This is a genomic window from Staphylococcus sp. LKG3-1 (genome assembly GCF_048568385.1).
GTDB lineage: Bacteria > Bacillota > Bacilli > Staphylococcales > Staphylococcaceae > Staphylococcus > Staphylococcus saprophyticus.
On sequence record NZ_CP183796.1, the window covers coordinates 230,686 to 288,356 of the forward strand.

Annotated in this window: 51 protein-coding genes, 1 tRNA gene and 1 pseudogene (2 of these 53 only partly in view); 49 read left to right on the top strand and 4 right to left on the bottom strand. The window is 32.8% G+C overall.

Annotated elements, in window-relative coordinates; translation table 11 throughout:
* The 11 genes from polX to ACM595_RS01215 form a co-directional block, all read left to right on the top strand.
* Positions 1 to 1,512 carry the 3' portion of a DNA polymerase/3'-5' exonuclease PolX gene (polX, locus tag ACM595_RS01165; RefSeq protein ID WP_115338582.1) on the top strand. The gene continues 201 nt to the left of window position 1, outside the view, so 1,512 of the gene's 1,713 nt are visible here — the last part of the coding sequence; the start codon falls outside the window, past its left edge; its stop codon occupies positions 1,510 to 1,512.
* Between the two features lie 9 nt (positions 1,513 to 1,521).
* Positions 1,522 to 3,870, top strand: a complete 2,349-nt coding sequence (locus tag ACM595_RS01170; RefSeq protein WP_115338581.1) for an endonuclease MutS2 — start codon at positions 1,522 to 1,524, stop codon at positions 3,868 to 3,870.
* An 81-nt stretch (positions 3,871 to 3,951) separates the two neighbouring features.
* Complete coding sequence (trxA, locus tag ACM595_RS01175) at positions 3,952 to 4,266, top strand: thioredoxin (RefSeq protein WP_002483634.1); 315 nt, start codon at positions 3,952 to 3,954, stop codon at positions 4,264 to 4,266.
* 205 nt (positions 4,267 to 4,471) lie between these two features.
* On the top strand, positions 4,472 to 6,259 hold the full coding sequence (gene uvrC, locus ACM595_RS01180; RefSeq protein WP_037538798.1) for an excinuclease ABC subunit UvrC: 1,788 nt from the start codon (positions 4,472 to 4,474) through the stop codon (positions 6,257 to 6,259).
* 328 nt (positions 6,260 to 6,587) lie between these two features.
* Complete coding sequence (locus tag ACM595_RS01185) at positions 6,588 to 7,199, top strand: succinate dehydrogenase cytochrome b558 subunit (protein WP_011303381.1); 612 nt, start codon at positions 6,588 to 6,590, stop codon at positions 7,197 to 7,199.
* A gap of 44 nt (positions 7,200 to 7,243) precedes the next feature.
* The gene (sdhA, locus tag ACM595_RS01190; protein ID WP_002483631.1) at positions 7,244 to 9,007 is read left to right on the top strand and encodes a succinate dehydrogenase flavoprotein subunit; all 1,764 of its coding nucleotides are present in this window, start codon (positions 7,244 to 7,246) and stop codon (positions 9,005 to 9,007) included.
* Positions 9,008 to 9,009: 2 nt separating this feature from the next.
* Positions 9,010 to 9,831 carry a succinate dehydrogenase iron-sulfur subunit gene (sdhB, locus tag ACM595_RS01195; protein WP_002483630.1) on the top strand — a complete coding sequence of 274 codons (822 nt, stop codon included), beginning with the start codon at positions 9,010 to 9,012 and terminating at the stop codon, positions 9,829 to 9,831.
* A 209-nt stretch (positions 9,832 to 10,040) separates the two neighbouring features.
* Positions 10,041 to 10,850 (top strand): glutamate racemase, encoded by an 810-nt coding sequence (gene racE, locus ACM595_RS01200; RefSeq protein WP_041080350.1) that lies wholly within the window; start codon positions 10,041 to 10,043, stop codon positions 10,848 to 10,850.
* A gap of 2 nt (positions 10,851 to 10,852) precedes the next feature.
* Complete coding sequence (locus ACM595_RS01205; protein WP_002483628.1) at positions 10,853 to 11,437, top strand: XTP/dITP diphosphatase; 585 nt, start codon at positions 10,853 to 10,855, stop codon at positions 11,435 to 11,437.
* Positions 11,434 to 11,943 carry a YfcE family phosphodiesterase gene (locus ACM595_RS01210; RefSeq protein WP_002483627.1) on the top strand — a complete coding sequence of 170 codons (510 nt, stop codon included), beginning with the start codon at positions 11,434 to 11,436 and terminating at the stop codon, positions 11,941 to 11,943. Before ACM595_RS01205 ends, ACM595_RS01210 begins: the two co-directional genes overlap by 4 nt.
* Before the next feature lie 288 nt (positions 11,944 to 12,231).
* Positions 12,232 to 12,305: transfer RNA gene (locus ACM595_RS01215), tRNA-Arg, on the top strand.
* A gap of 52 nt (positions 12,306 to 12,357) precedes the next feature.
* Here ACM595_RS01215 and ACM595_RS01220 read toward each other — a convergent pair.
* Positions 12,358 to 13,404 (bottom strand): tyrosine-type recombinase/integrase, encoded by a 1,047-nt coding sequence (locus ACM595_RS01220; RefSeq protein WP_069821913.1) that lies wholly within the window; start codon positions 13,402 to 13,404, stop codon positions 12,358 to 12,360.
* A gap of 193 nt (positions 13,405 to 13,597) precedes the next feature.
* Between ACM595_RS01220 and ACM595_RS01225 the strand changes: the two genes are divergently transcribed.
* Positions 13,598 to 13,762 carry a YolD-like family protein gene (locus ACM595_RS01225; protein ID WP_419744418.1) on the top strand — a complete coding sequence of 55 codons (165 nt, stop codon included), beginning with the start codon at positions 13,598 to 13,600 and terminating at the stop codon, positions 13,760 to 13,762.
* A 27-nt stretch (positions 13,763 to 13,789) separates the two neighbouring features.
* On the opposite strand, the gene ACM595_RS01230 is transcribed toward ACM595_RS01225, so the two are convergent.
* Entirely contained in the window at positions 13,790 to 14,278 is a 489-nt protein-coding gene (locus tag ACM595_RS01230; protein ID WP_081324772.1) for an AAA family ATPase, read from the bottom strand.
* A gap of 474 nt (positions 14,279 to 14,752) precedes the next feature.
* Here ACM595_RS01230 and ACM595_RS01235 point away from each other — a divergent pair, with 474 nt between their 5' ends.
* The 6 genes from ACM595_RS01235 (at position 14,753) to ACM595_RS01260 (ending at position 19,503) form a co-directional block, all read left to right on the top strand.
* Entirely contained in the window at positions 14,753 to 14,860 is a 108-nt protein-coding gene (locus ACM595_RS01235) for a putative holin-like toxin (RefSeq protein ID WP_115338580.1), read from the top strand.
* 85 nt (positions 14,861 to 14,945) lie between these two features.
* Complete coding sequence (locus tag ACM595_RS01240; protein ID WP_115338579.1) at positions 14,946 to 15,629, top strand: helix-turn-helix domain-containing protein; 684 nt, start codon at positions 14,946 to 14,948, stop codon at positions 15,627 to 15,629.
* Positions 15,590 to 16,036, top strand: a complete 447-nt coding sequence (locus ACM595_RS01245) for an IS3 family transposase (RefSeq protein WP_080588846.1) — start codon at positions 15,590 to 15,592, stop codon at positions 16,034 to 16,036. The genes ACM595_RS01240 and ACM595_RS01245 overlap by 40 nt, the downstream gene beginning before the upstream one ends.
* Before the next feature lie 60 nt (positions 16,037 to 16,096).
* A complete protein-coding gene (locus tag ACM595_RS01250; RefSeq protein WP_232010407.1) occupies positions 16,097 to 16,498 on the top strand; it encodes an IS3 family transposase in 402 nt (133 codons plus the stop codon).
* A gap of 140 nt (positions 16,499 to 16,638) precedes the next feature.
* Entirely contained in the window at positions 16,639 to 16,953 is a 315-nt protein-coding gene (locus ACM595_RS01255; RefSeq protein WP_011303341.1) for an ArsR/SmtB family transcription factor, read from the top strand.
* A gap of 192 nt (positions 16,954 to 17,145) precedes the next feature.
* The gene (locus tag ACM595_RS01260; RefSeq protein ID WP_258848388.1) at positions 17,146 to 19,503 is read left to right on the top strand and encodes a heavy metal translocating P-type ATPase; all 2,358 of its coding nucleotides are present in this window, start codon (positions 17,146 to 17,148) and stop codon (positions 19,501 to 19,503) included.
* A 558-nt stretch (positions 19,504 to 20,061) separates the two neighbouring features.
* Here the strand turns inward: ACM595_RS01260 and ACM595_RS01265 are convergent.
* A pseudogene (locus ACM595_RS01265) lies at positions 20,062 to 20,686 on the bottom strand (LysE family translocator).
* A gap of 380 nt (positions 20,687 to 21,066) precedes the next feature.
* On the opposite strand from ACM595_RS01265, the gene ACM595_RS01270 reads away from it, so the two are divergent.
* From ACM595_RS01270 to ACM595_RS01285, 4 genes are all read left to right on the top strand, one after another.
* Positions 21,067 to 21,570, top strand: a complete 504-nt coding sequence (locus tag ACM595_RS01270; protein WP_002483555.1) for a DNA topology modulation protein — start codon at positions 21,067 to 21,069, stop codon at positions 21,568 to 21,570.
* 280 nt (positions 21,571 to 21,850) lie between these two features.
* On the top strand, positions 21,851 to 23,734 hold the full coding sequence (locus ACM595_RS01275; protein ID WP_075339739.1) for a glycosyltransferase family 2 protein: 1,884 nt from the start codon (positions 21,851 to 21,853) through the stop codon (positions 23,732 to 23,734).
* A 598-nt stretch (positions 23,735 to 24,332) separates the two neighbouring features.
* On the top strand, positions 24,333 to 24,467 hold the full coding sequence (locus ACM595_RS01280) for a beta-class phenol-soluble modulin (RefSeq protein WP_002483553.1): 135 nt from the start codon (positions 24,333 to 24,335) through the stop codon (positions 24,465 to 24,467).
* A gap of 134 nt (positions 24,468 to 24,601) precedes the next feature.
* Positions 24,602 to 25,285, top strand: coding sequence for a YjjG family noncanonical pyrimidine nucleotidase (locus ACM595_RS01285; RefSeq protein ID WP_041080405.1), 684 nt, complete (start codon positions 24,602 to 24,604; stop codon positions 25,283 to 25,285).
* Positions 25,286 to 25,399: 114 nt separating this feature from the next.
* Here the strand turns inward: ACM595_RS01285 and ACM595_RS01290 are convergent, their stop codons facing one another.
* The gene (locus ACM595_RS01290) at positions 25,400 to 25,840 is read right to left on the bottom strand and encodes an N-acetyltransferase (RefSeq protein ID WP_037538588.1); all 441 of its coding nucleotides are present in this window, start codon (positions 25,838 to 25,840) and stop codon (positions 25,400 to 25,402) included.
* A 263-nt stretch (positions 25,841 to 26,103) separates the two neighbouring features.
* Between ACM595_RS01290 and bshC the strand changes: the two genes are divergently transcribed.
* From bshC to pyrF, 27 genes are all read left to right on the top strand, one after another.
* On the top strand, positions 26,104 to 27,717 hold the full coding sequence (gene bshC, locus ACM595_RS01295; protein ID WP_115338575.1) for a bacillithiol biosynthesis cysteine-adding enzyme BshC: 1,614 nt from the start codon (positions 26,104 to 26,106) through the stop codon (positions 27,715 to 27,717).
* 149 nt (positions 27,718 to 27,866) lie between these two features.
* Positions 27,867 to 28,298, top strand: a complete 432-nt coding sequence (gene mraZ / locus ACM595_RS01300; RefSeq protein ID WP_069825830.1) for a division/cell wall cluster transcriptional repressor MraZ — start codon at positions 27,867 to 27,869, stop codon at positions 28,296 to 28,298.
* Positions 28,299 to 28,333: 35 nt separating this feature from the next.
* Entirely contained in the window at positions 28,334 to 29,248 is a 915-nt protein-coding gene (gene rsmH, locus ACM595_RS01305; RefSeq protein WP_232010405.1) for a 16S rRNA (cytosine(1402)-N(4))-methyltransferase RsmH, read from the top strand.
* A gap of 14 nt (positions 29,249 to 29,262) precedes the next feature.
* Entirely contained in the window at positions 29,263 to 29,655 is a 393-nt protein-coding gene (gene ftsL / locus ACM595_RS01310; RefSeq protein WP_037538581.1) for a cell division protein FtsL, read from the top strand.
* A complete protein-coding gene (locus ACM595_RS01315; protein ID WP_041080410.1) occupies positions 29,636 to 31,870 on the top strand; it encodes a penicillin-binding protein in 2,235 nt (744 codons plus the stop codon). Before ftsL ends, ACM595_RS01315 begins: the two co-directional genes overlap by 20 nt.
* Positions 31,871 to 32,063: 193 nt before the next feature.
* Positions 32,064 to 33,029: a phospho-N-acetylmuramoyl-pentapeptide-transferase gene (mraY, locus tag ACM595_RS01320; RefSeq protein ID WP_115338574.1), complete on the top strand. Its 966-nt coding sequence runs from the start codon at positions 32,064 to 32,066 to the stop codon at positions 33,027 to 33,029.
* Between the two features lies 1 nt (position 33,030).
* Positions 33,031 to 34,380, top strand: a complete 1,350-nt coding sequence (murD, locus tag ACM595_RS01325) for a UDP-N-acetylmuramoyl-L-alanine--D-glutamate ligase (RefSeq protein WP_002483544.1) — start codon at positions 33,031 to 33,033, stop codon at positions 34,378 to 34,380.
* Positions 34,381 to 34,395: 15 nt separating this feature from the next.
* Entirely contained in the window at positions 34,396 to 35,283 is an 888-nt protein-coding gene (locus tag ACM595_RS01330) for a cell division protein FtsQ/DivIB (RefSeq protein ID WP_002483543.1), read from the top strand.
* Positions 35,284 to 35,387: 104 nt separating this feature from the next.
* Positions 35,388 to 36,818, top strand: a complete 1,431-nt coding sequence (gene ftsA / locus ACM595_RS01335) for a cell division protein FtsA (protein ID WP_037538572.1) — start codon at positions 35,388 to 35,390, stop codon at positions 36,816 to 36,818.
* Between the two features lie 29 nt (positions 36,819 to 36,847).
* Positions 36,848 to 38,020 (top strand): cell division protein FtsZ, encoded by a 1,173-nt coding sequence (gene ftsZ, locus ACM595_RS01340; RefSeq protein ID WP_002483541.1) that lies wholly within the window; start codon positions 36,848 to 36,850, stop codon positions 38,018 to 38,020.
* A 448-nt stretch (positions 38,021 to 38,468) separates the two neighbouring features.
* Entirely contained in the window at positions 38,469 to 39,257 is a 789-nt protein-coding gene (pgeF, locus tag ACM595_RS01345; protein WP_041080412.1) for a peptidoglycan editing factor PgeF, read from the top strand.
* 17 nt (positions 39,258 to 39,274) lie between these two features.
* Positions 39,275 to 39,949, top strand: a complete 675-nt coding sequence (locus ACM595_RS01350) for a YggS family pyridoxal phosphate-dependent enzyme (RefSeq protein WP_075339740.1) — start codon at positions 39,275 to 39,277, stop codon at positions 39,947 to 39,949.
* A 5-nt stretch (positions 39,950 to 39,954) separates the two neighbouring features.
* A complete protein-coding gene (locus ACM595_RS01355) occupies positions 39,955 to 40,560 on the top strand; it encodes a cell division protein SepF (RefSeq protein WP_041080414.1) in 606 nt (201 codons plus the stop codon).
* A 13-nt stretch (positions 40,561 to 40,573) separates the two neighbouring features.
* Positions 40,574 to 40,864, top strand: a complete 291-nt coding sequence (locus ACM595_RS01360; protein WP_002483537.1) for a YggT family protein — start codon at positions 40,574 to 40,576, stop codon at positions 40,862 to 40,864.
* Between the two features lie 56 nt (positions 40,865 to 40,920).
* The gene (locus ACM595_RS01365; RefSeq protein WP_046199697.1) at positions 40,921 to 41,751 is read left to right on the top strand and encodes an RNA-binding protein; all 831 of its coding nucleotides are present in this window, start codon (positions 40,921 to 40,923) and stop codon (positions 41,749 to 41,751) included.
* Positions 41,752 to 41,890: 139 nt separating this feature from the next.
* Complete coding sequence (locus ACM595_RS01370) at positions 41,891 to 42,493, top strand: DivIVA domain-containing protein (RefSeq protein ID WP_069825833.1); 603 nt, start codon at positions 41,891 to 41,893, stop codon at positions 42,491 to 42,493.
* Positions 42,494 to 42,735: 242 nt separating this feature from the next.
* Positions 42,736 to 45,486 (top strand): isoleucine--tRNA ligase, encoded by a 2,751-nt coding sequence (gene ileS / locus ACM595_RS01375; RefSeq protein ID WP_419744419.1) that lies wholly within the window; start codon positions 42,736 to 42,738, stop codon positions 45,484 to 45,486.
* A gap of 251 nt (positions 45,487 to 45,737) precedes the next feature.
* Positions 45,738 to 46,532 (top strand): VOC family protein, encoded by a 795-nt coding sequence (locus tag ACM595_RS01380; RefSeq protein ID WP_002483533.1) that lies wholly within the window; start codon positions 45,738 to 45,740, stop codon positions 46,530 to 46,532.
* Between the two features lie 194 nt (positions 46,533 to 46,726).
* The gene (gene lspA, locus ACM595_RS01385; RefSeq protein ID WP_011303317.1) at positions 46,727 to 47,203 is read left to right on the top strand and encodes a signal peptidase II; all 477 of its coding nucleotides are present in this window, start codon (positions 46,727 to 46,729) and stop codon (positions 47,201 to 47,203) included.
* A gap of 12 nt (positions 47,204 to 47,215) precedes the next feature.
* Positions 47,216 to 48,133 carry an RluA family pseudouridine synthase gene (locus tag ACM595_RS01390; protein ID WP_002483531.1) on the top strand — a complete coding sequence of 306 codons (918 nt, stop codon included), beginning with the start codon at positions 47,216 to 47,218 and terminating at the stop codon, positions 48,131 to 48,133.
* 484 nt (positions 48,134 to 48,617) lie between these two features.
* On the top strand, positions 48,618 to 49,145 hold the full coding sequence (pyrR, locus tag ACM595_RS01395; RefSeq protein ID WP_002483530.1) for a bifunctional pyr operon transcriptional regulator/uracil phosphoribosyltransferase PyrR: 528 nt from the start codon (positions 48,618 to 48,620) through the stop codon (positions 49,143 to 49,145).
* A 273-nt stretch (positions 49,146 to 49,418) separates the two neighbouring features.
* Positions 49,419 to 50,726 (top strand): uracil-xanthine permease family protein, encoded by a 1,308-nt coding sequence (locus ACM595_RS01400; protein WP_002483529.1) that lies wholly within the window; start codon positions 49,419 to 49,421, stop codon positions 50,724 to 50,726.
* A 33-nt stretch (positions 50,727 to 50,759) separates the two neighbouring features.
* Positions 50,760 to 51,662 carry an aspartate carbamoyltransferase catalytic subunit gene (locus ACM595_RS01405; protein WP_069821923.1) on the top strand — a complete coding sequence of 301 codons (903 nt, stop codon included), beginning with the start codon at positions 50,760 to 50,762 and terminating at the stop codon, positions 51,660 to 51,662.
* The gene (locus ACM595_RS01410) at positions 51,659 to 52,933 is read left to right on the top strand and encodes a dihydroorotase (RefSeq protein WP_069821924.1); all 1,275 of its coding nucleotides are present in this window, start codon (positions 51,659 to 51,661) and stop codon (positions 52,931 to 52,933) included. The genes ACM595_RS01405 and ACM595_RS01410 overlap by 4 nt, the downstream gene beginning before the upstream one ends.
* Positions 52,933 to 54,033, top strand: coding sequence for a carbamoyl phosphate synthase small subunit (locus ACM595_RS01415; RefSeq protein ID WP_002483526.1), 1,101 nt, complete (start codon positions 52,933 to 52,935; stop codon positions 54,031 to 54,033). The genes ACM595_RS01410 and ACM595_RS01415 overlap by 1 nt, the downstream gene beginning before the upstream one ends.
* A complete protein-coding gene (carB, locus tag ACM595_RS01420) occupies positions 54,026 to 57,199 on the top strand; it encodes a carbamoyl-phosphate synthase large subunit (protein ID WP_041080425.1) in 3,174 nt (1,057 codons plus the stop codon). Before ACM595_RS01415 ends, carB begins: the two co-directional genes overlap by 8 nt.
* A 97-nt stretch (positions 57,200 to 57,296) precedes the next feature.
* On the top strand, positions 57,297 to 57,671 hold the 5' portion of the coding sequence (gene pyrF / locus ACM595_RS01425) for an orotidine-5'-phosphate decarboxylase (RefSeq protein WP_002483524.1). 318 nt of this gene lie beyond the right edge of the window; the window shows 375 of its 693 coding nt (coding positions 1-375); its start codon is at positions 57,297 to 57,299; the stop codon falls past the right edge of the window.

Below are 57,671 nucleotides of genomic sequence, written 5' to 3' on the forward strand. Positions count from 1 at the left end.
CGTCAGTCAGGCCAATCAAGTGCATTAGAAGCATTGCAAAAAGAAGTTCCTGAGGGACTTATTCCTTTATTAAAAATACAAGGTCTTGGAAGTAAAAAAATTGCAAAGCTATATAAAGAATTAAATATTGATAGTAAAGAAGCACTGCAAGTTGCTTGTGAACAAGGAAAAGTTAGTGAGTTAAGTGGCTTTGCTAAAAAGACAGAACAGAATATCCTTGAAGCTGTAAAAGCTTTAGGCGCTAAGAAAGAAAAATATCCAATCGATCAAATACGTGGTTTAAATAGTGAAATTAATGACTATTTAGCTACAGTCAAGGATACAGACAAATACGAAGTCGCTGGTAGTTATAGAAGATATAAAGAAATGAGTAAAGATTTAGATTATATTATTAGCACAGATCATCCTACTTCAGTTCAACAGTCATTATTAAATATGCCTAACATTGTTAAGCAAGTAGCAGTAGGTCAGACTAAGGTATCACTTGAATTAGCTTATGATGATGAAACGATAGGTGTTGATTTTAGGTTAATTGAACCTGCAGCTTTCTATCATACTTTACAACATTTTACAGGTTCAAAAGATCATAATATTAGAATACGACAATTGGCTAAAGAACAAGACGAAAAGGTAAGCGAATATGGTATTGAACAAAATAATGGGGAAATCATTCAATATCAAAGCGAAAAAGAAATATATGAACATTTTGGAGTGAATTGGATAGAACCTGCATTGAGAGAGGACGGAAGTGAATTTGATAAAAACTTAGATAATATTATCAAATTAACAGATATTCATGGTGATATCCATATGCATACGACATATAGCGATGGTGCATTTAGTATTGAAGATATGGTAAAAGCGAACATTGAGAAAGGTTATGAATTTATGGTGATTACTGACCATTCTCAAAGTTTGAAAGTTGCGAACGGCTTATCAGTTGAACGTTTATTGCGTCAAAATGAAGAAATTAAAGCGCTAAATGAAAAATATAAGGAAATTGATATATACTCAGGTATAGAAATGGATATCTTACCTGATGGTCAATTAGACTATGATGATGAGATATTAGCGAAGTTAGATTATGCCATTGCTGCGATACACCAAAGTTTTAATCAGTCGCAAGAAGAAATCATGCGCAGATTGGAAAATGCTTGCCGTAATCCTTATGTACGCCATATTGCACATCCAACAGGTCGCATTATAGGTAAACGTCCTGGCTATGAACCAGACATAGATAAATTATGTCAACTTGCAGAAGAAACTAATACCATTTTAGAAATTAATGCAAATCCAAAACGTTTAGATTTAAATGCAGATACAGTTAAAAAACATCCAAATATACAGCTAACAATCAATACTGACGCACATCATGTCGAACATTTAGAATTTATGAAATATGGTGTTGCAACTGCACAAAAAGGATTTGTTACAAAAGATAGAGTGATTAATACAATGTCTCGAGAAGAATTTAAATCATTCGTTGAGAATAATATTAAACTGAAGAAATAGAGGGATTAGATGAGACAGAAATCTTTAAATGTCTTAGAATTCGATAAAATAAAAGCATTGATAGAAAATGAAACAATCAGTGATTTAGGTAAAGAAAAAGTTGTAGATATGGCACCAGCAACTGATTTTAACACGGTTGAATTTCAAATGAACGAAACAGATGAGATTTCACAAATTTATAACAAACATCGTATGCCTAGTTTAAGTGGATTAGCTAAAATATCCACGTATATTCATAGAGCGAAAATCGGTGGTGTACTCAGTGTTAGCGAATTAAATGTCATTAAACGCCTAATACAAATCCAAAATCAATATAAAACATTTTATAATAATTTATTAAATGAAGAAGAAACAATTAATTACCCTATTCTTAACGATAGAATGGAACAACTGCCTGTATTGTCAGATTTATATCAAAGTATTCATCAAAAATGTGATACTTATGATTTATATGATAATGCAAGTTATGAATTACAAGGAATTAGAAGTAAAATTTCTAGTACGAATCAAAGAATTAAACAAAATTTAGACAAGATTGTTAAGAGTCAAGCTAACCAGAAGAAACTATCTGACGCGATTGTCACTGTACGTAATGAGCGAAATGTAATTCCAGTGAAAGCAGAGTATCGCCAAGATTTTAATGGTATTGTTCATGATCAATCTGCTTCTGGACAAACCTTATATATTGAGCCCTCATCCATTGTAGAGATGAGTAACCAAATAAGCCGTTTAAAAAATGATGAAGCGATTGAAAGAGAACGCATCTTATCCGCATTGACAGTAGAAGTAGCTGAAGAAGCAGATGCATGTTTAATTTCAGAGTCAATCATGGGCCAAATTGATTTCTTAACAGCCAAAGCACGCTATGCAAGTTCAATTAAAGGAACCAAACCACAATTTACAAAAGATAGAACAGTTTATTTACCAAAAGCTTTTCATCCATTACTTGATAAGCAAACAGTTGTTGCGAATACAATTGAATTTGCACAAGATATTGAAACAGTTATTATTACAGGTCCAAACACCGGTGGTAAAACAGTTACATTGAAAACATTAGGCTTAATCATTGTTATGGCACAATCAGGTATACTTATTCCGACATTAGATGGTAGCCAATTAAGTATTTTTGAAAATGTTTACTGTGATATTGGTGATGAACAATCTATTGAGCAATCACTTTCTACTTTCTCTTCACATATGAAGAATATTGTTGAAATTTTACAAGATACAACTAAAAACAGTTTGATATTATTTGACGAGTTAGGTGCTGGAACTGACCCGAGTGAAGGTGCTGCACTAGCAATGAGTATTTTAGATCATGTTCATGAAATAGGCTCATTAGTTATGGCAACAACGCATTACCCAGAGTTAAAAGCATATAGCTATAACCGAGAAGGTGTAATGAATGCCAGTGTCGAATTTGACGTCAATACATTAAGTCCAACCTACAAATTATTAATGGGTGTACCAGGACGTTCAAATGCATTTGATATTTCTAAAAAACTTGGGTTAAATATGAAAATCATTCAAAAAGCAAAATCAATGATTGGCCAAGATGAGCAAGAAATTAATGAAATGATTGCTTCATTAGAATCTAATTCAAAACGCGTAGATGAACAACGTATCGAGTTAGATTATTTATTAAGAGAAGCACAAGATACACATGATGCTTTAGCAAAACAATATGAACAATATCAAAATCATGAAAAACAATTGATGAACGAAGCAAAAGAAAAAGCGAACCAACGTGTGAAATCAGCTACAAAAGAAGCTGACGATATATTAAAAGAACTGCGTGAATTGAGAGACCAAAAAGGTGCCGATGTAAAAGAACACGAGCTCATTGATAAGAAGAAACAACTTGATGATCAATACGAAGCCAAATCCCTAAAACAAAATGTTCAAAAGAAAAAATGGGATGAAATCAATGCAGGTGATGAAGTTAAAGTGCTAACTTATGGCCAAAAAGGCGAAGTTTTAGAATTGATTGATCATAATGAAGCGGTTGTTCAAATGGGTATTATTAAGATGAAATTACCATTAGAAGACTTAGAAAAAACGAAGAAAATGAAATCGGAACCAACGAAAATGATTAAACGAGAAAATCGTCAAAGCATTAAAATGGAACTCGATTTACGTGGCTATCGTTATGATGAAGCAATGGTTGCTGTAGATCAATATTTAGATCAAGCTGTATTGAGCAATTATGAGCAAGTTTACATTATTCATGGTAAAGGTACAGGTGCATTACAAAAAGGTGTGCAAAATCATTTAAAACGACATAAAAATGTGGCATCATATAGAAACGGTATGCCGAGTGAAGGTGGATTTGGCGTTACCGTTGTAGAAATAAAATAATTGTGAGCAAGAGGTATGCAGATTTGTATAAAGTCTGTTATAATTTCTTCATCATTTGAAATTTAAGGAGGATTGGCAGTTATGGCAATCGTAAAAGTAACAGATTCAAACTTTGATGAAAATATTCAATCAGGGGTCAATTTAGTAGATTTTTGGGCAACTTGGTGTGGTCCATGTAAGATGATTGCTCCAGTATTAGAAGAATTAGCTGGTGACTATGATGGCAAAGCTAACATTTTAAAACTAGATGTAGATGAAAATCCATCAACAGCTGCTAAATTTGAAGTTATGAGTATCCCAACTTTAATCGTTTTTAAAGATGGCGAACCAGTTGACAAAGTTGTTGGTTTCCAACCAAAAGAAAACTTAGCTGAAGTAATCGAAAAACACTTATAATAAATTGAGCAACTTTCTGGGACATTAATCTTGATTAATGTCCCAGTTTTCAATTTATAAGCATATCAATCAATTGAGAAACATTGCGAAGCTATTTTATAATATAAATAAATGTAAATTAAAACTACGTTGATATCATATAAAACCAAGCTATTTATTGAAAAATCGAATTATAAAATTTTGTGTGAAAGGAGGAGGACAGTTTATGGAAACATACCAAGAAAGAATTAAGCAGAAACTGACAGTAGTACCAACAGAGCCCGGTTGTTACCTAATGAAAGATCGAAATGATCAAATTATATATGTAGGTAAAGCAAAGAAACTTAGAAATAGATTAAGATCTTATTTTACTGGTGCGCATGATGCGAAAACCACAAGACTTGTCGGTGAAATTCGAAACTTTGAATTTATCGTAACATCCAGTGAAACTGAATCGCTACTATTAGAATTAAATCTTATAAAACAATATCAACCGCGTTATAACATCTTATTGAAAGATGATAAAAGTTACCCTTTTATAAAAATAACGAAAGAAAAATATCCAAGGCTCGTTGTAACGCGAACAGTGAAAAAGGGAAGTGGAAAATACTTTGGACCATATCCCAATGCATATTCAGCACAAGAAACAAAAAAATTACTAGATCGTATTTATCCGTTTAGAAAATGTGATAAAATGCCTGACAAATTATGCCTTTATTATCATATTGGCCAATGTTTAGGGCCTTGTGTGTATCCAGTAGATTTAGAAAAGTATGCTGAAATGACAAAAGAAATAACGGATTTTTTAAATGGGGAAGACAAAACAATTTTGCATAATTTAGAGCAAAAAATGCAAGAGTCAAGTGAATCACTAGATTTTGAACGTGCCAAAGAATATAGAGACTTAATACAACATATCCATAACCTTAATAAAAAACAAAAAATCACATCTTCTGATAATACGATTAGAGATGTGTTTGGTTACAGTATTTCTAAAGGATGGATGTGTATTCAAGTATTCTTTATTAGACAAGGTAATATGATTAAACGAGACGCAACGATGATACCGCTCCAACAAACAGAAGAAGAAGAGTTCTATACATTTATTGGACAATTTTATGATTTAAATCAACATATTTTGCCTAAAGAGGTACATGTACCGAAACATTTAAATAAAGAGTTGATACAATCCGTTGTGGACACAAAAATTGTACAACCACTTAAAGGCAAAAAGAAAGATATGGTTGATTTAGCAAATCATAATGCAGAAGTTACGTTAGAAAATAAATTTGAACTCATTGCAAAGGATGAATCACGCACTGTTAAAGCGATTGAAGAGTTAGGCGATGTAATGGGTATACAAACGCCTATAAGAATAGAGGCTTTTGATAACTCTAATATCCAAGGTGTAAATCCTGTGTCTGCAATGGTGTCTTTCATTGATGGTAAACCAAACAAAAAAGGTTATAGAAAATATAAAATTAAAACAGTTGATGGACCCGACGATTATAAATCAATGCGTGAAGTGGTACGCAGGCGATATACACGTGTATTAAATGAGGGCAGTCCATTACCAGATTTAATTATTGTAGATGGTGGTAAAGGCCACATGAGTGGTGTTATTGATGTCCTAGAAAATGAATTAGGTTTAGATATTCCCGTTGCCGGATTGCGTAAAAATGATAAGCACCAAACGTCAGAAATTTTATATGGAGAGCAAGCAGAGGTTGTACCTATGAAAAAAAATAGCCAACCATTTTATTTGTTGCAAAGAATTCAAGACGAGGTGCATAGATTTGCAATCACTTTCCATAGACAAACAAGACAAAAGACAGGATTACAATCTGTTCTAGATACAGTTGATGGAATTGGTGCCAAACGTAAGACTAAATTATTACGTACATTTGGGTCAATTAAGAGAATGAAAGAAGCAAGTGTAGAAGATTTAAAAAACTCTGGTCTTCCCCAAAATGTGGCTGAGAATCTTCATCACGCCTTATCCAATAATTCATAGATATAACTTTGTGGCATGAGAATCATTCTCATGCCCAATTTCTATTTAATTAGTGTTACAATAACAAATAACAGGAGTTCTTTTTTTACAAGTATATGGAAGCGTTTTCTAATTGAGAATGTTCTCAACAGCCTTTTATTTAAACTGTAAACTACAACGTCTCAAAAATGCAGTGATGTTTAAATAATTATGCAATGTTATTGTGTTGTAAAAAACATACGTCACAAAAAAATCATTGTTCATAAGGTTTATATGAAAATTGCCATTACTTTGTACGGTAAAAAAAGAAATCCAAAAAAATTATCTGTTTCACAGGGGGGACTTCCTTTTGGCATATTCGAAAAATCAATTCTATTTAAGACGCTTACATTCTTTGCTAGGCGTAATACCAATAGGTGGATTCTTATTAGTTCATTTACTTGTTAACCATCAGGCAACACAAGGTGAGGCCGCGTTTAACAAGGCAGCTGGATTTATGGAATCTATACCTTTTTTAATTGCAGTGGAATTTATCGTTATTTATATTCCAATTCTGTATCATGCGGTTTACGGCGTACATATTGCCTTTACGGCAAAGGAGAATGTAGGGCATTATTCTGCATTTAGAAACTGGATGTTTTTACTACAACGTGTGACTGGTGTCATAACATTTATCTTTGTAGCAATTCATCTATGGCAAACACGTATCCAACGTGCGTTAGGACATGAAGTGAACTTTGACATGGTTCATGACATTGTGACGAATCCATTTTGGTTAATTTTTTACATTGTATGTTTATTAGCAGTAACATTCCACTTTGCGAATGGTTTATGGTCATTCTTAGTTACTTGGGGTGTTTTACAATCTAAAAAATCTCAACAAATTTTCACTTGGGTTTCACTTGTTGTATTCCTAGTTGTTTCTTATATCGGAATCAGTGCAATCTTAGCATTTTTATAAAGAATTATAACTAAGTTTCATATATATTTGAGGGAGTGACATATATGGCAGAGAAGAAAATTATTGTTGTCGGTGGAGGACTTGCCGGTCTGATGTCAACAATTAAAGCAGCAGAGCAAGGCGCACACGTTGACTTGTTCTCACTTGTTCCTGTTAAACGATCACACTCTGTTTGTGCACAAGGTGGTATAAACGGAGCGGTAAATACAAAAGGTGAAGGGGACTCACCATCAGTACATTTAGATGACACTGTATATGGTGGAGACTTTTTGGCAAATCAACCGCCAGTTCAAGCAATGACGGAAGCTGCACCAAAGATTATCCATTTACTAGACCGTATGGGTGTAATGTTTAATAGAACTAAAGAAGGTTTATTAGACTTTAGACGTTTTGGTGGAACGATGTACCACAGAACAGCGTATGCTGGTGCGACAACTGGCCAACAATTACTTTATGCTTTGGACGAACAAGTTCGTAGCTTTGAAGTCGATGGTTTAGTTACAAAGTATGAAGGTTGGGAGTTCTTAGGTATCGTTAAAGATGACGATAATATGGCGAGAGGTATTGTTGCTCAAAATATGACAACATCAGAGATTGAATCATTTGGTTCAGATGCAGTCATTATGGCAACAGGTGGTCCTGGTATTATCTTCGGTAAAACGACTAACTCAATGATTAATACAGGTTCAGCAGCTTCTATTGTATATCAACAAGGCGCAATGTATGCAAACGGTGAATTTATTCAAATTCATCCGACCGCAATTCCTGGAGATGACAAACTTAGATTAATGAGTGAGTCAGCACGTGGTGAAGGTGGTCGTATTTGGACATATAAAGATGGTAAGCCATGGTACTTCTTAGAAGAAAAATACCCTGATTACGGTAACTTAGTACCTCGTGATATTGCAACGCGAGAAATCTTTGATGTATGTGTTAACCAAAAATTAGGTATCAATGGTGAAAACATGGTATATCTAGACTTATCACATAAAGATCCACATGAGTTAGATATTAAACTTGGTGGTATTATTGAAATTTATGAAAAATTCACTGGTGATGACCCTCGTAAAGTTCCGATGAAGATCTTCCCAGCAGTTCACTATTCAATGGGTGGTCTATACGTTGACTACGATCAAATGACAAATATTAAAGGTTTATTTGCAGCTGGTGAGTGTGATTATTCACAACATGGTGGTAACCGTCTTGGTGCAAACTCATTATTATCAGCGATATATGGTGGAACAGTTGCAGGACCAAATGCGGTTGAATACATCTCAAATATCGAAGATTCATATACAGATTTAGATCAAAGTTTTTATGAAAAACGTGTACAAGAAGAACAAGAAAAATTTGATCACTTACTGAATATGAAAGGAACTGAAAATGCGTATAAACTTCACAGAGAACTTGGTGAAATTATGACAGCGAATGTCACAGTTGTTCGTGAAAATAAAGCGTTATTAGAAACAGATAGAAAAATTGTAGAATTGATGGAACGCTATCAAAATATAGATATCGAAGATACGCAAACTTGGAGTAACCAAGCGGTATTCTTTACACGTCAATTATGGAATATGTTAGTGCTTGCAAGAGTGATTACAATCGGTGCATACAACAGAAATGAGTCTCGTGGTGCGCATTATAAACCAGAATTCCCAGATAGAAATGATGAAGAATGGTTAAAAACAACACTAGCTACATATCAAGGTAAAACAGAGGCGCCTAAGTTTACTTATGAGCCTGTAGATATTAGCTTGATACCACCACGTAAACGTGACTATTCTAGTGTTTCAAAAGGAGGTAAATAATTATGGCAGATACTCAAGAAGTACATGATGCTCCTGAACAAAACGAACAAAATCAACAACCTAGCCAAAAAACAATTAAATTAATTATTAAACGTCAAGATACGGATCAATCAACACCTTATATGGAAGAATTTGAAATTCCATATAGAGAAAATCTTAACGTGATTGCATGTTTAATGGAAATTAGACGTAACCCAGTTAACAGTAAAGGTGAGAAAACAACACCTGTCATTTGGGATATGAACTGTTTAGAAGAAGTGTGTGGTGCCTGTTCTATGGTTATCAATGGTCAAGCAAGACAGTCTTGTTCTGCGATTGTTGACCAATTGGAACAACCAATTAAATTAGAGCCAATGAGCACGTTCCCAGTCATTCGTGATTTACAAGTTGATCGTACTAGAATGTTTGATAACTTGAAACGTATGAAAGCTTGGGTACCAATTGACGGTACGTATGATTTGGGACCAGGCCCTCGTATGCCAGAGAAAAAACGACAAACAGCATATGAATTATCTAAATGTATGACATGTGGTGTTTGTTTGGAAGTTTGCCCTAACGTTACTAAGAAAAATGACTTTGTTGGTGCGCAAGCAATTTCTCAAGTTAGATTGTTTAACTTGCATCCAACAGGATCAATGACTAAAGATGAACGACTTGAAGCACTAATGGGTGGTGGCGGTTTACAAGCATGTGGTAATTCACAAAACTGTGTAAATGCTTGTCCTAAAGGTATTCCTTTAACAACTTCTATCGCTGCTTTAAATAGAGAAACATCATTCCATATGTTCAAATCATTCTTTGGTTCAGATCACCAAGTACAATAAAAGCTCAAATTAAATAAATAGGACTTAGCATTTGTTTAGTACAAATGCTAGGTCTTTTTTTATAAAATAAAGTACGATAGGTTATATATTTTGTTTAGTAAAGGATACATACTAAAAATTATTAATAAATGACAGTGTTGTTAAATGATAATAAAAACAGGTCTATGCTACAATAAAGTAGAAGATGATAAGTAAGGATGTAATTGAATATGGAAAAACCAATTGGTGTAATTGATTCAGGTGTTGGCGGTCTAACAGTCGCAAAGGAAATTATGCGTCAACTACCAAATGAAACAATATATTATTTAGGCGACATTGAACGTTGTCCATACGGATCTAGAGAAGGATCTGAAGTAAGACAATTTACTACTGAATTAGCGCAAAAGCTAATGACCTTTGACATAAAAATGCTAGTCATTGCTTGCAATACTGCAACAGCCGTTGCACTCAACCATTTACAAAATATTTTACCGATTCCAGTGATAGGTGTCATTGAACCGGGCGCACGTACAGCGATTATGACAACAAAAAATAATGATGTTTTAATTTTAGGAACAGAAGGTACAATTAAATCAGAAGCATATAGACATCATATTAAGGCAATTAACCCGAACGTTGAAGTGACAGGTATAGCATGTCCAAGTTTCGCACCTATGGTAGAACAAATGCGTTATAAAGACCCAACCATTACTAGTATTATTATTCATCAAAATTTAAAACACTGGCGAAATAGCAATGCAGATACAGTTATTCTGGGTTGCACACACTATCCATTGCTTTACCAACCTATTAATGATTATTTTGGTGGAGAGAAGACAGTGATTTCTTCTGGGCTAGAAACTGCTCGTGAAGTCAGTGCTTTACTAACATTTAGTAATGAACATGCTGGTTATCAACGTCAACCTAAACATCGTTTTTTCGTGACTGGTGAAACAGAATATATAGAACGTATCATAACAGAATGGTTAAATATAAGTGCTACCGTTGAAAAAATAGACTTAAAAGAACAGGAGACATAACAATGGAAGATATTGTAATTGCATCGACGAACAAAGGTAAAATTAACGATTTTAAAGTTATATTTCCAGATTTTAATGTTATAGGTATAGCTGAAATTATAGAAGATTTCGATGTTGAAGAAACGGGAGATACATTTGAAGCAAATGCTAAATTGAAATCAGAAGCTGCTGCAAAAGTATTGAATAAACGCGTGATTGCTGACGATAGTGGACTTGAAGTATTTGCTTTAGGTGGAGAACCAGGCGTTTATTCTGCGCGTTATGCTGGTACCGATAAAGACGACGATGCCAATATCGATAAATTATTAACCCAGCTTGGTGGTGAAACAGACAGAAGCGCACAGTTTGTATGTGTGATTAGTATGAGTACGCCAGGTGAGGAAACTGTACAATTTAAAGGTAACGTACAAGGTGAGATTACATTGAGTAAAATAGGTGAACATGGCTTTGGCTATGACCCGATTTTTTACTTAGATGATAAAAACAAAACGATGGCACAGCTTTCTGCAGAAGAAAAAAGTGAAGTCAGTCATAGAGGTAAAGCAATAGAAAAATTACGACAATATTTAGAAGGTGATGAATCATGACAAAATGGATTATAGTTAGTGATAATCACACAGAGCAAGGTGTGCTGTTTGATGTTATAAATCATCACAGTCATATTGATGTTGCAATTCATTTAGGCGATTCAGAATTTGCATATGATGATAGTGAACTAAGTCATTTTTATAGAGTTAAAGGAAATACAGATTTTTATCCTGAATTTCCTAATGAAGAGACTATAGAAATAGATGGTATTAAAGCTTTTTATACGCATGGCCATCTTTATAATGTGAATCGTTCACGCATGCAACTTGCTGAACAGGCTAAATCATTAGGTTGTCAATTTGCTTTTTACGGTCATACACACGTGGCTAAACATGAAAATATCGCTGGCGTACACGTAATTAATCCAGGAAGTATATCACAATCGAGAAGCAATATTGAAGAAACGTATGCAGAATTAGTTATTGATGAACAAAGTAAGGAAGTAGTACTGAATTTTTACAATCGTGATCATAAGGTCATTGATAGTGAAACTTTTGAAATCTAATCGTTAAATACATACGATGGTTATGTTAATACGAAAATTTGCTTTCAATATGCAGAAGTAAGAAATCAAATATACACGTATTTGATTTCTTATAGTGCTGCTTTATGATAATCATTGATCAGTAAAAGCAAATGAGATAACTTAGTTTTTAATTAGAATTTTAAAATATATTTAGAAAAGATGATAAAAAGTCCATTAAAGTGAAAAATCATATTTATTTTTAGCGCTTGGAGTATTGCTTTATAGCACTAAGTTAGATATAATTATTTTTGTGTTCAAAAACAATATGTCCTGGTAGCTCAGCTGGATAGAGCAATGGCCTTCTAAGCCATCGGTCGGGGGTTCGAATCCCTCCCAGGACACTATAACCCGTTGTTGTGACAACGTTTCAAGAGAGTGAGTGTCAAATATGTGTCAAGAGAATAATTCTCTGACACGTTGACCTTGCTCTTTTTTATGTTCATCAAGTAAATGTGTATAAACATCAAGTGTAATGGCTATGCTTGCATGTCCTAATCTTTTACTAATATATTCAATCGATATTCCTTTACTAATAAGGTAACTAGCATGCGTATGTCTTAATGAATAAGGTGTGATTTCATCTTTGATATTAAATTCGTTTTTTGCTTTTTTAAACACTTTAGATATAGCAGTTTGAGATAATCCAAATAAATCACCATTAATCTTTTGTGGTTGTTTTGAAATTGCTTTTTTAATGTAGCTTAAATCAGTGTCAGATATTTCTATTTCTCTATCTGCGTTTTCTGTTTTAGTTCCAGGCAAATGAATTAAACCAGGTTTATAATATAAGTCCTTATAAGTCATTCTATTTACTTCTGAAAACCTCGCACCAGTTATCAAAAGAATATATAACACAAGTGTACTCTTATCATCTTTCCTTTTGAAATATTTTCTTAACTGCTCATACTCTAATATTGTAAGAAACTTAACACTTTCTTTTTTAGGTAATTTAGTACCTTTGTAATTCATTTTATAAGTTGGGTCCTTCTTTAAATAGCCATCATATATAGCATCTTTAATACAACTAGATATATACAAATGTACTTTTCTAACTGTTTCTGATGTTCTGCCATTTGCATAATTAGAAATAAACTTTTGATATTCATTTCTAGTAATGTTTTTAATTAGAATATCTTCACCAAAATGAGTTAGAAATAAATCAAGTGCATGATCATACCAATATTGTTGTTTCTCACCAAGTTTATTTTTCCCATTCGCTATCAACCAATCTCTATAATAATCTTCAAACCTTTTGTTATCTTCTATATTGTTCCCGTCTTCAATATCTCTAATCAATTGTTGCGCTTCATAAGTAGCTTCTGCTTTAGTCTTAAAACCAGACTTACGCTTTTTACCCGACTTGAAACTTGAATCTTTCACATCGTATTGCCATGAAGTTGACGATTTGTTTTTTCGTTTCGTTACTGTAAATGTTGCCATTTTATTCATTCCTCCTAAAAAAGATAAAAATATATAGGGCAGTAGGGACTGCCCGTTGGTGTATAATTTGTATATAAAGCTATAAAATACTTGAATCATAATACAGTAAACATTTTGGATTGTCATTTTGGATTTCTTTTCCATCAACAAAATAACATCTTAAATATTTAGATATATCGTATTGATATTTAAAATGTACAATGATCCAGCGATAGAAGTTCGCTATTTTGTGAAAGGTTATATACAAACAATACAGGGTTACATACACAAAGTAGATGTTCATACACAGTTACTCTATTTATATGAAGAAACTAGTTTAAGTAAGATTAATTTAAAGGATATTGTGGATATAAAGTAGCCCACCTAAATGAATAGATGGGGTTAACTATTTGATTTCTATAATATTTAAACCTTCTGAAAATTCAGGGGGTTCGAAGAAACTAGAAACATATTCGAAAGTTTCTTTAGTATCGAATTGTTCTCTTTCTGGTTCTTCACTACGTCTTATATTAATTTGTTTCAAACATTTATCATCACTTATATTGAGAAAAATTAATTGATGATTTGCATTAATTTCTGAAGCTACACTTAATAGCCATTTTCTTTGAGTTTTAGTGTTACCTGGAAAATCTAATACTACATTACTACCGACTTTTAAAATTCGCTGGATGTGCTCTTTCAATAATGGTTTTATTAACTTTGAGTAACTTAAGTAATCATCAAAATCATTTATTTGATTTGGATATAATTTTTCTAACCATTCATCTTCAGACAATAAAACTGCATTTTCAGTTTGTTCTATTTCTTTAGATCTAGTTGATTTTCCGGCTCCCATTTTCCCTGATAAAAAATATAAAGTTCCTAAATTATTCAAATTTATGTACCCCCGAATTTCTTTTTTTGAAAAGCGTGTAAATGAGTTCTTCTTATGTTGATACTGATTATATCAAAAGTATATTAACAAACAACCCACCCGCTCATTTATATGAATAGGTGGATGGGGTCACGTGTCAAATACGTGTCAAAATAGTTCGGTTTCTTTCTGTTTGCACCGAAAGTAAAGGTAGCGAAATGCTTTAGTTATGCGCTTTTCGTCTAACCTCTAAAGTTTAACTTTGGTCTCCCAGGACACTAAAAGAATAAATTACATATTATTCAATTAAGAATCTTGCGCTTGCAAGGTTCTTTTTTTATAGAATTAATGTAAGCGGGATAGTAAGCGAAATGGAAAGATTTGAAGAAAGCAGATTAAGGTGAGTAAGTTGGATAGATGGTGGCTAATCTCAGTATAAAGTGAGGTGGTGCTTATGAAAGTACCGACAAAATCTTTAGAAAGGAGACGTCTTGTTTGGTTTCAATTGTAGAAGTGCCGTACTTAATGTTAGGTTTCGGTACATTCATCGTTACCTTGTTAGGTATAGCAATCACATTTGTTAAATCAAGCCATAAAAAATAACCATCCCAACTTTTTTGATACACTCCCCTAAAAGTAGACACTTTAAATATAAAAAGTGAACTATAATTAGGGGAGTGTATTTTTTATGACTACAAATAAGATGCGTTTAGAAAAGCATATTAAAATAGTTGAAGATATAGTTGATGGAAATATATCTAGATATAGTACAGCAAAAAATAATGGAGTTTCTAGCGCTACATTACAAGAATGGGTAAGAAGATATAAAGCTTATGGTGTAGATGGATTAAAACCTTTTAGTAAAAGAAATAAATACTCTGCAGAGATTAAAGCAATAGCTATAGAAGATGTGTTAGAAAGGAATATTCCACTGTATAAAGTTGTTAACAAGTATAATATTAGCCCTATATCAGTTTTAAAATTGTGGTTAAGAAATTATAAAAAGGGAAAATCTAACAAGCACACAGGGAAAGGGTTTTCCACTATGAATAAATCAAGAAAAACAACTTTATCTGAACGTATTGAAATTACTGAAAATGTCATAGCTAAAAATTCTAACTATCAAGAGGCTTCCGTGGAATATGGTGTTTCCTACCATCAAATATACCATTGGGTGAAGAGCTATAAAAAGAATGGTATAGATGGATTAAAAGATAAACGTGGAAAAAATAAAAAACAAGAATTATCTGAAATAGAACTAATAAAATTAGAAAATAAAAAACTAAAAACAAGAATAGAATACTTAGAAATGGATAAAGCAATCGTAAAAAAGTGGCAAGAGTTCAAGTATCGAAACAATCATTTTCATTAGGTCATAAAGAACATTTATATCAAATGATATTTGAGCTCAACAGAGAACAAAATTACAGTATTAAAATGTTATGCGAGCGTCTAGAAGTCAGCCGTAGTGGTTATTATAAATGGTGTAATAAAGAAATTTCTAATAATGAAAAACGCTCTAAATTAATTGCAAAAGAAATTAAGCGTATATTTAAGAACTCTAAAGAAACCTTCGGTGTAGTAAGGATACATTACGCTTTAAAAAGAGAGTGCAATTTAAATGTTAATATAAAATGTATTAGAAGAATTATGCGAATTTTAGGTTTACAAGCACAAATCAGAAAAAAACGTCCTAATTGGACTAGAATCAAACCACATTTCACAGCTGAAAATATATTGAATAGAAATTTTGAAGCCAATAAACCAAATCAAAAATAGTTTACAGATATTAGTTACTTAAATTATGGAAAAGGTCAAAAAGCTTATATTAGCGCTATAATTGATAGGTATGATTTAAGTATAATTGCTTATAAAGTGAGTAAGCGTAATGATTTAAAATTGGTTATGGACATATTGAAATTAGCCTTACAAAATAATGATGCATCTAATACAGTTTTACATAGTGACAGAGGTTTTCAATACACTTCTAAACATTACAAGAACTATTTAGATACACATAACGTAAAAATTAGTATGTCAAAAGCAGGAAGTTGTTTAGATAATCAACCGATAGAAGCTTTTTGGGGTACGTTAAAATCAGAATATTACTATAGAAATCAATTCAGCACATATGAAGATCTTGAAACAGGCATCAGTGAATATATTAATTATTATATGAATAAAAGATATGTTCCAAAATTTGATGGACTAACACCAAATGAATATAGGAACGTATCTTAAGAAAGAATAATTACAGACTAACTAATAAAATTAATTAGGACAAACGAAATTCTAATTAACATTATAAAAAGGATTGAATAACATATTATCAAATGGTAATATGTTATTTATATTAGTTTTAGGTAATATGAGGTGATTAAATGCATGATATTGAGTTAAAAGCACATTTTATACATGGTCTTTCTAATAAAGTACGTTTGATGATATTAGAGCTACTTAAATCGAAAGAAATGACTGTCAATGAGATTGTTAAACAATCTCAAATAAGTCAATCTAGTATTTCTCAACATTTATCTTGTCTCAAAGGGTGTGGTTTGGTTAATTCTAGACAAGAAGGTAAATACGTTTATTACCAAATAAAAAACAATCAAATTTTAGAACTGCTTAAACTTATTGATTCTGTAGTTGAAAATACTGAAGATGATATTCAAAGTTGCCAGTATCATACTATATAACGAAAGAAGATGACTTAAATGAGTACTAATTGCTGTAATAATAAAGCTGAATCTAATACTTGTTGTACAAGTAACTCAGTTAACGAAAATAAGTGTTGTAGTAATGAGCCTAAGGTAGCAAATCAAAATGACGAATGCTGTACAAATAACGGTGAAAGCATCGATTCAACTCATAACATTTCTTGTAATGCTATGAGTAATAGTTCTGAAGAAGACGATGAAGTAGCCACCCCATTTTCAAATTATAATTTTAAAGTAACAGGTATGGATTGTAGTTCATGTGCAATAACCATTGAAAAAGCGTTAAGACCTTTAGACGATGTAACTAATCCTAAAGTTAATTTTTCTACAAGTAAATTAAGCGTTGGACTAAAATCTCAAAGTAGTATTAATCAAGTGACTCAAACACTAAAAAAATTGGGTTATGGTATCGAAGAAAATGATAGCAATCAAAACTATACAATATTTTCAATAGAAGGTATGGATTGTGGTAGTTGTGCTAAAAGTATTGAAAAACATTTGAACAATTTACCCTATGTAAATGACACACAAGTTAGTTTTTCAACTGGAAAAATGCAGATTGATTTTGAAGGCAATCAAACTAAAAATATTGAAAAAGAAGTTTCTAAAATCGGTTATTCTGCTACATTACAATCCAGTAATAAAAATAATAATACAAAGTGGCGTTTGTTTAGTAAGCCTATTATATCAACACTATTTCTTATCCTTGGTATTGTTTCATCTATGGTATCACTACCCATTTGGATAACTAATTTGATGTATATCATAGCTATTGTAGTCAGTGGTATAAAACCCTTAAAAAGTGCCTATTATGCTATTAAATCTAAGAGTTTAGATATGAATGTTTTAATGTCTGTAGCTGTTATTGGTGCCATATTAATTGGTGAGTTTTTTGAAGGCGCAATCGTCGTTTTACTATTTACTATTGGCACTTTATTACAAACTATTTCTATAGATAAAACAAGAAATTCTATTCAATCGTTAATGGATATTACACCAGCAGAAGCAAACGTTGTAACAGAGACGGGGATAATTTCAAAAAACTTAAAAGATATTAGTATTGGAGAAATTTTACTTGTAAAACCAGGAGATCGAGTACCACTAGATGGTACGATTATAGAAGGATATTCAAGCTTAAATCAGGCACCTATAACTGGTGAATCTATTCCTGTAGACAAAACGATAAATGAAGAAGCTTATGCAGGTTCTATTAATGAAAACGGGACTTTAAAAATACGTGTTTCAAGATTAGTTAAAGATACCACACTGTCTAAAATCATTCATATGGTTGAAGAAGCACAAGAAAACAAAGCACCTACACAAGCTTTTATCGACCGGTTTTCTGAAATTTATACACCCATTGTATTCATATTAGCATTATTAGTAATGGTAATCCCTCCTATTTTTTCTTTAGGAACATGGGGAGAATGGTTTTATAAAGGACTTGAACTACTTGTCATAGCATGTCCGTGTGCACTAGTTATTTCGACTCCTGTAGCTATTGTTACTGGGATTGGTAGCGCAGCAAAAAAGGGTGTACTTATCAAAGGTGGCAACCATTTGGAAGCTTTAGGTACACTTTCAGCTTTAGCTTTTGATAAAACTGGAACGCTGACTGAAGGACGCCCAAAAGTTTCAGAAATTAAAACAATCGAATCTGACAAAGAAATGTTTTTGAATATTGCGCTAAGTTTAGAATCATACTCAACGCATCCAATTAGCAATGCAATTGTTGATTATGTCTCACAATTTAAATCTATAACATACGATGTTACTGATTTTGAAAATATTGTTGGACGAGGTATTAAAGGTAAAATTGACCATAATAATATTTATGCAGGAAACATAAAGTTAATCGAATCTATAAATGAAAATATTGTAAATTATAAAGAAAAAATATATTCATATGAGCAACAAGGATATACAGTTATTATTATTGCAACAGCAGATAAAATCCATGGCTTTATTACTGTTGAAGACCCATTAAGGTCGGATATTAAGCAAACATTACAACAATTAAATGGAAGTAATATTAAAAATACTATAATGCTTACAGGTGATAATAAAGGAACTGCACATAAAATAGCGCAACTTTCAGGTATCAAAGAGGTTTATGCTGAGTTAATGCCTGAAGATAAATTATCAGCTATCAAAGATTTACAAAGCAAAGGCTATCGTGTAGGAATGATTGGTGATGGTATCAATGATGCCCCTGCTTTAGCACAAAGCGAAGTTGGTATTGCAATGGGCGTTATTGGTTCAGATACTGCAATGGAAACAGCAGATGTTGTATTAATGTCAGATAATGTACATCAACTAACAGACACTATCACTATTAGTAACAAAGCTAAGAATATAATTAAACAAAATATATATTTCTCTATTATTATTAAAATGATTGCTTTTATCTTAGTATTCCCTGGGTTACTAACACTTTGGTTAGCCGTATTAAGCGACACTGGCGCAGCGATATTAGTTATACTAAATTCATTGCGCTTATTAAGAATTAAGAAAAACAATTTATTATAAGTTTGTCCAACAGTTTGAATGAAATAATATTAACTAATACAAAAGCTAGAACAGTAAATGCTGTTCTAGCTTTTGTATTTACTTCTATATTAAGTGAAATTATTATAAAAATAAAAGATACGTTCTGTAATTTCACAAATTATTGCCAAACTCTGGAACGTATCTAAATAATTAATTTTATATTTAAGGTGTCTACCTTGACGGTAGTGGTTTATTTGGCAGGTTGATGGTTATTTTTTAACTATAAATTTCAGGAACCGTCTTTTTAACGGGCTCAATTGGGCGATAAACTTATGTGTGTTGCCCTTTTTTCAATATACAAATTAAAACAACACAAAAATATCAACAAATTATATAAGCAAGCAGTTTTATAATATTTTAGTAATTCATTGAACACATAAATCATAGTGTGGTCATATATATGAAAATACTTAGTGGACAATCTACTATGAGTTTTTAAATTGTTTATAAGTTAAGCTATTTTGACTCTAAGACATTTATTTATATATAAGACTCGCAATAACCAAAAAGTAATTAACAAAAAGATATTGTAATCATTTAATGTTTTGTAGTTAATATCTTGAGGGATAATGCAATTAAAGTTGTACCAACGATATAATCGAAACACATTTTAACCTTAGGTTTTTCAAAGATGATTTTTATGTAATTAAAGACCAAAGTACATAAACTAAACCATGTGATTACAGTTATTATAAATAGGATTGAAAATATTGCTACTTGGATACTTTGGTTACTTTGATGGTTTATAAATTGAGGTAATATACTAATATAAAATAGAATTGCTTTTGGATTTAAAATCATAGTGATGAATCCTTGTTTATATGACTTAAATAAATCGGGTTTTTCTGTATTTAAGCCATCTGATTTATCATACTCAAATTTGTGCGCATTCAGTATGTTTTTCAAACCAAGATAAATAATGTAAGGCTGCACCTAATATTTTGATTAATAAAAATATAGTTTGTGAACTTACGAGTATAAAAATAAGTCCAAGTGTTGCTAATGTAGCGTAAATTAAATGGGCACTGGCGATACCTAATGTTGTGGAAATACCGCTTTTAATGCCACCATGTGTACTGTTTTTTATAACTGCAAAAAAACTAGGCCCCGGTACGATAAGTATGAGTAATGACATAATAATAAAGTTAATCCAATGATTCATATGAAATTCCCCCTTATATTGAATTTTAGAAATGAGTTACACCTTGTTTTCATGTTAATTTAATAATATGCAAAATCAAATAAATTAACAACTCATTCAAATAAATAGTTAGCTGTTTTTTAAATTGCGAAAATGGGCGAAATGGTTGGTTGGAAATAGTAACGACAGAGAAACAATAAAAAATATTCAAAGGCTCTACGTTCTAATAAACGTAAAATATACAGATTTAGTGTTTGGCTATTGTTTCCATTACAGTGATATTTAGTATCATATTCTACAAAATGATTCACAATATATGCTTAATCGTATATGCTTAACGTTACTTACCACTCATATCATAATGTCTATAACTTTCAACATAGTTAAATGGAGGTAGAACGATGGATAAGGTAATGGTTGTTGGGTCTTCTGGATCAGGAAAATCAACGTTTTCACGTCAATTATCAAAGATACTTAAAGTCCCTGTTTATCATTTAGATATGTATTTTTGGAAACCAAATTGGCAGATGATGCATTATGATGAACAAATTAAGATACATAAACAATTGATTCAAAATAATAAATGGATAATTGATGGCAATTATTCAGCGCTATTTGATGAAAGAATTAATGAAGCAGATACAATCATTTTTATAGATTTACCTAGAGTCGTTTGTTTTTACAGAGTGTTTAAAAGATATCTTTCAAATATAGGAAAAACACGTATAGATATGAGAGAAGGTTGTGAAGAAAGATTAACTTTCACATTCTTAAAATATATTTGGCGCTATCCAATTGATAGAAAACCACAAGTGCTAGAAAAAATTAAAATGCAAAGTAACCATAAACATGTATTTGTATTGAAGGGTCAAAAGCAAATTCGAAATTTTTTGAGGAATTGTTAATTTATATGACGCAATATGATTAAAATTCCAGATTTTTCATCTTATACTTAGAAGGTTGAAATATTGATTTTTCTATTAAATATATATCCTATAAAATATATTTAATGATTATATGTGTAGTATATGGTTATTGTATGTTAACGTAAGATAAGACTTTCTCAAAAATTAATTTTTAAGTATTCAATTATATCTACAACTTAGATTATAAAAGTGTTAGAAAACATTTAGCATTACCATATATAAGTATCAAACAGAATTTATTTAAAAGGGGATTCATGCAATGAAGAAATTGCTATCTATCATAGTACCTGTATACAACAAAGAGTTATTTTTAGAATCATGTGTAGAGTCTATTAATAATTTAAATATAAATAAAGAAGCCATTGAAGCAATTTTTGTAGATGATTGTTCTAATGATCAGTCTTTAGAAATAATAGAAGAATTTGTGGCTAAATACAATTTTATTAAATTGATTAAATTAAATGAAAATACAGGGAGCCCTTCGGAACCTAGAAATGTAGGGATAAACAATGCGCAAGGTGAGTATATTACGTTTTTGGATGCCGATGATTGGTTAGACGCAGAAGGATTGCCAACATTATTAAATCAAGCAGTGGATCATCATTCAGATGTTGCATTTGGTCAAAGTGTTAAACATACTGAAAAAGCAATTAAAAAATTAGGTAGGTTTAGCTCGTATAAAGTCGCCAATTATTTAGTTCCTTATGAAATTGAACGTATATTTAGAGCTGTAGGTCCACCTGGAAAAATCATAAAACGTCAAATTATTTTAGATAATAATATAAAATTCAAACATATGAAGTATGGAGAAGATAAGTTATTTTTTATAGATGCGATCTCAAGATGTCAAACGGCGTCGATGAATCCGAGTCCGGTATATCATGTTAACCGTTATTCTTATAACCAATCTTTAGTCGGCGAAACGAGCATTATTGAGAAAACACAATTAAACTTATCTGTTTTAGAAGAAGTACTAAAATTAGATATTCCTGAAAACGCTGAATATCAAGCGATTAGTAGAATTATTGAAATGGATTTTATGTCGCGTTTATTTAATAACAAGCGATTTTTAAATGCTGAAGATAAGCAAGCGTTTTATGATTTGTTTAATCAGATGGAGCGCACGCTAGAAACTCATAGTAAAAATTTAGAATACTATTTATTAAATGATAAATTTAGAAATATCTATCACTTTTTAAAACATGAGTCATATCAGGAATTATGTGATTTCATAAAATTGGTTATACAAGGTGGAAACGCTAAAAAGTATGTTAAAGATAACCAAATATATTTTTTAATGTCTGATAATTTAACAGAAGCGTTACCTATCAAAGAACCCCTTTTCGCAGTTTATGAAGGCACACACTTTATCGATAATGAAATGAAAGAGGTCGTTCGTTTATATAAAGATGATAAAAAGGTAATTAACAAGGTTGTACTGACTGAACTTAATAATGAAATCAATACAATAGATGTAGAATTTGAGGAAAAAAATCAATATATTTATTTTAGGACTGATGATTTGAAGCAATGTGATTTTGATTTCAATATTAGTATTATTTACGATGGTTATAAATTCGTAAACGTCAATATGAACTTACCCAATGCAAATACTACTATAAATCTTAAAAGACAAGGATTTAAAGCAGAGTTCATATCAACAACAAAACCGAAGTCCAAAAAAGTGGACGATAATAAATATTTAACATATAAACCTAAAGCGGTTTCTCTTGTGAAACAAGCCAAACTGTATGATGATGTTGAATTTAAACAACCTGCTCAAATAACCATTGAAATGGGGGAATTAATAAATATTAAATCATTGGTATATACGCGAAACGGGACACCAAGACTTCAGACAGAAAAAGGTCACTATTTAACTGCAAATAAGCAATTTATACAAGCAGTTAATAAATCGAAACAAGCCCAATATATTTATAATCAACCTCGAAGCGTTAACATCTTGAAAAAATGTAAGGAATACTCAAACAGAAAATTCGATGGAGAAGCAGTGAATGTATTATCTGTTAGCGATCATGTAGATATTCAAAAAATTGTATTATCACCTAAGGGGACGCCAAGACTCAAAACTTTTAAAGATACATTTATCACTGCTAATCGTGATTTTGTAGAGGAAAGTTAAGATCCAAGAGATTTAAATTTGGTCCATAAAACGAAAAGTAAAAAAACAAAGCGAGCGACAGAAATCGAATGGTCCAATAACGATTTCATAGTTCCATCTAGCCATTCACTGACTGGCTAAAAAGACTAAGACATTTTTTATGTGCTTAGTCTTTTTTTGTAAATAATGATTAATCTCTAAAACACATTGCTGTTGATGTGCTTATACTGCATTGATTAGGGCATGGCATTTTACTTTATGGCCTCTATTTATCATACTTTTTAAATTAGCATCCATTTTGCGGTTAGATCATGAAAGTAATATTCAATTTCATACTTTAAAATACTAAACAAACTCAAAAGAAATATTTTGTTTACTTAATTTCGCAATATTAAATTGCATATAATATAGTTAGGCATGCGATACTGTTTTGAATTTGAGATAAAAGGACAGTTAAAGCCAATTTATGACTAAGTAAGAAAAATCGCACAATTAAATCACGTCATATCTTATAGTATATATATCGAACGATAGCTAGACGAAATAAGATTTTGTAAATATCGTTCACTACATTAAAAAAAGTCATAATCATCTAATTTTTTATCGAGGGGTGTTTATAATGGAAGGTTTATTCGAAGCAATCAAAAACACTGTACAAGCAGGCATCGCTGGAGACGGCGCGAAATTAGGTACAAGTATCGTAAGCATCGTAGAAAACGGTGTAGGCGTATTATCAAAATTATTCGGATTCTAGTATTATTAATATCATAAACAATGGTCAGGGTGATAACCTTGGCCATTTTTGTGTTATATAAGAATAATATGGAGAAATTAAAGAATATGATATATTTGAAATAAATATATTTAAGCGTACTAGAGGGTGACAAAATGAGAACGAAAAGTTTACTTATAGATTTTGATGACACATTGGTGGATTTTGATGATGCAGAAGCATATGCATTTTATGAAATGACACAACAATTTCAAATAAAGACCAATCAAAATGATTTGCATACATTTAAAAAAATAAATCAGGCACATTGGGATGCTTTTCAAAAGAATGAATTAACTAAAGATGAAGTTTTAAGTAAACGTTTTGAGGCATACTTTCATTTACATCAAATGAAGATAGATGGTAAGTTAGCTGATCAAATCTTTAGAGATGAACTTGCGAATGCACCGATTAAACATTTTGATCAAACAATTGAAACTTTAAAACAATTAAAAGAACATCACGATTTGTATATAGTGACTAATGGTGTTTTAGAAACACAAGAAAGACGAATTGAAAAAACGAAGATAGGCCATTGGTTTAAAGATATTTTTGTTTCTGAACAAACAGGATACCAAAAACCAATGCCTGAATTTTTTGATTACGTATTTAATAAGATAGGTGAAGATAAACGAGGTTACGCAATGATTATAGGTGATTCTATGTCTTCTGATATTTTAGGTGGGAAAAATGCGAATATCGAGACATGTTGGTTTAATCCAAGAAATAAAATAAATGATACGGAAATTAAACCAGATTATGTAGTGAATTCGTTAAAAGAAGTAATCGCGTATGTTTAACCGTTAATTTAATTATTACTAAACGAATTCAAGTCATATAAAATGCCCTTCAAAGTTTTCATTTTTTAATGATTGCTTTGAAGGGCACTTTTCATTTTATTAGGACCCGTTTGATTATGGAGTCCAAACTAAAACATCATGACCATCTCTATTTGTTTCTTCTAAATCTGTAAAACCTTGTTTAATGAAAAAATCTTTAGATTGATTTCGTGCGATGACTTTGATTGGTAAGCCTTGATCTTTGGCAAAATCTAATAAAGATGTACCGTAACCACGATCTTGAAAATCACGTAGCACTTCTAATTTCCAAATCACGTTATAATCATCAAAGCCCGGGAAATGAGTTTCCTCAACTTCACCTTTACGATATAGTGCCATTCGAGCCCCTAAACGATCACCTACATAAATACCATAGAAAGGTGAATCTGAACTTGCATCAATCATTTCTCCTCGAAGTTCATCTACTAAATACAAATCTTTATTACCGAAGTTTCTGAAATCTTCGAATAGTTCGTCTGTTTTATAATTTATATCAAGACGCTTTACACTACTCATCGCATCTTCCCCCTTTGTTATCATTTATTCTATTATACCTTATTTTTATTGTTTTTTCACAAAAACGATAGTTTAAACATATATGTATAGTTGTTTATATTTATAAAAAATAGATACTGAAGTTTTTTGAAAAATGCAGTGATCCAAGTGTGTACTTATTATATAGGTTATTAAAAATTTGAAAATTATAAGCCGTTAAATTGTCAATGATGTATATAAACTTTATACTAATTAGGAATAGAGTATCATAAGGAGAATTACGCATGGATTGTATGATTACAAAACTTAATGAAAAAGATCAATTTATTTCTAAAATTAAAGATAGTGATTCAAAAATAGGACAGTTTTATCACTTTGATGCTATGCAAGAAAAGAGCTATAGTGAACGTTTATCAATGCCGAATAATGGCAGAGAAGTGGCATTAGCTCAAGTTATTAAAAATTACATGAGCGACTTAACATTAACAGAGAAGCAATTGCAAAATATTTCATTATTAAGCGAAGGCGCAAAAGTCATCATAGGTGGACAACAAGCTGGATTGTTTGGTGGGCCTTTATATACTTTTCATAAAATATTTTCTATTATAACGATGAGTGAAAAACTCTCAAAAGACTATAATACAAATGTAATACCAGTATTTTGGATTGCTGGTGAAGATCATGATTTTGATGAAGTAAATCATACTTATGCCTATAATGCTCAAAATGCAAAATTACAAAAAATAAAATATCATACAATGACGCCACCTGAAGCAAGCGTCTCAACATATTATCCTGATAAAGCGCAATTAAAAGACGCGTTGAAACTATTTTTTAAAGAAATGAATGAAACAACACATTCTAAGCAACTGATTGAAATGTGTACGAAGATTATTGATCAGTATGATAGCTGGACGGATATGTTTAAAGCGTTGTTGAACGAAGTGTTTAAAGCATATGGTTTATTATTGATTGACGCAAACAATACTGAATTACGTAAATTAGAACAACCATTTATCCAAAAAATTATTGAACATCATCAAGATGTAGATGCATCATTTAGAAATAATCAACAAAACACGATTGCTAGTGGATTAGAACAAATGATACAGACTGATACGAATGTACATTTATTTTTACATGAAGATAACATGAGACAGTTACTTATTTTTAAAGATAATCAATTTTACCTAAGTAAATCAGATAAATACATGACTAAAGAGGAATTATTACAAATACTTGAAGTTGAACCAGAACGTTTTTCAAATAACGTAGTCACACGACCAATAATGGAAGAATGGTTATTTAATACAGTTGCTTTTATTGGTGGTCCAAGTGAAATTAAATATTGGACGGAACTGAGTGAAGTTTTTAATACATTGGATGTATCGATGCCAATTGTATTACCACGATTAAGAATTAGTTACTTGTATCCACGAATTGAAAAATTACTTAGTCAATATCAATTAAAACAGCGTTCGATTATAGAACAAGGTATTGAAAAAGATAAGGAAAAATTCATACGTGCGCAAGCATCTCAAACATTTGTTGATAAAGTGGAAGAAATTAAGGTGCAACAAGAAAAATTGTATCAATCACTACTAACTGAAGTTGCTGGTAATAATGATAACCAGTTATTAGTAGAGAAAAACAATCATATACACCAAAAACAATATGAGTATCTAATTAATAGGTATTTATTGAATATTGAAAGAGAAAATGAAATAAGTATGAAGCACTTTAAAGAATTAAGTGAAACACTTCATCCGATGGGCGGATTGCAAGAAAGAATTTGGAACCCACTTCAAATAATGAACGATTTTGGGATAGATGTGTTCAGTCCCTCCACCTATCCCCCACTTTCTTATACATTTGATCATATTATTGTTAAACCTTAGATATGAAAGGGATTTACCCGATTCATCAAATTGATGAATCGGGTATTTTTTTACGCTTTTTAAGAAAAATTAGTTAAATCTGTATAATTAGTGGAGGATAGTGGTGAGATGTGGTAAATTATATATATGAGAAGGTGAGGTGATTATAAATGTTCATGGGAGAATACGAGCACCAATTGGATACAAAAGGACGTATGATCGTTCCATCCAAGTTTCGCTATGACTTAAATGAGCGTTTTATAATCACTCGCGGCCTTGATAAATGTTTGTTTGGCTACACTTTAGAAGAATGGCAACTCATCGAAGAGAAGATGAAGACATTACCAATGACTAAAAAAGACGCACGTAAATTTATGCGTATGTTCTTCTCTGGTGCTGTTGAAGTTGAGTTAGATAAACAAGGGCGTATTAATATTCCACAAAATTTACGCCAATACGCGAACTTAAGTAAGGAATGTACAGTAATAGGGGTTTCAAATCGCATTGAGATTTGGGACAGAGAAACTTGGAGCAGTTTCTATGATGAATCTGAAGAAAGTTTTGAAGATATTGCTGAAGACTTAATTGATTTTGATTTTTAAATGGAGGTGCTAAATTGTTTCATCATGTCAGTGTAATGCTTAAAGAGACCATTGATTATTTAAATATTAAGGAAGATGGCGTGTATGTCGACTGTACATTAGGTGGAGCAGGCCACGCACTCTATTTATTAAATCAACTCGGAGACGAAGGTAGACTTATTGCGATAGATCAAGATACAACAGCTATAGAAAACGCAAAAGAAGTATTGAAAGAACACTTACATAAAGTGACCTTCGTCCATAACAACTTTAGAAAAATAACTGAAATTTTAAATGATCTGAATATTGAAAAAGTAGATGGTATTTATTACGACCTTGGTGTTTCTAGTCCGCAACTGGACGTTCCTGAGCGAGGTTTTAGTTACCATCATGATGCAAAACTGGACATGCGTATGGATCAAACACAATTATTATCTGCTTTCGAAGTAGTAAATGAATGGGAATTCGAAAAATTAGTCAGAATATTTCATCGTTATGGCGAGGAAAAATTCTCTAAACAAATTGCCCGACGCATAGAACAAAATAGAGAGCAAAAGCCAATCGAAACGACATTAGAACTTGTAGATGTTATTAAAGAAGGTATTCCAGCTAAAGCAAGACGTAAAGGTGGACATCCAGCTAAAAGAATATTCCAAGCAATTAGAATTGCTGTAAATGACGAATTATCGGCATTTGAAGATTCATTAGAACAAGCAATTGATGCAGTAAAAGTGAATGGTAGAATTTCAGTCATCACATTCCATTCATTGGAAGATCGGTTATGTAAACAAATGTTTCAAGAGTACGAAAAGGGGCCAGATGTACCAAGGGGATTACCAGTAATACCTGAAGCATACACACCTAAATTGAAACGCGTTAACCGTAAACCTATTATCGCAACTGACGAAGATCTTGAAGAAAATAATCGAGCGCGTAGTGCGAAGTTACGTGTTGCAGAAATATTAAAATAAGGAGTGAATGTTGAGTGGCAGTAGAAAAGATATATCAACCTTATAACGACATAGAGACACAAATACCTGAGTCGCCACCGTCGACCCAGACCAAAACCGTAAAACGCAAGGTAGTAGTTCAACTTACAAAGTTTGAGAAGATGTTATACATAGGACTAATAACAGTAATTGCTTTAATAAGTATATATATGCTATCTTTAAAAATGGATGCGTATGATACTCGAGGAAAAATTGCAGATTTAGATACAAAAATCGAAAAACAATCAAGTGAAAACAGCGCAATAGAATCTGAAATTAAAAAGAACTCTTCATATGAACGCATTTACGATAAGGCTAAAAACGAAGGAATGAGCCTTAAGAACGACAATGTAAAGGTAGTGCGTAATAATGGCGAAGCGAAAAATTAGATTTAAAAAACCCAAATTTCAAATAAAACAAAGTAAAATAGGGGCAGTCCTACTCATCCTTGGATTCGGACTGCTCTTTTTTACGTTGGTTTTAAGATATTCATATATTATGTTGACCGGACATTCTTCTGGTGAAGACTTAATAATGAAGGCAAATGAGAAATACTTAGTAAACACCCAAGAACAACCAGAACGAGGGAAAATTTACGATCGAAACGGCAAGGTATTAGCTGAAGATGTTGAACGGTATAAAGTAGTTGCAATTGTTGATAAAAAAGCAAGTGAAGGTAGCGATAAACCTAAACATGTAACTGACAAAAAGAAAACTGCGAAAAAATTAGCTACCGTTGTTGATATGTCGGCTAAAGAAATTGAAGATAAATTAAATAATAAAAAAGCTTTCCAAGTTGAATTTGGTCAAAAAGGTACAGATTTGACTTATCAAGAAAAAGAAAAAATAGAAAAAATGAAACTTCCAGGTATCACACTATATCCTGAAACCGAAAGATTTTATCCTAATGGAAACTTTGCGTCTCATTTAATCGGTATGGCACAAAAGAATCCAGACAATGGAGAATTAAAAGGTGCTATGGGCGTAGAGAAAGTTTTTAATAGTTATTTATCTGGTCAAAAAGGTGCATTATCTTATATTCATGATATTTGGGGATATATAGCGCCAAATACTAAGAAAGAGCAAACACCTAAACGCGGTGATGATGTTCATCTTACACTCGATTCGAATATTCAAGTATTCGTTGAAGAAGCATTGGATGGCATGGTAGAACATTACAAACCAAAAGATTTATTTGCAGTAGTGATGGACGCACATACTGGAGAGATATTGGCGTATAGCCAAAGACCAACTTTTAATCCTGAAACTGGTAAAGATTTTGGTAAAAAATGGGCAAACGACTTGTATCAAAATACGTATGAACCGGGGTCTACTTTTAAATCATATGGTTTAGCAGCAGCTATTCAAGAGGGTAAATTTGATCCAGATAAAAAATATACAGCTGAACCAAGAGAAGTAATGGGTTCAAAAATTTCTGACTGGAATAAAGTGGGTTGGGGTAAAATCCCAATGTCGCTTGGTTTCACTTATTCTTCAAATACATTAATGATGCATTTGCAAGATTTAGTAGGTGCAGATAAAATGAAGGATTGGTACGAGAAATTTGGTTTCGGTAAGTCGACAAATGGTATGTTTGACGGTGAAGCTACAGGCGGCATTGCTTGGGATAATGAAGCTCAACAGAAAACATCTGCCTTTGGTCAATCTACAACAGTTACCCCAGTGCAAATGCTAAGAGCACAATCAGCATTCTTTAATGATGGTAATATGTTGAAACCATGGTATGTTAACAGTATTTCAAATCCAGTAAGCAAAGATACTTTCTTCAAAGGTAAGAAAGAATATGCAGGCAAACCGATAACTAAAGATACTGCTAAAAAAGTTCGTACTGAATTAGATAAAGTAGTTAATAGTGAGGATAGTCACGCGAAAAATTATCAAATTGATGGTTATGATGTAGCTGGTAAAACAGGTACCGCACAAGTAGCTGACTCAGATAACGGTGGTTATGTTAATGGAGAAAATCCTTATTTTGTTAGCTTTATTGGTGATGCACCTAAAGATGATCCAGAAGTGATTGTTTATGCTGGTATGAGTTTAGCTCAAAAAAATGATCAAGAGGCATACGAAATGGGTGTCAGTAAGGCGTTCAAACCAATTATGGAAAACACATTGAAATATCTAAATGTTGGAGATAAAGAATCTAAAGACAAGTCAGATGTTAAATATAGTGAAGTGCCTGAAGTTGAAGGTCAAGAAACTCAAAAAGCGCAAGATAAAATGAATAGCAAATCGTTAGAACCAATCGTTATTGGTGACGGTGAGAAAATTACAAAACAATCGGTAACTGCAAATAAAAAAGTATTACCAAACAGTAAAGTCTTGTTACTCACTGATGGCGATATAACAATGCCAGATATGTCAGGTTGGACAAAAGAAGAAGTGGTAGCATTTGAAAATCTTGCGAATGTGAAGATAACGACTAAAGGTAGTGGATTTGTTTCACAACAATCAACAACCAAAGGTCAGAAAGTAAGCAAAAATGATAAGATTGAAGTAACTTTATCTTCAGAAGCTATTGATGGTCAGTCCTCAGAGAAGCAAGATAGTGAAAAAGATTCGAAAGATAGTAAAGATTCATAGCACATAACGAATACGGTATTACATTGATATTATCATGCATACCGCTGTACTAAATTGAGGTTTTAAACAATAGTGCGAATATTTTAAAGTGGAGTCAACACTGTGGAATGTTCGCCTATGACCTCTATACATAGTTTTAAACACTCAGCATAACGACATAATCCAATTAATTAAGTATATAAAGGAGCATAATATGGTTTATCTACTCGCAATCATCGCACTTTTAATCACATTTATATTAGTCCCAGTATTAATACCGACATTGAAAAGGATGAAATTTGGGCAAAGCATCCGAGAAGAAGGTCCTCAGAGTCACATGAAAAAAACAGGTACACCAACAATGGGGGGACTCACTTTCCTAATTAGTATCATCATAACTTCAATTTTAGTGATTATTTTTATAGATAATTCTAATCCTATTATTTTATTGTTATTTGTAACAATTGGATTTGGTTTGATTGGCTTTATAGATGATTACATTATTGTTGTAAAGAAAAATAACCAAGGCTTAACTAGTAAACAAAAGTTCTTAGCTCAAATCGCGATAGCAGTTATATTCTTTATATTGAGCCAAGTGTTTAATTTAACGGACTTTTCAACAGGAATTCATATACCATTTATCAATTTTGAAATTCCTTTGTCAATTGCGTATGTAATTTTCATAGTTTTTTGGCAAGTTGGTTTTTCAAATGCAGTTAATTTAACAGATGGCTTAGATGGTTTAGCAACTGGACTATCAATTATTGGTTTCGTTATGTATGCAATTATGGCTTATTTCCAAGGTGCAACATCTATTGGTTTATTCTGTATTATCATGATTTTTGCATTATTAGGATTCTTACCATTTAACTTAAACCCTGCAAAAGTATTTATGGGTGACACAGGTAGTTTAGCCTTAGGTGGTATCTTTGCTACGATTTCTATTATGTTAAACCAAGAACTTTCATTGATATTTATTGGATTTGTATTCGTAGCTGAAACATTATCAGTGATGATACAAGTAACATCATTTAAATTAACAGGTAAACGTATTTTCAAAATGTCACCTTTACATCACCATTTCGAACTTGTCGGTTGGAATGAAACTAAAGTAGTAACGGTATTTTGGACAGTCGGTCTAATTACAGGACTAATTGGTTTATGGATTGGAGTGAGTTAACATGCTTAAGTATAGAGGATTAGAAAATAAAAATGTTTTAGTCATTGGACTAGCAAAAAGTGGCTATGAGGCAGCGAAATTATTAAATAAACTTGGCGCAAATGTGATTGTGAATGATGGTAAAGATTTAAGTCAGGATGCACATGCAATTGATTTAGAAAATGAGGGTATTAAAGTCATTGGTGGAGAACATCCATTGTCTTTACTGGATAGTCATCCCATTATTGTGAAAAATCCGGGGATTCCTTATACAGTACCTTTGATAGAAGCGGCTGTTGAAAAAGGTTTAACTATTTTAACTGAAGTTGAATTGAGTTACTTAATATCGGAAGCACCAATTATAGGTGTAACGGGTACAAATGGTAAAACAACTGTGACTTCATTAATTGGAGATATGTTCCAAAAAAGTAGAGTGACTGGGAAATTGTCTGGTAACATTGGCTATGTGGCTTCTAAAGTAGCACAAGAAGTGACTGCTGACGATTACTTAGTGACTGAATTATCATCATTCCAGTTATTAGGCATTGATCAATATAAACCTCACATTGCTATTATTACAAATATCTATTCTGCGCATTTAGACTATCATGAAACTTTAGACAATTATCAAAATGCCAAAAAGCAAATTTATAAAAACCAAACTGAAAATGATTATTTAATATGTAATTATCATCAACGCCATTTAATTGAATCAGAGACACTAAGAGCAAAAACGTATTATTTTTCAACACAACAAGAAGTTGATGGGATATATGTTAAAGATGACTACATCGTTTTCAAAGGTTTTAGAATTATCCATAAAGACGATTTAGTATTACCAGGAGAGCATAATTTAGAAAATATTCTTGCTGCTGTATTGGCTGCGCTGCTTTCAGGTATATCCGTTAAAGCCATCATTGATAGTTTGACTTCTTTTTCTGGCATTGAGCATAGATTACAATATATTGGCACGAATAAAACAAATAAATATTATAATGACTCTAAAGCGACGAATACACTTGCGACACAATTTGCATTGGATTCGTTTAAACAACCAATAATTTGGTTATGTGGTGGCTTAGATAGAGGAAATGATTTTGATGAATTAATTCCTCATATGAAAAATGTCAGAATGATGGTCGCTTTCGGTGAAACGAAAGAAAAATTTATCAAATTAGGTGAAAGTCAAGGAAAGTATGTAATTACAGCAAACGACGTGCAAGATGCTGTTGATAAAATTCAGTCAGTTATAGAGCCAAACGATGTTGTGTTACTTTCTCCGGCTTGCGCAAGTTGGGATCAATACAATACTTTTGAAGAGCGAGGAAATAAGTTCATTAAAAGTTTCCAAGCAAATTTACCTTCTTTTTAAAGGGTGTGAAAATGAATGGCTGATAAAGTAAAAGAATTTGATTCGGATTATTTGAAAGAAAAAAGAGCAAAACGACGAAAAAGACAGAAACAAATTCAATATTCAATATTTGGTGTTTTGTTATTCATCATCATTTTAATCTTGATTTATATGTTTACACCCTTAAGCAAAGTTAATAGTGTGAAGATAGCTGGAAACGATAATGTTTCTAAAAGTACGATAGATAAAGCTATTAATGTAAAAAGCAGTTCACGAATGTATACGTATAGTACTACAAAAGCTAAAAACAATTTAGAAGACAATGAGCTTATCAAAAGTGCAGAAGTTAAAAAAGTTTTTCCAAATAAACTATCCGTTAAAGTGACTGAAAAGCAAATCGTTGCGATGGTTCAAAAGAAAGATAATTATGTGCCAATTTTAGAAGATGGATCAGAGTTAAAGAATTATGATGGAAATGCGACGGATGATGGTCCAATTCTTGAAGGGTTCGAAAAAGATAAAAAAGAAAAAATTATTCATGAATTATCAAGCATGCCAGCAAATGTGAGAAGCATGATTGCAGAAATTAAATACGATCCTCAAGAAAATGCGCAAAGCCAAATCAAATTATTTACAACAGATGAAATACAAATAGTAGGTAATTTAAATACAATTACTAATAAAATGAAGTATTATCCACAAATGTCGCAATCCTTAGAACGTGATGAATCTGGTAACTTGAAAAAATCAGGGTATATTGATTTATCAGTAGGTGCATCATTTATTCCATATAGTGATGGAGGTAGTACAAAATCTACGAGTGAGCAAAATGTACAGAAAAAAACAAGCGAAGAAAATGAAGCAAAAGATGAGTTGCAAAGTGCATTAAATAGAATTGCAGATAAGTCAAACGAAAATAATTAAAAATTTAGACAAATACATGTGTTTATAGTTCACAAGCGTTAAAACGTATTGTAAACTGTTAATAGTGTGAACTTGAATAAGTGATTGTCAGGAGGTGCCTATCTATGGAAGAGCATTATTATGTAAGTATAGATATCGGTTCATCAAGTGTTAAAACAATAGTGGGCGAAAAATTTCACAACGGAATAAATGTGATAGGTACAGGACAGACCTACACAAGTGGGATTAAAAATGGTCTTATTGATGACTTCGATATTGCGAAACAAGCGATAAAAGATACAATCAAAAAAGCCTCTATTGCTTCAGGAGTAGATATAAAGGAAGTCTTTTTAAAACTTCCAATAATCGGAACAGAAGTATTTGATGAGTCTAATGAAATAGAATTTTATGAAGATACTGAATTAAATGGTACGCACATTGAAAGTGTGCTTGAAAGTATTAGAGACAAAAATGATGTACCAGAAACTGAAATTATTAACGCATTTCCAATTAAATTTGTTGTTGATGGCGAAAATGAAGTTTCTGATCCAAAAGAACTGATTGCAAGACATAGTTTGAAAGTTGAAGCAGGCGTCATCGCAATTCAAAAATCAATTTTAATTAATATGATTAAATGTGTTGAGTCTTGTGGAGTAGATGTACTAGATGTTTATTCTGACGCATATAATTATGGCTCAGTGCTTTCTGCTACTGAAAAAGAATTAGGTGCTTGTGTAATTGATATTGGTGAAGACATCACACAACTTGCGTTTTATGAACGTGGAGAATTAGTTGATGCAGATGCTTTAGAAATGGCAGGTCGTGATATTACTGAAGATATAGCCAAAGGGTTAAATACTTCATTTGAGACTGCTGAAAAAGTTAAACACCAATATGGACACGCTTTCTTTGAATCTGCATCGGATCAAGATATCTTTACTGTTGATCAAGTAGATAGCGAAGAAGATGTTCAATTTACTCAAAAAGATTTAGCAGATATTATCGAAGCACGAGTTGAAGATATTTTCTTCAATGTATTTGAGGTTTTACAAGACTTAGGACTTACAAAAGTAAACGGCGGTTTCGTAGTTACTGGTGGTTCGGCTAATTTATTAGGAGTCAAAGAATTGTTGCAAGATATGGTGAGTGAGAAAGTTAGAATTCATACACCATCACAAATGGGAATTAGAAAGCCTGAATTCTCATCAGCAATTTCAACAATTTCTAGTAGCATTACTTTCGACGAATTGCTAGATTATGTTACAATTAGTAATCATGACAGTGAAGAATTCGAAGAGGAAGTCATCGAATCTGATGAAAGAGAACACAGTACAAAATCAAGCGGATTTGATTGGTTCAAGAAAAAATCGAACAAGCAAGATGATGAACTTCAAGCTACTTCTTCAGAATCAACTCGAACAAAAGAACCTGTTGTTGATGAAGAAGAACCAGAGGTATACGACGATGAAGTAAATGTCGACCACGATGAAGAACGTAAACCTCAGGAAAAAGAAGAAGGTAAATTTAAAAAACTTATGAAATCTCTATTCGATTGATTGGCCATTAAAACTAGGAGGAAATATAAATGTTAGAATTTGAACAAGGATTTAATCATTTAGCGACGTTAAAAGTCATCGGTGTAGGGGGCGGCGGTAATAACGCTGTAAACCGTATGATTGACCATGGTATGAATAATGTTGAGTTTATTTCTATTAATACGGATGGACAAGCTTTAAACTTATCTAAAGCTGAGTCAAAAATCCAAATTGGTGAAAAATTAACTCGTGGTTTAGGCGCTGGCGCTAACCCTGAAATTGGTAAAAAAGCAGCTGAAGAATCACGTGAACAAATCGAAGATGCAATCCAAGGTGCAGATATGGTATTCGTAACTGCTGGTATGGGTGGCGGTACAGGTACTGGTGCAGCACCTGTAGTAGCTAAAATTGCTAAAGAAATGGGTGCGTTAACAGTTGGTGTTGTAACACGTCCATTTGGTTTTGAAGGTCGTAAGCGTCAAACTCAAGCTGCAGCAGGTGTAGAAGCTATGAAAGCTGCTGTTGATACATTAATTGTTATTCCTAATGACCGTTTATTAGATATCGTTGATAAATCAACACCTATGATGGAAGCATTTAAAGAAGCCGATAATGTATTACGCCAAGGTGTTCAAGGTATTTCTGATTTAATCGCAGTATCAGGTGAAGTTAACCTTGACTTTGCAGACGTTAAAACAATTATGTCTAACCAAGGTTCAGCATTAATGGGTATCGGTGTTTCTTCTGGCGAAAATCGTGCTGTTGAAGCTGCTAAAAAAGCAATTTCATCACCATTATTAGAAACTTCAATCGTTGGTGCACAAGGTGTGCTTATGAATATTACAGGTGGAGAATCATTATCATTATTCGAAGCTCAAGAAGCAGCAGACATCGTACAAGATGCAGCTGACGAAGATGTTAATATGATATTTGGTACTGTAATTAATCCTGAACTACAAGATGAAATTGTTGTAACAGTAATCGCAACTGGTTTTGAAGATAAACCTTCATCACAAGGTCGCAAAGCTTCAAATACAGGATTTGGAAGCAGTGCTACAAGCAGCAATACAACTAAAGAAGACACATTCGCTTCAAACACAACGAATGCGTCTCAATCATCAGATAGTGCTAGTGAAGGTAGAGCACATACTACGAATGAAGATGACATTCCAAGCTTTATTAGAAATAGAGAAGAAAGACGTTCAAGAAGAACTAGACGTTAATTTAAAATCTTTTTGTAATATATGATTATAAATAAAAGTTGAGTCTGAGGCATAAACAATGCTTCAGGCTCTTTTCTGATATGATAAAGTATCGCTTATCCATAGAACTACTTTATAGAACTACTTTTCAGAACTACTTTTTCATTTATGAATAATAGTAGTTCTTATACATGAGCTTTAGCTCAGGTAATCCGTTTTCTTACTGTTTCTTTTTCAAATTTAAAGAAAATAAAATGAGTCTCGGCTTCTAATTACAAATGGATCTACTCATAGATTTACAAATGCTAGTATAAATAGAGATATTTTATTATAATTAAAGTGTGTCTGTAATGTGAATGACAAATGTTTTTCAGATAAGCAGAAAGTTGAAACTAGCCATTATTTTGGAAGGGCATGTTGATTCATAATATTAAAATTGAATAATATAAATTAATGGAGGTTCGTTGTGATGCAAGATAAATTTATTAAAAAGCGTCATATCTTGGAATATGAGGATAAACAATTAATAAATGTAAAACTGGGTATAACAACAAGAGAAGACGGTTTAAGTCCATATCCTCAAAATGCGTTTAATATGGCAAGATATATTGATGATTCTCAGCAAAACATTACGAAACATCAAGAAATGCTTGCAACAGTTATTGGATTTCCAAGAGAACAATGGGTCTTCCCTATCCAAACACATGAAAACAAAGTTGTTAAAGTAACTAGCAACGATAAAGGAACAAATATTGATGCCTTAAATGATGCATTGCATGGTGTAGACGCACTATATACTTATGAACCCAATCTATTACTTACAATGTGCTATGCAGATTGTGTCCCAATATATTTTTACAGTGAAAAACATCATTTTATTGGACTGGCGCATGCTGGTTGGAGAGGCACGGTTGGACAAATCGTGAATGCATTAATCTCAAATATTGATTTTGACTTAAATGATTTAAATGTTGTTATTGGACCTGCTACTTCGACATCATATGAAATTAATGATGATATTAAATCAAAATTTGAAACGCTTCCCATTGATATCAACCAATATATTGATACTAGAGGCACAGACAGACATGGTATTGATTTAAAACGCGCCAATGCATTATTACTTGAAAATGCGGGTGTCCCCAAAGATAATATATATATAACAAATTATGCGACATCTGAAGATTTATCTTTGTTCTTTTCCTATCGAGTTGAAAAGGGGAACACAGGTAGAATGTTAGCATTTATTGGTCAATAATGAAGAGGTGTTTAAAGTTGGATGTACAATATAATTTAGAAAAAATAAATGAACAAATTGAAACACATTGTAAAAAAGGTAATATTACAACGAAGCCAGACGTGATAGTAGTGACAAAGTATGTTACAATAGACCGAGCTAATGATGCATATAATGCTGGCATTAGACATTTCGGTGAAAATCGTTTAGAAGGCTTTCAACAAAAGAAAGCAGCTTTACCAGATGATGTTGTGATGCACTTTATTGGTTCATTGCAAACACGAAAAGTTAAAGATGTTATCAATGAAATAGATTATTTTCACGCGTTGGATCGGTTAAAATTGGCAAAAGAAATCAATAAACGTGCTGAACATAAAATTAAGTGTTTTGTTCAAGTCAATGTTTCAGGTGAATCATCGAAACAAGGTGTTTCATTATCTGAAGTAGAAACATTTATAAAAGAATTAAAGCAATATGAAAATATAGAAATTATAGGACTTATGACTATGGCGCCATTAACTGACGATGAGTCATATATTAAACGTTTATTTCAATTATTAAAATTAAAAAGAGATGAAATTAAAGCGCTCAATTTAAATTATGCACCATGTACTGAGTTGTCAATGGGAATGAGTAATGATTTCCATTTAGCGGCTGAAGAAGGTGCATCATTTGTGAGAATTGGGACTAAACTTGTAGGAAAAGAGGAGTGAGCCCCGTGGCTTTAAAAGATTTATTTAGTGGATTTTTCGTGGTTGAAGAGGAAGATGACGAATTAGAAGCACCACCAGAAGAAAATGAGCAACAAGAAAGACAACAACCTAAACAACAAGCGCAGTCTCAAAATCAATTTACAGAACAACCTAGAAATGTGAATTCAGAAAGACTGAGATCGATTCAATCCGTGCCCAAAAAGCAGTCAACTAGATTACAACAATCATCGGGTGAAAGGAAGTATCAAATGAATAACACTACATCAAAAAATAATGCTAGGAACGTTGTGAATATGAATAATCAAGAGCAAGAAAATTATGATTTTACACAAGAAAGTTCTAAAATGTGTTTATTTGAACCACGTGTTTTTTCAGATACACAAGATATAGCTGACGAATTAAAAAATCGTCGTGCAACATTAGTTAACTTACAACGTATCGATAAAGTATCAGCTAAACGCATCATAGACTTTTTAAGTGGTACTGTATATGCGATTGGTGGAGACATCCAACGCGTCGGATCAGATATATTCTTATGTACACCAGACAATGTTGAAGTTGCTGGCAGTATCACGGATCAAATAGAAAATATGGAATACCAAGGTGAATAGAGGTTAAAAATAAATGGATATAGGTTTATTAGCAAATATATTTAATTTTATTTTATTCTTGGTTCAAATTTATTATTATGGAATGATTGTTTATTTCTTTATGTCGTGGATTCCAAATGCACGAGAAAACAGATTTGGTCAATTTTTAGCCAAAATTTATGAACCATTTTTAGAACAATTCCGTAAGATTATTCCGCCGCTCGGAATGATTGATATTTCGTCAATTGTTGCCATCATTGTACTTGTATTATTCAGAAGTGGATTGGCAAGTATCTTCAATCTTATTTTGAGTAAATTAATGTAATGATTAAAGCAATAATTAATATTTAGAGTGAATTTAAAAAACTACGTATAAAATAAATGATAAGCACCTACGTTCATAGACGCGAGGTGCTTTGTCTTGTATTTGGGGTGAGCGTCATAGATATATATCAGCATTTCAGAAAAGAAGAGCATGAATTAATAGATCAACTTATAGATAAATGTAATCGGGCTAATGATCAATATTCGCCTATTTTAACGCCATTTTTAGATCCACGTGGTCAGTATATTATGAATGTGGTGGCTGGCAGTTTTGAAGATTTAGAAGTTACATTTTATGGTGGGCCATTCGCGGAAAGAAAAAGAGCGATGATTGCGCCAAGTTATTTTCAACCAGATGCAGAGGCATTTGAAATTGTATTAATTGAAATAGATTATCCTCAAAAATTTGTAACATTACAGCACCAACACATATTGGGTACAATCATGTCTTTAGGTATTGAAAGAGATCAACTAGGTGACATTGTTGTAGATGATCGAATTCAATTTACTTTGACAAAACAATTAGAATCTTATATTATATTGGAATTAACTAAAATCAAAGGTGCTTCAGTTAAACTTAATTCTATTCCTATAAAAGATATGATACAATCAAAAGAGCATTGGCAATCTTTTGAAACGACTGTTAGTGGTTTAAGATTAGATGTCGTATTAAAAGAGATGGTACGTAAATCACGCTCGATAGCTAAGCAACTTATTGATAAAAAGCGTGTTAAAGTCAACCATACAGTGATTGATGCTGCAGATTTCCAACTAGATAGTGGGGATTTGTTGTCTATCCAAGGATTTGGAAGAGCGATGATTACTGATATTGGTGGTAAAACAAAAAAAGATAAAATACGCATTTCATATAAAACGCTGTTTAAATAATATGAAGTTTATGAAAGCGAATATAAACACTTTGCACAATTAACTAAATGATATATTATAAAAGAATATTGTAGGAAAAACACTATTTATCTTATTTAATCAAAGCTGATAATAGTGTATTATAGAAGGAGGATCATGTATGCCTTTTACACCAAGTGAAATAAAAAACAAAACATTTACTCAAGTAAAAAGTGGGTTTGAACCTAAAGAAGTTGAAGACTATTTAGAACAATTAAGTAATGAAATTGAACGTCTAAAAGAAGACAAAGCTCAGTTAGAAAAAGTCATTGAAGATAAAGAAACAAATATTCAATCTTACAAGGATGTACATCAATCCGTAAGTGATGCTTTAATTCAAGCAAAACATGCTGGTGAGGAAACTAAAGCAGCTGCTACAAAAGAAGCAGAAGCAACAGTAGCAAAAGCAAAAGCAGAAGCGGATAAAATTGTTAATGATGGTGTGGAAAAAGCACGTCGCTTATCTTTCCAAACAGAAGATATGAAACGTCAATCAAAAATTTTCAGATCGCGTTTCCGTATGCTAGTTGAAGCACAATTAGATTTACTTAAAAGTGAAGATTGGGATTACTTATTAAATTATGATTTGGATTCTGAACAAGTGACTCAAGAAAATATTAATCATTTGAATGAAAAGGATTTAACTGAAGAAGAAAAAGCTATGAAAGCAAAAGCAGAAGCAGATAATACTGCACAATCAAATGATGATTCGAATAAAGCATAAGGATAACAGACACGTTTGAAACGAAACACATATCAAAGCGAGTTAGGAATAGTGAGAGCCTTTCATATGTGCGTTTCTAATATCACTGTTGTCACAACTTATATAACATAAATGAGAGAACTCTAAGTTGAGTTAACCAGGGTGGTAACGCGGTCAATATCGTCCCTGTTAATTGAACTTAGGGTTCTTTTATTGTATAAAATGAACTAACTTAGAAAATCGGAAGAAGGAGTGTATTGAAAATGGATTATAAAGATACGTTGTTAATGCCAAAAACAGATTTCCCAATGCGTGGAGGTTTGCCAAATAAAGAGCCAAAAATACAAGAAGAATGGGATGCCAAAAATATTTATCAAAAAGTATTAGATAAAAATGAAGGTAATCCGTCATTTATTTTACATGATGGACCACCGTATGCGAATGGTAATTTACACATGGGCCATGCCTTAAATAAAATTCTTAAAGATATTATTACGAGATATAAATCCATGCGTGGTTACTATGCACCATACGTTCCAGGTTGGGATACACATGGTCTTCCAATTGAACAAGCATTGACTAAAAAGGGCGTTAAACGTAAAGAACTATCAATCGCTGAATTTAGAAAAAAATGTGAAGCATTTGCATTAGAACAAATCGACAACCAGAAAAAAGATTTTAAACGTTTAGGTGTTAAAGGTGATTTTAATAATCCATACATTACGCTTAAACCTGAATATGAAGCAGCTCAAATTCGTTTGTTTGGTGAAATGGCAGACAAAGGATTAATTTATAAAGGTAAAAAACCTGTTTATTGGTCACCATCAAGTGAATCGTCATTAGCTGAAGCTGAAATTGAATATCAAGATAAACGTTCACCGTCTATTTATGTAGCTTTTGATGTTATAGATGGTAAAAGTATTGTAGATGACGATGCACAATTCATCATCTGGACAACAACACCATGGACTTTACCTTCAAATGTTGCCATTACAGTACACCCAGATTTAACTTATGGTCAATATAATGTTAACGGCAAAAAATATATTATCGGTAAAGATTTAGCGAGTGATGTGGCTGAAGCGCTAGATTGGGACGAAGATACTTTAGAATTAGAAAAAGAATTCAAAGGTAAAGACTTAGAGTACATTAAAGCGCAACATCCATTCTTTGATCGTGAATCATTAGTTATCAACGGGTTACACGTAACTACTGATGCAGGTACGGGTTGTGTACACACAGCACCAGGTCATGGTGAAGATGACTATATTGTTGGTCAAAAATACAATTTACCTGTTATCAGTCCTGTTGATGATAAAGGTGTGTTCACTGATGAAGCAGGTCAATTTGAAGGCATGTTCTATGATAAAGCAAACAAAGAAATCACAGATTTATTAAAAGAAGATGGCTCATTATTAAAATTAGAATTTATTACACATAGTTACCCTCATGATTGGCGTACTAAGAAACCAGTGATCTTTAGAGCGACACCACAATGGTTTGCTTCTATTGATAAAGTACGTGAGGACATCTTAAGTGCAATAGACGATACGCAATTCAAAGTTGATTGGGGTAAAACACGTATCTATAATATGATTCGTGATCGTGGAGAATGGGTTATTTCTCGCCAACGTGTATGGGGTGTGCCATTACCAGTATTTTATGCAGAAAATGGTGACATCATCATGACAAGTGAGACCGTAAACCATGTTGCAGATCTATTTGAAGCAAATGGTTCAAATATTTGGTTTGAACGTGAAGCGAAAGATTTACTGCCAGAAGGTTTTACACATCCTGGTAGCCCTAACGGCGAATTCACAAAAGAAACGGATATCATGGATGTATGGTTTGATTCAGGTTCTTCACACCGCGGTGTATTAGAGGCACGTCCAGAATTATCATATCCTGCAGATTTATATCTTGAAGGTAGTGACCAGTATCGTGGTTGGTTTAACTCTTCAATAACAACTTCTGTAGCTACAAGGGGACAATCACCATATAAAATGTTACTTTCTCATGGCTTTGTCATGGATGGCGAAGGTAAAAAAATGAGTAAATCATTAGGAAATGTGATTGTTCCTGATCAAATCGTTAAACAAAAAGGTGCAGACATTGCACGTCTATGGGTAAGTAGTGTAGATTATTTAGCAGATGTTCGTATATCTGATGAAATCTTAAAACAATCTTCTGATGTATATCGTAAGATTAGAAATACGCTAAGATTTATGCTAGGAAATGTGAGTGATTATAACCCTGCCACAGACGCTATCGCAGAAAAAGATTTACTAGAAGTAGATAAATATATATTAAATAGATTACGTGAATTTACTGCAAACACATTAGATCACTATGATAACTATGATTATTTAGATATTTACCAAGAAGTTCAAAACTTTATCAATGTGGAATTAAGTAATTTCTATCTAGATTATGGTAAAGATATTCTATATATTGAAGAACGTGATTCACACAAACGTCGCAGCATGCAAACGGTGTTATACCAAATTGTAGTAGATATGACAAAACTACTTGCACCGATCTTAGTTCATACTGCTGAAGAAGTTTGGTCTCATATTCCACACGTAGAAGAAGAGAGTGTACATTTAACAAATATGCCAGAGCGCGTAGAAATTGATCAAGCGTTTGTTGATAGATGGAATACATTTATGAACTTACGTGATGATGTTAACCGTGCATTAGAAGTTGCACGTAATGAAAAAGTAATCGGTAAATCACTCGAAGCAAAAGTTGTGATTGGCTCTAATGAAAACTTCGATGCGACGACATTCTTACAACAATTCAAAGATTTACAACAACTATTTATCACTTCTCAAGCTGAAGTTGTCGATAAAGTAGATGACGGTGTTGCATATCAACATGGTGATATCCGTATCGAACATGCTCATGGAGAAAAATGTGAACGTTGTTGGAATTATAGTGAGGAATTAGGTTCAGTAGGTGAATTAGATAACTTATGTCCTCGTTGTCAAGCAGTTGTAAAAACACTTGTATAAGAATTAGAAAGTAAGTAAAAATGATTCAATAAGTTCAAAGGTTACTTATATTTGCATTAAGCAAATTAAGTAACCTTTTCTTATGGCAATAATTGTTGTTATAATTTAGTGAAAATAAAAAGCTAATGGCGCGGATGTACAGTAATATCAATAATGAAGGACGTATGAATTAGCATAGGTAGATAGATAAAAATTAAACGTAAAGTGTCATTTTAATGAATAAGAAATTGGCATTTGGAAAGGTGTTTGTCATGTTTCATAATCAAAGTGCGCATTTTGTAAATGGCATCACATTAAATGTAAGAGATAAAGAATCAATGAAGCATTTTTATCAAGACATATTAGGATTGAATGTAGTGAATGAATCACTATCTATTGTTCATTATGAAATAGGAAATATGAATCATTTTTTAACATTAAATCAAATAAATATGGGGAGAGAGCCATTAACATCGGAAGCTGGCTTATTTCATTTAGCTATAAAGTTACCTTCAAAGACAGACTTAGCAGATTTACTTGTACAGTTAAGTGAATATACAATTCCAGTTAACGGCGGTGAACACGAAACGGCTACCTCAATTTTTCTAGAGGATCCTGAAGGCAATGGACTTGAATTCTATGTCGATAATCCAATGGAAGATTGGTCTTTTGAAAATGGACAAGTTGTATTAGAGACCCAACCGATTAATGTGCCACATCTATTGACTTATGTATCAAATGAAAAGTGGCAAGGCATTCCAGATGAAAGTATTATTGGTTATATTAATCTAAAGACAATAGAGTTAAAACGTATTAAATTATATTACAAGCGATTTTTTGGTTTAGAACCATCCGCTTTAGAAACCAATCATTCAGTATATTTATCATCAAATGGTTATCATCAGCATATCGTTGTGAATAATTGGTACTCTAGTATCAAACGTATTGAAAATGAACGTACCTATGGTTTGGCTTGTGTAGATTACCATTATCCTGAATCGACTCATAAACGCTTAACTGGACCCGATGGGATTCAATTTAGATTCAATTTCTACAAAGTGATATAAAGAAGCGAAATAAAAAATGAAAAGCATAGTTAGAAATTTCCTGATTGCATCGGTATAATTTTAAACGTCAAAATTTCGTATAGGAAATGTAGTTTTTTTACAGATAATGAAACTGTAACTTTTTTTATAAGTTTGAGTAGGATATAATGAGAGTTGTTGTAAAAGCGACTGAACGTAGAATAGGAGGTACGGACATGAAACGTCAGTACTATATTGGTATTTCTTTATTCATAACAATCATTATATTAGTATTAGATCAAATCACAAAATTTATTATTGCTAGTTCAATGAAAGTGGGAGATTCATTTGAAGTTATTCCCAACTTTTTAAATATAACTTCGCATCGTAATGATGGTGCAGCTTGGGGAATTTTAAGTGGAAAGATGAGTTTTTTCTTTATTATCACAATCATTATACTGGTTGTACTCATCGTATTTTATATTAAAGAAGCGAAAAACAATTTATTGATGCAAATCGCAATTAGTTTATTGTTTGCTGGTGCATTAGGGAACTTCATCGATCGTGTGTTACATGGAGAAGTTGTAGACTTTGTAGATACATATATCTTTGGATATAATTTTCCAATATTTAATGTAGCTGACTCAAGTTTAACGATAGGCGTTTTATTAATTATTATCGCTTTGCTAACAGATATGAAGAAAGAAGAATAGGAGAGATATTGTATGGATATACATGAGTTTAAGATTGAAAATCCAGAAGATACAGGCCAACGTATCGATAAATTACTACCTGAATATCATTCGGAGTGGTCACGTACACAAATTCAAGACTGGATTAAAGCTTCTCTAGTAAAAGTAAACGATCAGGTCATTAAATCTAATTATAAGACAAAAATGAATGATCACATTGTTGTAACCGAAAAAGAAACCGTTGAAGCGGATATTCAACCAGAAAATTTAAATTTAGATATTTATTATGAAGATGATGATGTAGCGATTGTATATAAACCTAAAGGTATGGTTGTGCATCCATCTGCAGGTCATTATACCGGTACATTAGTGAATGGTCTAATGTATCAAATGAAAAATTTATCAGGTATTAATGGTGAAATACGTCCAGGTATTGTACATCGTATTGATAAAGATACCTCAGGCTTACTCATGGTTGCTAAAAATGATGTGGCACATCGTAGTTTAGTTGATCAACTCGTTAATAAAACCGTGACACGTAAATATGTCGCTTTGGTACATGGTAATATTCCTCATGATTATGGTACTGTTGATGCGCCGATTGGTAGAAATAAAAACGATCGTCAATCTATGGATGTTGTGGATGATGGTAAAGAGGCGGTTACACATTTTAATGTTTTAGAACATTTTAATAAATACACATTAATAGAGTGTCAATTAGAAACCGGACGTACCCACCAAATCCGTGTGCATATGAAATATATTGGTTATCCATTAGTTGGTGACCCCAAATATGGCCCTAAAAAAACATTAGATATAGGTGGCCAAGCGCTACACGCTGGAATTATTGGCTTTGAACATCCAGTTACACATGAGTATATTGAAAAATCAACTGCATTACCTGAAGATTTTGAACAGTTATTATCAGAATTACGTAGAAGTGATAAATAAAAATGATAAAATTTTATAAAATGGATTATTAAACATTCATAGTGCCTAATTTTTAATTAATCACACTGTCATTTCCACTAAAGATACACATTTTAAATTGAAACAAGCATACCGTTTTCTGTCTCACTACTGTGTTTATTTCTTAAGTGGCTTGCAAGTGAATGCGTTTCATGGTAGTATGGTGACAGTTTAATAAAGAGCGTACGTCTTTAATTGTAAGTCCAGAGAGGCTTCGAAGACATGTATTTATTAAAGGTAGACAAACAATATTTTTCTCATTTGAGAAAAATACCTGTTGTAGTTAGTATCATATAACGCAACGGAAGATACAGTCGTTAGTAAAAACACTGTAAAGAGAAATCAGCTTGGATAAGAAAGCATATGTCTCTTATACGTTTGTCATACACTTTAACAAACCTCATGTCTTAATAAAGACATGAGGTTTTCTTTATATCATCATCATTTTAAAAGGTAGGTGCCTAAGATGTCAGAACGCATTATTATGGATGAAGCGGCAATTCAACGTACTGTGACACGTATTGCACACGAAATTTTAGAATATAATAAAGGTACTGATAATTTAATCTTATTAGGTATTAAGACACGTGGCGCATTTTTAGCAAGAAGAATTCAACAAAAAATTGAGCAAATTGATGAAATTGCTGTGCCTACAGGTACAATCGATATAACACAATTTAGAGATGATTTGAAACAAACGATAAATCAAGTAGATGAAAGATCATATGAAATTGATGTAAACATTACTAATCAAGTAGTCATTATTATCGATGATGTCTTATATACTGGTAGAACTGTAAGAGCGTCACTAGATGCAGTGTTACAGTATGCTAGGCCGAAGAAGATTGGGCTAGCGACACTAGTAGATAGAGGGCATAGAGAGTTACCAATAAGAGCTGACTTTGTAGGTAAAAATATCCCGACAGCCAAGGAAGAAGATGTTTCAGTATATTTAGAAGAAATAGATGAAAGAAATGCAGTTGTAATTGAATAACACCTTTTAATTCGGTACGAGAGACTGAAAAAGGGAAGAGGGTTAAACGGATGCAATAATATCGATAAATGTTTTATTGTAATACATCCGTTTATAAATTAAACAATTAATGAAACAACCTCTTCAATTATCTAACTTTATTTTTAAAGCACATTAATATTATAGAAGTTACATAACTTTTTATATGTGCATGAGTAAATTAGATAATATACTTTTTAGTCTCTTTACATGAATTTAATGTAAAGAGATTTTTTTATGAGAGGAAGCATAACCATGGAAAATGAAACAATGTTTGAACGGACAGTCAAGCCAGTATTAGATGTACAAGATAAACCAAAAATTGGACAGTGGGCATTTTTAAGTACACAGCATTTATTCGCAATGTTTGGTTCGACCGTACTTGTACCATTTTTAACTGGATTACCCATATCATCAGCGCTTTTAGCATCAGGTATAGGAACATTGCTTTATATCCTAATAACAAAAGCTAAGATACCAGCATATTTAGGATCGAGCTTTGCATTTATCACACCGATTATAACAGGGTTAAATTCTCATAGCCTTGGTGATATGCTGATGGCACTCTTTATGAGCGGCGTGATGTACGTATTAATAGGCTTAGCAATTAGATTGAGTGGTACGGGCTGGCTTATGCATCTTTTGCCACCTGTTGTTGTAGGACCAGTGATTATGGTCATAGGATTGAGTTTAGCACCAACAGCAGTTAATATGGCCATGTTTGAGAACTCAGGGGACATGAAAGGTTACAACTTAAGTTACTTGATTGTAGCTATGATTACGTTATTAGTAACAATCATTGTTCAAGGTTATTTTAAAGGATTCTTATCACTCATTCCTGTTCTAATAGGAATCATAACAGGTTACATCGTTTCGGCTTGTATGGGATTAGTCAACTTTGCACCGATTGCTAAAGCGAAATGGCTACAGTTTCCAGAAGTCTACATACCATTTAAAGATTATACACCTTCGTTTCATCTAGGACTCATACTCGTCTTGATACCTATTGTATTTGTGACGGTAAGTGAACATATCGGGCACCAAATGGTTATCAATAAGATTGTAGGACGTAATTTTTTCAAGGATCCAGGCTTAGACAAATCAATCATTGGTGATGGTGTTTCAACGATGTTTGCAAGTATTATCGGTGGTCCTCCAAGTACAACATATGGTGAAAATATCGGCGTTTTAGCAATCACAAAAATTTATAGTGTTTATGTGATTGGGGGTGCAGCAGTCATTGCAATCATTTTAGGATTTGTCGGGAAATTTACAGCACTGGTTTCATCTATACCAACCCCAGTCATGGGTGGGGTATCCATCCTGTTATTTGGCATTATCGCAGCAAGTGGTTTGAGGATGTTAGTGGAAAGTGAAGTAGATTTTGCGAGCAATAGAAACCTAGTCATTGCATCGGTCATACTTGTTATTGGTATTGGCAATCTAGTATTCAATTTAAATGGATTAGGGATTAACTTAGAAATAGAAGGTATGGCATTAGCAGCGTTAGCAGGTATTATACTTAACTTGATTTTACCTAAAACAGCACCAACCAATAATTAAAAGAAATTCTGATGATGAGGGAGCTGAATAAAAATGGATAATTTACTTTCAATGGAATACTTAAATACGACTGAAATTTACGATCTAATACAACGTGCGAGCGCTTTTAAAAATGGTAACGCGCAGCCAGGATGTTTTGAAGATAAATTTGTCGCTAATCTATTCTTTGAAAATTCCACACGTACAAAAAGTAGTTTTTTAGTAGCGGAACAAAAATTAGGACTAAAGTTAATAGATTTTGAGACAAGTACATCATCCGTTCAAAAAGGTGAATCATTGTATGATACTTGTAAAACGCTGGAACAAATTGGCGCCAATGTGTTAGTTATTCGACATTCACAAACAACTTATTATGATGAATTAAAGCATTTAAATATACCTATCATCAATGCTGGAGATGGTAGCGGACAACATCCGACACAAAGTTTACTAGACCTCATGACAATTTATGAAGAATACAAGACTTTTGAAGGTTTGAATGTACTTATCTGTGGTGATGTCAAGAACTCACGTGTAGCGAAAAGTAATTACCAAAGTCTAACAGCATTAGGTGCGCATGTCATGTTCTCTAGTCCAAATGAATGGAAAGATGAAACATTAGAAGCACCTTATGTTGATATTGATGAAGTGATCGATCGAATCGATATTGTCATGTTGTTAAGAGTCCAACACGAGAGACATGAGGATAGTGAAGTTACTAGCTTTGAAGTGAGTCAATATCATGAAAATTTTGGTTTAACGCAATCACGTTATGATTTATTGAAAGATCGAGCAATTATCATGCATCCTGCACCAGTAAATCGCGGTGTAGAAATTGAAGATACATTAGTAGAAGCACTGAAATCACGTATTTTTAAACAAATGGAAAATGGTATGTATATACGTATGGCAGTTATAGATCATATCTTACAAACGGAAGGGGCAACAGCAAAATGAAATTATTAACAAATGCAAAAATCTTAAAAAATGCTGAATTAACGACGGTATCGATTTTAATTGAGGGACAACATATTAAAAAAATCGCACCACACATTGATGATACATCAGAGACTGAAGTCATAGACGTTAAAGGACAATTCGTTTCGCCAGGATTAGTTGATGTCCATGTCCATTTACGTGAACCAGGCGGTGAACACAAAGAAACAATAGAAACGGGTACGAAAGCAGCGGCGAGAGGTGGATTTACTACAGTATGTCCAATGCCGAATACGAAACCTGTGCCTGATTCAGAAGAAAATCTGAATCGCTTAAACCAATTAATTGAAGAAAATGCACAAGTAAGAGTATTGCCATATGCAGCAATCACAGTTAGACAGGCTGGGAAAGAACACGTGGATTTTGAAACACTTGCTAACAACGGTGCATTCGCATTTACAGATGATGGTGTTGGTGTACAACAAGCTAGCATGATGTACGAAGCTATGCAAGCGGCTGCAAAAGTAAATAAAGCAGTTGTTGCACATTGTGAAGATAACAGTTTAATATACGGCGGAGCGATGCACGAAGGTCAGCGTAGTGAAGCGTTAGGTATACCAGGTATTCCAAATATATGTGAAGCAGTACAAATCGCGAGAGATGTTTTACTGGCAGAAGCAGCAGGCGCACATTATCATGTATGTCACGTATCTACAAAGGAAAGTGTCAGAACAATTAGAGATGCTAAAAAGGCAGGCATTCATGTAACTGCTGAAGTCACACCACACCATTTATTATTAACAGAAGATGATGTACCAGGTGATGATGCTATTTATAAAATGAACCCGCCTTTAAGAAGTAAAGAGGATAGAGAGGCATTATTAGAAGGTTTATTAGATGGCACGATTGATTGTATAGCTACGGATCATGCACCACATGCAGCAGAAGAAAAGAATCAGCCAATGACGAAAGCACCATTTGGTATAGTTGGAAGTGAAACAGCGTTCCCATTACTATACACTCATTTCGTTAAAAATGGAGATTGGACACTTCAACAATTGGTAGATTATTTAACAATCAAACCTGCACAAACATTTGATTTACCTTTTGGAAGATTGGAAGAAGGTTATTTAGCAGATTTAACAGTCATTAACTTAGAAGAAGAAAGCGAAATTAAAGCAGAAGATTTTGCATCTAAAGGAACCAATACACCATTTATCGGTTACAAAGTTTACGGTACACCCGTATTAACAATGGTTGAAGGCGAAGTTAAATTTGAGGAGGAAAAATAATGTTGAAAAAACGTTATCTCGTATTAGAAGATGGTTCATATTATGAAGGTTATCCAATAGGTTCAGATCAATTAACATTAGGTGAAATTGTATTTAACACAGCTATGACTGGTTATCAAGAAACAATTTCAGATCCATCATATACTGGTCAAATTATTACATTTACTTATCCATTGATTGGTAATTATGGTATTAACAGAGATGATTTTGAAGCACTTGTTCCAACGTTAAATGGTGTTGTAGTGAAAGAAGCGAGTCGCCAACCAAGTAATTTCAGAAAGCAAAAGACATTCCATGAAGTATTACAAGAATATGATATACCAGGTATTTCAGGTGTAGATACACGTAGCATTACACGTAAAATAAGAAACCATGGTGTATTAAAAGCAGGTTTTACAGATGAAAAAAGTGAAATTGATTCAATGATTGCAAAGCTGCAATCCGTTGAATTGCCGCGAAATGAAGTCACAACTGTTTCTACTAAATCACCATATGTTTCTACAGGTTATGGACTTAGCGTCGTACTAGTAGATTTTGGAAAAAAACAAAACATAGTTAGAGAATTAAACGCGCGTGGTTGTAATGTAACTGTAGTGCCTTATGACACTTCAGCAGAAGCGATTATTCGTATGTCACCTGATGGTGTTATGCTGTCAAATGGCCCAGGTGACCCTGAAGAAGTCCATGTAGCTGTTGAAATGATTAAAGGCATTTTAGGGAAAATACCATTTTTTGGTATTTGTTTAGGACATCAATTATTTGCATTATCACAAGGTGCTACGTCATTTAAGATGAAATTTGGTCATAGAGGGGCTAACCATCCGGTTAAAGATTTAAAAACTGGAAAGATAGCTTTAACAAGTCAAAATCATGGTTATGCCATTGACAAAGCATCTCTAAAAAATACTGACCTAGAAGTGACACATATTGCAATTAATGATGATACGGTTGAGGGCTTGAGACATAAATCATTACCAGCTTTTTCAGTACAATATCATCCAGAAGCATGTCCAGGACCATCAGATTCAAACTACTTATTCGATGAATTTATAGACATGATAAATGAATATAAAACAAAGGAGCTTACAAATAATGCCTAAACGTCAAGATATAGAAACCATTTTAGTAATAGGATCAGGACCAATTATTATCGGTCAAGCTGCAGAGTTTGATTATGCTGGAACTCAAGCTTGTCTTGCGTTAAAAGAAGAAGGATACCGCGTCATTTTAGTGAATTCCAATCCTGCAACAATTATGACGGATAACGAAATTGCAGATAAAGTTTATATTGAGCCTTTAACACATGACTTCATCGCACGTATTATACGTAAAGAACAACCAGATGCATTATTACCTACACTTGGTGGCCAAACTGGTTTGAATATGGCGATTCAGTTGCATGATAGTGGTGAACTAGAAGCGAATAATGTAAAACTATTAGGTACTGAATTGGAATCAATTCAACAAGCGGAAGATAGAGAGTTATTTAGAACACTTATGAACGATTTAGGCGTACCAGTTCCTGAAAGTGATATCGTTAATACAGTTGAACAAGCTTTTGCTTTTAAAGAAGAAGTGGGTTATCCACTCATCGTTAGACCTGCATTCACAATGGGTGGCACAGGTGGCGGTATTTGTCACAATGATGCAGAATTCAAAGAAATTGTAACAAACGGTCTACATTATAGTCCGGCAACACAATGTCTAATTGAAAAATCAATTGCAGGATTTAAAGAAATAGAATATGAGGTTATGCGTGATAAAAACGATAACGCAATCGTAGTTTGTAATATGGAAAATATTGACCCTGTCGGCATACATACAGGTGATTCAATCGTTGTTGCACCAAGCCAAACACTATCAGATGTAGAGTATCAAATGTTACGTGATGTATCATTGAAAGTTATTCGAGCGCTCGGTATAGAAGGTGGATGTAATGTGCAATTAGCATTAGACCCACACTCATTAGATTATTATATTATTGAAGTGAATCCACGTGTTTCAAGATCATCTGCATTAGCTTCAAAAGCAACGGGCTATCCGATTGCTAAATTAGCAGCTAAAATCTCTATTGGTTTAACACTAGATGAAATGTTAAATCCGATAACAGAAACATCCTATGCAGCATTTGAGCCAACTTTAGATTATGTAATTTCTAAAATTCCTCGTTTCCCATTTGATAAATTCGAAAAAGGAGAACGTGTCTTAGGAACTCAAATGAAAGCAACTGGTGAAGTAATGGCAATTGGTAGAACATATGAAGAATCACTACTAAAAGCAATTCGTTCCTTAGAATATGGTGTACATCACTTAGGATTACCTAATGGTGAAACATTTGATTTAGGTTATATTAAAGAACGTATTCAAGACCAAGATGATGAACGTTTATTCTTTATAGGTGAGGCAATTCGCAGAGGTACTACATTAGAAGAAATACATGAAATGACAAAAATAGATTATTTCTTCTTAAATAAATTCCAACACATCATAGATATTGAACACGATTTGAAATCAAATAAAGGTGACATTGATTATTTAAAATTCGCAAAAAATTACGGTTTTAGTGATAGAGTAATCGCACATCGATTCGATATGACAGAAGAAGAAGTGTACGATTTAAGACAACAAAACGGCATTATACCAGTGTATAAAATGGTAGATACATGTGCTGCAGAATTTGAATCTGCTACGCCTTATTATTACGGCACGTATGAATATGAAAATGAATCTGTAGTCACAGAGAAAGAAAAAATTCTTGTCTTAGGTTCAGGACCTATTAGAATTGGACAAGGTGTAGAATTTGATTACGCCACTGTACATGCTGTATGGGCGATTCAACAAGCGGGCTACGAAGCGATTATAGTTAATAACAATCCAGAAACTGTTTCGACCGACTTTTCTATTTCGGATAAATTATACTTTGAACCATTAACTGAAGAAGATGTCATGAACATTATAGATTTAGAGCAACCTAAAGGTGCCGTTGTACAGTTTGGTGGGCAAACGGCCATTAACTTAGCCGATAAACTAGCGAAACATGACGTGAAGATTTTAGGAACATCATTAGAAGATTTAAATAGAGCAGAAGACCGTAAAGAGTTTGAAGCGTTATTACACACGATTGATGTACCACAACCTAATGGTAAAACTGCAACGTCACCACAAGAAGCATTAGAAAATGCACGCAGTATTGGCTATCCAGTCGTCGTCAGACCTTCTTATGTATTAGGTGGTCGCGCTATGGAAATCGTTAATAGTGATGCAGAATTAGAAGACTATATGAATCAAGCAGTTAAAGCAAGTCCAGACCATCCGGTATTAGTCGATAGATATTTGACAGGTAAAGAGATTGAAGTAGATGCGATTTCTGATGGTGAAACAGTGATTATACCAGGTATTATGGAACATATTGAAAGAGCGGGAGTCCATTCAGGTGATTCCATTGCTGTTTATCCACCACAAACGTTAACGCAAGAAGAAATGACAACATTAGAAGACTTTACGATTCGTTTAGCAAAAGGCTTAAACATTGTTGGTTTAATTAACATTCAATTTGTAATTGCGCATGATGGTGTATATGTATTAGAAGTGAATCCACGTTCGAGTCGTACAGTACCATTTTTAAGCAAGATTACGAATATTCAAATGGCACAGTTAGCTATGCGTGCAATCATAGGTGACAAGCTAGTGGACTTAGGATATCAACCAGGCATCCAACCGTATACAGAAGGTGTCTTTGTGAAAGCACCCGTATTTAGCTTTAACAAATTGAAAAACGTCGACATCACGTTAGGACCTGAAATGAAGTCAACAGGTGAAGTGATGGGTAAAGATGCAACTATGGAAAAAGCACTGTTTAAAGGTTTAACAGCTAGTGGGATGGAAGTTAAAGATCATGGTACGGTCTTGATGACAGTCAGCGATAAAGATAAAGATGAAATTGTCTCTATTGCACAACGATTAAATGAAGTAGGATATAGAATCTTAGCAACACAAGGTACTGCACGAAAATTAGCCGAGAATAATATACCTTCAGAAGTAGTAGGAAAAATTGGTGGCGAAGATGATTTACTGACGCGTATACAAAATGGAGAAGTACAAATCGTTGTGAATACGATGACCAAAGGTAAAGAATTCGAACGAGATGGTTTCCAAATTAGACGCGCCTCCGTAGAAAATGGCGTGCCTTGTCTAACATCATTAGATACGGTTGTTGCATTAACACGTGTAATTGAAAGCATGACATTTACAATGAAAAATATGTAGTAATGAATAAGGAGAGAAATGTCACAACAATGAACAATCATTGACTTTGTGATGGATTAGATAAGATGAAATAAAAAAGGTTAGGATGTAGAGCTAGATGAAAAACTTGCCAATTATTGCTTTAGATTTTGATTCAACAGAAGCTGTAGATCAGTTTTTAGACCAATTTAATGAACCACTATTCGTGAAAATTGGAATGGAACTCTTTTATCAAACTGGACCTCAACTGATTGCTTCAATAAAGGATAGAGGACATGACATTTTTCTTGATTTAAAATTGCATGATATTCCTAATACGGTTGGCAAAGCAATGGAAGGCTTAAGCAAATTAAATATCGATCTTGTGAATGTGCATGCGGCAGGTGGTACAGAAATGATGAAACAAGCCTTGAACGGTTTGCAAAAACACAACCCCGATATTAAATTAATTGCAGTTACTCAATTGACGTCAACAACTGAAACGATGTTGCAC

Coding starts and splice junctions, on each gene's coding strand:
- ACM595_RS01360 (WP_002483537.1), top strand. CDS start 40,574: ATGGATATAGGTTTATTAGCAAATATATTTAATTTTATTTTATTCTTG.
- mraY (WP_115338574.1), top strand. CDS start 32,064: ATGGTTTATCTACTCGCAATCATCGCACTTTTAATCACATTTATATTA.
- ACM595_RS01400 (WP_002483529.1), top strand. CDS start 49,419: ATGGAAAATGAAACAATGTTTGAACGGACAGTCAAGCCAGTATTAGAT.
- racE (WP_041080350.1), top strand. CDS start 10,041: ATGGAAAAACCAATTGGTGTAATTGATTCAGGTGTTGGCGGTCTAACA.
- ACM595_RS01275 (WP_075339739.1), top strand. CDS start 21,851: ATGAAGAAATTGCTATCTATCATAGTACCTGTATACAACAAAGAGTTA.
- ACM595_RS01205 (WP_002483628.1), top strand. CDS start 10,853: ATGGAAGATATTGTAATTGCATCGACGAACAAAGGTAAAATTAACGAT.
- sdhB (WP_002483630.1), top strand. CDS start 9,010: ATGGCAGATACTCAAGAAGTACATGATGCTCCTGAACAAAACGAACAA.
- trxA (WP_002483634.1), top strand. CDS start 3,952: ATGGCAATCGTAAAAGTAACAGATTCAAACTTTGATGAAAATATTCAA.
- ACM595_RS01255 (WP_011303341.1), top strand. CDS start 16,639: ATGCATGATATTGAGTTAAAAGCACATTTTATACATGGTCTTTCTAAT.
- ileS (WP_419744419.1), top strand. CDS start 42,736: ATGGATTATAAAGATACGTTGTTAATGCCAAAAACAGATTTCCCAATG.
- ACM595_RS01220 (WP_069821913.1), bottom strand. CDS start 13,404: ATGGCAACATTTACAGTAACGAAACGAAAAAACAAATCGTCAACTTCA.
- ftsZ (WP_002483541.1), top strand. CDS start 36,848: ATGTTAGAATTTGAACAAGGATTTAATCATTTAGCGACGTTAAAAGTC.
- bshC (WP_115338575.1), top strand. CDS start 26,104: ATGGATTGTATGATTACAAAACTTAATGAAAAAGATCAATTTATTTCT.
- ACM595_RS01280 (WP_002483553.1), top strand. CDS start 24,333: ATGGAAGGTTTATTCGAAGCAATCAAAAACACTGTACAAGCAGGCATC.
- sdhA (WP_002483631.1), top strand. CDS start 7,244: ATGGCAGAGAAGAAAATTATTGTTGTCGGTGGAGGACTTGCCGGTCTG.
- uvrC (WP_037538798.1), top strand. CDS start 4,472: ATGGAAACATACCAAGAAAGAATTAAGCAGAAACTGACAGTAGTACCA.
- ACM595_RS01410 (WP_069821924.1), top strand. CDS start 51,659: ATGAAATTATTAACAAATGCAAAAATCTTAAAAAATGCTGAATTAACG.
- ACM595_RS01270 (WP_002483555.1), top strand. CDS start 21,067: ATGGATAAGGTAATGGTTGTTGGGTCTTCTGGATCAGGAAAATCAACG.
- ACM595_RS01290 (WP_037538588.1), bottom strand. CDS start 25,840: ATGAGTAGTGTAAAGCGTCTTGATATAAATTATAAAACAGACGAACTA.
- lspA (WP_011303317.1), top strand. CDS start 46,727: ATGAAACGTCAGTACTATATTGGTATTTCTTTATTCATAACAATCATT.
- ACM595_RS01380 (WP_002483533.1), top strand. CDS start 45,738: ATGTTTCATAATCAAAGTGCGCATTTTGTAAATGGCATCACATTAAAT.
- ACM595_RS01210 (WP_002483627.1), top strand. CDS start 11,434: ATGACAAAATGGATTATAGTTAGTGATAATCACACAGAGCAAGGTGTG.
- ACM595_RS01330 (WP_002483543.1), top strand. CDS start 34,396: ATGGCTGATAAAGTAAAAGAATTTGATTCGGATTATTTGAAAGAAAAA.
- ACM595_RS01225 (WP_419744418.1), top strand. CDS start 13,598: ATGTACAATGATCCAGCGATAGAAGTTCGCTATTTTGTGAAAGGTTAT.
- ftsA (WP_037538572.1), top strand. CDS start 35,388: ATGGAAGAGCATTATTATGTAAGTATAGATATCGGTTCATCAAGTGTT.
- ACM595_RS01390 (WP_002483531.1), top strand. CDS start 47,216: ATGGATATACATGAGTTTAAGATTGAAAATCCAGAAGATACAGGCCAA.
- ACM595_RS01240 (WP_115338579.1), top strand. CDS start 14,946: ATGACTACAAATAAGATGCGTTTAGAAAAGCATATTAAAATAGTTGAA.
- ACM595_RS01170 (WP_115338581.1), top strand. CDS start 1,522: ATGAGACAGAAATCTTTAAATGTCTTAGAATTCGATAAAATAAAAGCA.
- ACM595_RS01370 (WP_069825833.1), top strand. CDS start 41,891: ATGCCTTTTACACCAAGTGAAATAAAAAACAAAACATTTACTCAAGTA.
- pyrR (WP_002483530.1), top strand. CDS start 48,618: ATGTCAGAACGCATTATTATGGATGAAGCGGCAATTCAACGTACTGTG.
- ACM595_RS01285 (WP_041080405.1), top strand. CDS start 24,602: ATGAGAACGAAAAGTTTACTTATAGATTTTGATGACACATTGGTGGAT.
- pgeF (WP_041080412.1), top strand. CDS start 38,469: ATGCAAGATAAATTTATTAAAAAGCGTCATATCTTGGAATATGAGGAT.
- murD (WP_002483544.1), top strand. CDS start 33,031: ATGCTTAAGTATAGAGGATTAGAAAATAAAAATGTTTTAGTCATTGGA.
- ACM595_RS01260 (WP_258848388.1), top strand. CDS start 17,146: ATGAGTAATAGTTCTGAAGAAGACGATGAAGTAGCCACCCCATTTTCA.
- rsmH (WP_232010405.1), top strand. CDS start 28,334: ATGCTTAAAGAGACCATTGATTATTTAAATATTAAGGAAGATGGCGTG.
- mraZ (WP_069825830.1), top strand. CDS start 27,867: ATGTTCATGGGAGAATACGAGCACCAATTGGATACAAAAGGACGTATG.
- ACM595_RS01315 (WP_041080410.1), top strand. CDS start 29,636: ATGGCGAAGCGAAAAATTAGATTTAAAAAACCCAAATTTCAAATAAAA.
- ACM595_RS01365 (WP_046199697.1), top strand. CDS start 40,921: ATGATAAGCACCTACGTTCATAGACGCGAGGTGCTTTGTCTTGTATTT.
- carB (WP_041080425.1), top strand. CDS start 54,026: ATGCCTAAACGTCAAGATATAGAAACCATTTTAGTAATAGGATCAGGA.
- ACM595_RS01415 (WP_002483526.1), top strand. CDS start 52,933: ATGTTGAAAAAACGTTATCTCGTATTAGAAGATGGTTCATATTATGAA.
- ACM595_RS01405 (WP_069821923.1), top strand. CDS start 50,760: ATGGATAATTTACTTTCAATGGAATACTTAAATACGACTGAAATTTAC.